Origin of the sequence: Serratia sp. CY40230 (assembly GCF_052168835.1) — a bacterium.
GTDB classification, from domain to species: domain Bacteria; phylum Pseudomonadota; class Gammaproteobacteria; order Enterobacterales; family Enterobacteriaceae; genus Serratia; species Serratia nematodiphila.
Genome location: NZ_JBJNLX010000005.1, coordinates 56,087 through 111,635, shown reverse-complemented (window position 1 = coordinate 111,635; position 55,549 = coordinate 56,087). Strand labels below are relative to the sequence as shown.

The window sequence follows — 55,549 nt, the reverse complement described above, 5'->3', positions numbered from 1 at the left end:
TTTTTTTGATATCGCAGCCTGTGTGGAGGCGCCGCAACAGCTTGAGGAACGCCTGCGGCATGTTCCCGACGGTTTGCTGCTGCTGAACGACGGCGTCATCGTCTGGTTCGGCAGCTGGCAGCAGGGCGAGGCGCTGCTGCCGCCGGGCTTCACGGTCACGGAGTATCGCGACAAGCTGATCGTGCCGGGATTTATCGATACCCACATCCACTACCCGCAAACCGAAATGATTGGCGCCTATGGCGACCAGCTGCTGGACTGGTTAAACAATTACACCTTTCCGACCGAAAGCCGTTATGACTGTGAGCAGCATGCCGATGCGATGTCGGCCTTCTTTCTGCAGCAGTTGCTGAGTAACGGCACCACCACCGCGCTGGTGTTCGGCACCGTGCATCCACAGTCGGTTGATGCGCTGTTCAGCCAGGCGGCAGCGCTGAACATGCGCCTGATCGCCGGCAAGGTGATGATGGATCGCCATGCGCCGGAGGCGCTGCTGGAAACGCCGGCGCAGAGTTACCGCCAGACGCGCGAGCTGATTGAACGCTGGCACGGCAAAGGCCGCCTCGGTTACGCCATTACGCCGCGCTTTGCGCCTACCAGTACGCCGGCGCTGCTGGCGCAGGTGCAGCGGCTGCGCGAAGAGTATCCCGACGTTTGGCTGCAGACGCACCTGAGCGAGAACCCGCAGGAAGTGGCCTGGGTAAAAGCGCTGTTTCCGCAGCACCGCAGCTATCTGGATGTTTACCACCGTTATGGCATGACCGGCGATAAAAGCGTGTTCGCTCACTGCCTGCACCTGGAGGAGCAGGAGTGGGACTGCCTGTGCGATACCCGCTCGGCGATCGCCTTTTGCCCCACCTCCAACCTGTTTCTCGGCAGCGGGCTGTTTGATCTGCAGCAGGCCTGGCGCAAGCGGGTGAAGCTCGGCATCGGCACCGACGTGGGGGCCGGCACCACCTTCAATATGCTGCGCACGTTAGGCGAGGCGTACAAGGTCGGCCAGCTGCAGCATTACCGGCTCTCCGCCGTAGAAGCGTTCTATCATGCCACCCTGGGCGGCGCCCGCGCGCTGGCGCTGGACGACAAAATCGGCAACTTCAACGTCGGTAAAGAGGCGGATTTCGTGGTGCTCGATCCGGCGGTCACGCCGCTGCAGCAGTTGCGTCATGCCAACAGCGCCACGCTGATGGAGCAAGGGTTTGTGCTGATGACCCTGGGGGACGATCGCAACATTTATCGCACCTATGTGGACGGTAAGGTGGTTTATCAGGCGACGCGCTGACGCAGCCGCGCCTGCAGCCAAACGCTGAGCGGCGCGGCGACGACGGCGCTCAGCGCGCACAGCCATAACAGGCGTTGCAAACCGAGCGGGGTGAGGCCGCCGCTCAGCAGCGCGGAGGAGAGCAAGAAGGCCACCGTGGCGCTCAGGTGTATCAGGGCGGTTTGCAGCGTGCCGAAGGCGGCGCGTTGCCGATGGTCCGGCCAGCGCATGCTCAGGGAAGAGATCGCCACCAGCCGCGCGTAGGCCGCTGCGAGAAACGCAATCATGAACAGTTCGCCGCGATCGCCACCGCACGCCGCCAGCCACAGGCTGCCCAACAGCAACAGCGTGGCGCTCACCGTCAGCGTCACGGCGCCAAAGCGTTGCAGCCAGCGGCCCGCCAGCACGGTCGCCAGATAGCCGGCTACGCCGCCGATGAGAAACAGCCAGGCCAAATGCGCGTCGGCCACCTGTAGCCGCTGGGTGAGCAGCGGCGCCAGCACCGGGATCAGCAGCATCGGGCTGAACTGTGTCAGGCCGGCGGCGGAGGCGAACAGCAACAAACGGCGATCGAGCGTGACGGGGGCGGCGGCCTGCGGCTGCGGCGCATCCCTGGGAACGAACAGTGCCACCAACACCGCCGCCAGCAGACACAGCCCACCGATCGCCACCAGCGCAACGCGCCAGCTCGCCACCTCGCACAGGTACAGCATGCCCGGCATACCGACAATGCTCACCAGCGAAAAGGACGAAATCACCGTCGCCAGCATTCGGCCGTGCAGCGCGGCCGGCGCGGCGTTGAGCAGCAAGCCGATCCCCACGCCCATCGTGGTGCCGCCCAGCAGACCGGCCAGCAGCCGCAGCGCCAACAGCCAATGAAACTGCCGGGTTGCGGCGATCAGTAAGGTCGTCACCCCCAGCAGCGCGACGTTGAGCAGCAGAAAACGCCGCTTCTCAACGCCGCCGATCCAATAGAACGCGCCGATACCGGAAATCACCGCCGCCAGCGTATAGGCCGCGCTGACATAACCGGCGTAGCTGACGGGCACGGAAAAGTCGGCGGCCATATAGAGAAATATCGGGTTGAACACCATGTATTCCAGGGCATTGGTGAATTGAATAAAGGCGATGACCAGCGCTATCGCCGTCAGCTTTCTCGTGGGTGTCATAAGCATCCATCGGTTGCAGAATCAGGCCGGCAGTGTAGCGCTTGGCGTTGAGCGGGATTAGGTGGTAGAAATGGCATGGTTTGTTATCAAATGTGGGATAATAATGCGCGCCAAATTGGATTTAAACCTGTTACGCATTTTCGTGGCGGTGGTGGAGCAAGGCAGCTTCGTCGGGGCCGCTCGGGCGCTGGCGATGCCGACCTCCAACGTCAGCCGTGCTATCTCGCAGTTGGAGCGCCAGCTCGACCAGCGCTTAATCGAGCGCAGCACCCGCTCAATGCGGCTGACGCCGAACGGCCAGCTGTTGCATGAGCGGGTTCAGCCGTTGCTGGCGTCGCTCGATCATACCGCGCAAACGCTCAGCGAACGGCAACAACAGCTGCGCGGGCCGCTGCGCCTGTGCGTGCCGAATGAAGTGGGGCCATACCTGTTGGGCGATCCGTTGGCGGCCTTCGCCCTGCAGCATCCGCAGATCGAAATCAGCTGCGTCACCAATCTGGCGGGCATGGCGTCGCTGCTTGACGATGTCGATCTGGCGGTCATGGTCAGCCGGGGCCTGTTGGACGACAGCGACTATGTCGCGCAGCCGCTGGCGACCTTTCCCTGCATCGTGGTGGCCGCGCCGGCGCTGCTGGCGCAGTGGCCGCCGACGGCGGAGATTGAGCAATTCACGCAATTGCCCTGTATCAGTACGGTGGATGCGCTGAAGGGCATGCCGTGGCAATTCGTGCGCCCGGACGGCAAGTTCGTTACCGTCCCGGTCAATGCGCGCTATCGCGTCAATAGCGGGGAGATGGCGCTGAAGGCGGCCCTGGCCGGCGTGGGGTTCGCCATGCTCTCCGAGCTCGGCTGCCGGCAGTTTCTGGCCGACGGACGTTTGGTTGAGGTGCCGCTGGCCTTGCCGCCGGCGCCGCTGCAGCTGTATGCCGTTTATCCCGGCCGCCGCTATCTGCCGGCCAAAACGCGCGCGCTGCTGACCTTTCTGATACAGCAGGTTGGCGAGGCGACTAACTTCTAATCACTTGTTTTTGCTCAAACTGCCAACTGCGCCTAAGCTAGGTGATGACTCAGAGGGAGCCATTCCCCGAGACCTTATTCCGTGAACATGGAGGAGTTTCGATTTGATGCGTTTATCCACATTGGTGCTGGCGATCGGCATGGCGCTGGGCTCGCAGGCACAGGCAGCAGAAACCCAACCTCACGCCGACCATAGCGCGCTGCCCAGCGGCCAGGCGAAGGAGGCTACCGTGACCGGTGAAGCCAATCAGCACGACAAGCAAAAGACCCAAAACCCGTTCTTCTATCAAAGCCGTCTGCCGTTCCAGGCGCCGCCGTTCAACCTGATCAAGGAGAGCGACTACGCGCCGGCGATCGAAGCGGGCATCAAGCAAAAGCGGGAAGAGGTGGAGAAGATCGCCAACAACCCGGCCAAGCCCAACTTTAAAAATACCTTCGTGGCGCTGGAGCAGGCCGGTTCGCTGCTGACGCGGGTGATGAACGTGTTCGGCGCCATGACCTCGGCCAACACCAGCGACGCGCTGCAGAAGCTGGATGAAGAGACCTCGCCGAAGCTGGCGGCGTTGAACGACGACATCATGCTCAACGGCAAATTGTTCGCGCGCATCAAGGCCATTTATCAGGATCGCGATGCGCTGAAGCTGGATCCGGAATCGCGCCGGCTGGTGGAAGTGACCTACAAGAACTTCGAGCTGGCGGGCGCCAACCTGTCGGACGCCGACAAGGCCAAGCTGAAAGCGCTGAACCAGGAAGCGGCGACGCTGAGCACCCAGTTCACCAACAAACTGCTGGCGGCGAGCAAAAACGGCGCGCTGGCGATAACCGACCCGGCGAAGCTGGACGGTCTGTCCGAAGGCGAACTGGCCGCGGCAGCGCAGGCGGCCGCCGAACGCAAGCTGGAGAAACAGTGGCTGCTGGTGCTGCAGAACACCACGCAACAGCCGTTGCTGCAGAGCCTGAAAGATCGCGACACCCGCAAAGCGCTGTTCGACGCCTCCTGGACGCGTGCGGAGAAGGGCGACGGCAACGATACCCGTCAGACCATTTCGCGTCTGGCCAAGGTACGCGCCGAGCAGGCCAAACTGCTGGGCTACCCGAACTACGCCGCCTGGAAGCTGCAGAACCAGATGGCCAAGACGCCGGATGCCGCGCTGAGCTTTATGCGCAACATCGTGCCGGCGGCCACCGCGCGCGCCGAGCGTGAAGCCAAAGACATACAGGCGGTGATCGATCAGCAGAAAGGCGACTTCAAGGTGCAGGCCTGGGACTGGCAGTTCTACGCCGAACAGGTGCGCAAGGCCAAGTACGATCTGGACGAATCGCAGATCAAACCTTACTTCGAGCTGAACAATGTGCTGAACAACGGCGTGTTCTACGCCGCCAACCTGCTGTACGGCATCAGCTTCAAAGAGCGCAAGGATATCCCGGTGTATCAGCCGGACGTCAAGGTGTATGAAGTGTTCGACAAGGACGGTAAATCGCTGGCGCTGTTCTATACCGATTACTTCAAGCGCGACAACAAGGGCGGCGGCGCCTGGATGAGCAACTTCGTCGATCAGTCGAAGCTCAACGGCACCAGGCCGGTGATCTACAACGTCGCCAACTTCACCAAACCGGCGCCGGGGCAGCCGGCGCTGCTGTCGTATGACGACGTGATCACCATGTTCCACGAGTTCGGCCATGCGCTGCACGGCATGTTCGCCGATCAGGAGTACCCGAGCCTGTCGGGCACCAACACCGCGCGCGACTTCGTCGAATTCCCGTCGCAGTTCAACGAGCACTGGGTCAGCGATCCGAAAGTGTTCAGCCATTTCGCCAAGCACTACCAGACCGGCGAGGCGATGCCGCAGGAACTGGTCGACAAGATCAAGAAGGCCGACAAGTTCAACAAGGGCTACAGCATGACCGAGTTGCTGTCCGCCGCGCTGCTGGACATGCACTGGCATATGCTGACCGCCGATCAGCCGCAGCAGGACGTGGACAAGTTCGAGGCCGAGTCGCTGCAAAAAGACAAGGTGGATCTCAGCTATGTGCCGCCGCGCTACCGCTCCAGCTACTTCCAGCATATCTGGGGCAACGGCTACGCCGCGGGCTACTACGCCTATCTGTGGACGGAAATGCTGGCGGACGACGCCTTCCAGTGGTTCACCGAACACGGGGGCCTGACCGCCGAAAACGGCCAGCGCTTCCGCGACATGATCCTGTCGCGCGGCAACAGCCAGGATCTGGAGAAGCTGTACATCGACTGGCGCGGCAAAGAGCCGAGCATCGAGCCGATGCTGATCAACCGCGGGCTGAAGGACGAGTAAGTTCGGCCATTCCCGGTAAGCAAACAAAAGGGCGCGTTATGCGCCCTTCGTCTTTTTGGCTTGGCCGACAGTCAGCGGTTCACCACCTTGGCCGGCAGGGCCACCACCAGCAGCGAGCTGAGCAGCAGGCAGCCGGCGAAGGCCCAGAGCGCGCCGCCGCTCTTGCCGGTCAGATCCAGCGCCAGCCCCATCAGCGAATTGCTCACCAGCCCGGCGATGTTGGCCAGCGAACAGGCCAGCGCGAAGCCGGTCGCCGCCGCCGTGCCGCGCAGGAAGGTGGCCGGCAGGCTGAAGAACACCGGCACCGCGCCGATGATCGCCGCCTGGGCGATGGAGAACAGCAGCACCGTGGCCAGCGCATTGTGGGTGAAGAAGGTGCTGCCGGCCATCGCCAACGCGCCGACGATAAACGGCACGATGATGTGCCAGCGCCGTTCGCGCAGCCGATCCGAACTGCTGCCGATCAGCAGCATGCCGAGCAGGGCGGCGACGCTGGGGATCGCCGTCAGGTAGCCGATGGTGGTGATGTCGGTGACGCCGGCGGTTTTGATGAAGGTCGGCATCCAAAAGCCCATGGCGTAGGCGCTGAGCAGAATGGCGAAGTCGATGCCGCCGAGCATCCACACTTTCAGGTTGAAGAAGCCGTCGCGGAAGCTGTGCTTGCCGTGATCGGCCTCGGCGTCGTCGCGCGCCAGATCGTCGGCAATGCGCTGTTTTTCCTCGGGCGTCAGCCACTTGGCCTGCTGATAAGTGTTAGGCAACAGCCAGAAGGTCAGCACGCCCAACAGCACGCTGGGAATGCCCTCCAGCAGAAACAGCCACTGCCAGCCGTGCAGCCCGTGGCGCATGTCGAAATGGCCCATGATCCAGCCGGAGAGCGGCCCGCCGATCACGCTGGAGAGCGGTAGGCCGATCATGAACAGCGCGATGATGCGGCCACGGCGATAGGTCGGGAACCACAGCGTCAGGTAAAAGAGCACGCCGGGCAGGAAACCGGCCTCCGCCACGCCGAGCAGAAAGCGGATGACGTAGAACTGCGTCGGCGTGGTGACGAACATGGTGGCGGTGGACAGCAGCCCCCAGGTGATCATGATGCGGGCGATCCACATCTTGGCACCGACGCGCTGCAGGATCAGGTTGCTCGGCACCTCGAACAGAATATAGCCGACGAAGAACAGCCCGGCGCCCAGGCCGAAGGCCGCTTCGCTCAGCTGCAGCGCGTCGGCCATCTGCAGCTTGGCCAGCCCGACGTTGATGCGATCGAGGTAGGCCGCCAGATAACACAGGCAAAGAAACGGGATCAGTTTCCAGGTGATTTTGCGGTACAGCAGCAGCGATTCTGCGTCCGCTTTCCCCGCCAGCGGGGTGTCGACAATGGCCATGATGTTGTCTCCAGGTGGTGCGTGTTGGCCTCCGCAGGAGGCGCCTGTTGTGTTTGCGTTGCATGGACGCCGCCCTGTTTCGGGCGGTCGCCTGAGGCGCTGTCTGCGCCTTCGTTATTGTCGTTGCAGGTGAATCGTTGATTCATAACCGGTTCAGATAGTCGAGCGCCTCCCGTTTGTGCACCACGTCGCCGTATTTGCTGTCGATGTCGAACAGGTTGGCTTCGTGCGGGCCGGGGTGACGATCGCCGACGCACTCGCGCACCACCATGGCGCGAAAGCCGTGCTGCACCGCGTCCACCGCGCTGGCGCGGATGCAGCCGCTGGTGGAGCAGCCGATCATCAGCAGCGTGTCGATCCCTTGCGCCACCAGCAGCGGCGCCAGCGCGGTGCCGAAGAAGGCGCTGGCGTATTGCTTGCTCAGCACCACCTCATCGCCCAGCGGCGCCACCGGCGGGCAGAATGCCGCCAGCGGGTTGCCTTCCACCATGTCCTTCATCACCGGCGCTTTCTTGACCCACAGGCCGCCATCGGCAAAATGGCCTGCATGATAGCGGATATGGGTGTGGATCACCGGAATTCCCGTTCGGCGCGCGCAGGCCAGCAGCTCGCGGCTTTCCTCGACTGCGCTTACTACGCCCGGCGCGAACAGCGGCGCGCCTTCGGTGGTGTAGGCCTGCATAAAGTCGATCGCCAGCAGCGCCGGGCGCCGGCCGAAGCCGATGCGCTGGCCCCAGACGCCGCGATAGTTGTCGCTGAGGGTGTCGTTCATTCTGCCTCCTCAATAGGCGCCGGACAGCAGGGCGCCGGCGCCGGGGACGATCGGCTCCAGCTCCAGCGCGGTCAGCATCGCGTAAGTGGTGGCGATAGCGGCGGTGATCACCGGTTTGCCGGTTTGGGCCTCCACCGTCGGGACGGCCGGCAGCGAAGGCATCTGCACGCAGGCGGACAGCACGATAGCATCGACCTCGCGTAAATCCATCTCGGCGACGATCCCCGGCAGCCTGGCCGGATCGTGCCTGCCGACTTCGAGGTTGTCCGGGATCTCCAGCGCGCGCCATACCTTGACCTCGATGCCTTCGTGCTGGATGTAGTCCACCACCAGCTGGGTCAGCGGTTTCATGTAGGGCGCCACCAGCGCGATGCGTTTGGCGCCGATCACCTTCAGGCCGTTGACCAGCGCGCCGGCGCTGCTGATAACCGGCGCGGCGGCCTGATTGTCTTTCGTCACCTGCGCCAGCCGGGCCTGCGATTCGCGGTGGTAGCCCAGCCCCATCGCCATGATGGCCACCAGGCAGGCGTAGCCGAGCACGTCGACCCGCGCGTCGGACAGCTCCAGCGCGCAGCGATCGGACTCGGCGTCCATCGCCGCCAATTCTTCTTTATTGACGTGTTTCATGCGCATGCGGCTGGAGTGAAAGGTGAAACGCTCCGGGCGTATCAGCTGGCGCGCGCCCAGCATCGCCGGGATCTCGGTTTCCATCGTGGTGTTGGAGCTGGGCACGATCTGGCCGATGCGGTAGTGGTTGCTCATGTCGGTGTTCCTCAGTTAATCCAGAAAATCGCCCAGGGCGCGGAAGAAGCCGTCGAAATCGTCCCACGGGATCATGTGTCCGGCGTTCTCGACCTCGACGATGGCGATCTCCGGCTGCAGCGCGCGGATCTCCGCCCGATCTTCGGGCTGAATGACGCCGCCTTTGCCCGCGGCCATCAGCAGCGTCGGCATGGTCAGCTGCGGGTAGTCGCGGTGGCTGTCCACCTGATGAAAATCGTCGTAGGCGCGTTGGATCGCCGGCTCGTAGCAGGTATGCAGCCATTCGGCGCGCAGCTGGCGCTGTTCTTCGCTCCAGGTTGGGCAAAAGGCGCGCATCTGCTCGGCGCTCATGCCCGGCTGCGACTGCCGGATGGAGTCGGCGTACCACGGCCATTGGCCGGGATAGGCGCGGCGGCCGGGACCGGAAACCGGCGGATCGACCAGCACCAGCCGCCGCACGCCGGCGGGCCGCAAAGCGGCGGCGCGCAGGGCGAAGCGGGCGCCCATCGAATGGCCGAGCAGGGCGTAACTGTCCAGGTTCAGCGCGGCGGCGAAGGCGCTGACGTCCTGTGCGCAGGTCTCTGCGTCATAAGCCAGTTCCGGGCCGCTGGACGACAAACCGCGGCCGCGCACGTCGAGCACGTAGACGTCGTATTTTTCCCCCAGCCGCTCGGCGACGAAGCCCCAGGTGATCGCCGGGCTGGTGATGCCGGGCACCAGGATCAGCGCCGGGCCGTGGCCGCCGTAGCGCAGATAGTGTTGGCGAATGTCGTTGGCGTGAGCGTGGGCGCCGTAGAGGAAGGTGCTCATGCGGCGTTCTCCGATTTCAGCGCTTGCGCGTACAGGTCATAGCCGTAAACCCAGGCCGGATCTTCCTGGGTGCGCAGGAAGGTGTTGGCGTTGGACACCGCCTGCACCCTGGAGGCGCGCTCCTTGCGGTTGGCTTCATACAGCTGGAAGGCGGTGCGGTAGTCGCCGAGGCCGGTTTCCTGCAGGCAGCGGGTCAGCATGGCGGCGTCTTCGATCGCCATCGCCGCGCCCTGCGCCATGTGCGGCTTCATCGGGTGGCAGGCATCGCCGAGCAGCACCAGACGGCCTTCGCTCCACAACGGCAGCGGTTTGCGGTTCAGCAATGGCCATTTGGTGACCTGTTCGCTGGATTCGATCAGCGCCTGCACGATCGGATGGTAGCCGGCGAAGGTCTCGAACATCTCTTCGCGGCTGCTGTCGATGAAGCTGCCCTGGAAATCCCAAGCCGGGTGCGGCACGCCGCTGACGTAGTAATATTCGTCGCGCCGTTGGGTGGTGTAGTAGACCATCAGATGGCGATCCGCCGACCACCACTTCACGCAGTCTTCGAACGTCAGGTTGTATTTCGCCAGCTTCTCGCCGCGGATCAGCGCGCGGTGGGCCACCCAGCCGCTGTAGGTCGGCGCTTCGGCGCCCAGCAGATGCTCGCGGATGCGCGAGTTGATGCCGTCGGCGCCGATCACGATATCAGCGTGGGCCGAGGTGCCATCGACGAAGTTCAGCACCACCTCGTCACCGCGATCTTCAATCTTGCTCAGGCATTTGCCGAAGTGCAGGGTGCCGGGCTGCAGCGCGGAGAGCTGCAACGCCTGCAAATCGCCGCGGTGCACCGTCACATAGGCGGCGCCGTACTCCCGGCGGGCGAAGGCGCCCAGTTCGATGCGCGACAGGTAGTCGCCGCTTTCGGCGTCGCGGCTGAACCAGAAATCGGGATGAGACGCCATCTGCTCCAACCGTTGCTCAATACCGAGACGGCGGAAAATCTTCAGCACGTTCGGCCCCATGTGAATGCCGGCGCCGAGGCGCGAGAACGCCGGGCTCTGCTCATACAGATCGACGGTAAAGCCGGCTTTTTGCAGCAGCCCGGCGGCGGCGGCGCCCCCCAGCCCGGCGCCGACGACGGCGATGCGTGGTTGTTTGCTCATCATGTTTCCCCTGTCTGTTGGCTTTTTTCAGCGTAGGCCCAACGCGTGGTTGGACGATTGATTTATAGTGTATGCACTAGATAACGCAAAGTTGCAAAAGTGTTAAATCAGATCTTGCTCACGCTAATTGACAGCGCATTACTGTTAAACTCATGTTAATCACAGGATTGATAAGCCATGAAATAGGACTTTCTTATGATGGCCATCTGTGGCTTGCTTTCTCTTCCTTTTTTGACTTAGATAAAATGAGTGTGTTCACTTTAAATTGTTTGAAAAATAACCGTCGCCTTGCGGGCGTCGGATACCCTTGACGTGACAGGAGACAGGCCATGGCGGTCAATGAAACCCAGTTGGTACAGCTGTTCGAGCAGGTGCTTACGCTGTCGAAGGTCGATGCTTCGCAGAGCGTGGCGATTTTGAAAAGCCATTATTCCGATGCGCGCACGGTGCGCGCCGCGACCGACGCGGCGCTGCGGCTGGGCGCCAGGGTGTATGCCGTCGAACTGCCGGCGTTCAACCATCCGCGGGCGATGGGCAACGACATGACCGCCTATTGCGGCGATACCGCGCTGACCGGCAACCTGGCGGCGCAGCGTGCGCTGGAGGCCGCCGACCTGATCGTCGATACCATGATGCTGCTGCATTCGCCGGAGCAGGAACAGATCCTGAAAACCGGCACCCGCATCCTGCTGGCGGTGGAGCCGCCGGAGGTGCTGGCGCGCATGTTGCCCAACGCGGAGGACAAAGCGCGGGTGCTGGCCGCCGCCGCCGTGCTGGAGCAGGCGAAGCTGATGCAGGTGACCTCCGCCGCCGGCAGCGATTTCCGCGCGCCGCTCGGGCAATACCCGACGGTGACCGAATACGGCTATGCCGATGAGCCGGGGCGCTGGGATCACTGGCCGAGCGGTTTCCTGTTCACCTGGCCGAATGAGGAGCAGGCGGAGGGCGTGTTGGTGCTGGAGGTTGGCGATATCTTGCTGCCGTTCAAAAGCTATGCGCGCGAACGCATCACGCTGGAGATCGAACAAGGGTTCGTCACCCGCATTCACGGCGGTTTTGAGGCGGAATACCTGCGCGAATACATGAAATACTTCGACGATCCGGAAGTGTACGGCATCTCGCACATCGGCTGGGGCCTGCAGCCTCGCGCCCAGTGGACGGCGATGGGCCTGCACGACAAGAACGACGGCATGTGCATGGACGCGCGCGCGTTCTACGGCAACTTCCTGTTCTCCACCGGGCCGAATACCGAAGTGGGCGGCACGCGCAAAACGCCTTGCCATATGGACATCGCGCTGCGCCGCTGCGACATTCGTCTCGATGGGCAAACGGTGGTGGCGGACGGGGAAGTGGTGGCGCCGGAGGCGTCGCGCGTGCGCCGGGCGTAATCGTTGCTGCCAACGGCGGGGGTTTGTACTATTCTCGTGGATTCCATAGATGGTGAGAGTAACGCAATGACGCCCCCCGAATACCCGTCAGCCGTGAGCGGCCAACCCGAAAATTATCATTTTACCGAGCAAGTCGGGCACCTGCTGCGCAAGGTTTATCAGCGCCACGTGGCGATTTTCCAACAAAACGTCGGCGATTCGCAGCTGACGGCGGTGCAGTTCATCACCCTGTGCGCGGTGCGCGATATGGGACCGAGCTCGCTGACCGAGCTGGTGCAGGTGACGGCGGTGGATCAAGCTACCATCCGCGGCATCGTCGAGCGGCTGAAGGCGCGCGATCTGATCACGGTGACGCCGGATCCGGTGGATCGGCGCAAGGTGGTGGTCGGCCTGACCGACGCCGGCGGCGCGCTGCTGGCGGAAACGGTGCCGCAGGCGGCGAAAATCACAGAATTGACGTTCGGCACGCTGAACCCGGCCGAACGGATAGCGCTGATATTCCTGCTGAATAAAATGCTGGAAGACCCTGCCACCGGCTGATTCGCCCGCGCAACGTCGTTGCCTGGTGGTCGGTGGCGAGAGGCCAGCCCATAAGACCATCAAGTGCAGGCGGAGACGCAAACAATGGCGATATCTGAAGTGCAATCGCCCAGGGAAGGCGCGAAAACCACGCTGACGGAGCATCCGCTGATGCTGTCGGTGAACGGCGAACAGCTTCATGCGCAGGTGATGGCGGATACGCCGCTCTTGCTGGTACTGCGCAACGATCTGGCGCTCAACGGCCCAAAATACGGCTGCGGCCTGGGCGAATGCGGCGCGTGCACCGTGCTGATCGACGGCGTGGCGGCGCGCTCCTGCGTGATCCCGGCCCTCGGCGTGTCCGGCCGGGCGATCGTGACCCTGGAAGGTCTCGGCACTCGCCAGCGCCCGCATCCGGTGCAGCGCGCCTTTATCGAAGAGCAGGCGGCGCAATGCGGCTACTGTCTCAATGGCATGATCATGACCACCAAAGCCCTGTTGGATCGCAATCCCGCCCCGAGTGAGGCGGAGATCCGTCAGGCGCTGTCCGGCAATCTGTGCCGCTGCGGCACCCATCTTGAAATCTTGCGTGCGGTTCAGCGCGCCATCATTCTCTGCCGCGATGAGGACGCCCACGATCATGACTGATTCCCGTACCCCATCGCCGAGCCAGGCCGAATTGCTGCAGCGCGACGGCGTTCTGTTGATCGTCGACAGCGTGCAACCGCCGCCGGGGCTGGTGCCCAAGGGGCAAAAACCGGTGCTGAAGCCCAAGGAGCAAGGGTTGTTTATCGCCCTGTGCGGCAGCGGTGAAATCTATGCCTTTAACGGCCATGTCGATCTCGGCACCGGCGTGCGCACCGCGCTCGGCCAGATTGTCGCCGAAGAGCTGTACCTGCGCATGGATCAGGTGCAAATGGTGTTGGGCGATACCGAGCGCGCGCCGAATCAGGGCGCCACCATCGCCAGCGCCACGCTGCAGATCTCCGCCGTGCCGCTGCGCAACGCCGCCGCCGAAGCGCGCCGTTGGCTGCTGCGCCAGGCGGCGCAACGTTTCGATGCGCCGGTGGAACAACTGACGCTGGAGGAGGGCATGATCCGCAGCCCGCAGGGGCAGGCGCTCAGCTACGCCGAATTGGTGGCCGGCGGTCATGTCGAGCTGTCGATTTCCGGCGACGCGCCGCTGAAACCGCAGGCGGAGTATCGCCTGGTGGGCACCAGCGCCGCGCGCGTCGATATTCCGGCCAAGGCGACCGGCGAAACCACTTACGTACACGATATGCGGTTGCCGAATATGCTGCACGGCCGGGTAGTACGGCCGCCCTATGCCGGTTACGACAGCGGCGAATTTGTCGGCACCAGCCTGCTGGCGGTGGACGAAACCTCGATCGCGCATATTCCCGGCATCGTCAAACTGGTGGTGATCGGCGATTTCATCGGCATTGTCGCCGAGCGCGAAGAGCAGGCGGTCAAGGCGGCGCAGGCGCTGCAGGTCAGCTGGAAAGACTGGCGGCGCAATTTGCCGCAGATGACCGACGTGGCGCAGGCGCTGCGCGACAACCCGCATTCGACCCGAGTGGTGCACGATACCGGCGACGTGGACGCGGCGCTGGCGGCGGCCGACAGGCGTTTCACCCGCAGCTATCTGTGGCCGTATCAGCTTCATGCCTCGATTGGCCCTTCCTGCGCGCTGGCGGACTACCGGCCGGAGCGTCTGCAGGTCTGGTCAGGCAGCCAGAACCCGCACCTGCTGCGCGCCGATCTGGCCTGGCTGCTGGAGTACCCGGAAGCGCAGATCGAGATCGTTCGCATGGAGGCGGCCGGCTGCTATGGCCGCAATTGCGCCGATGACGTCTGCGCCGACGCGGCGCTGCTGTCGCGCGCGGTGGGCAGGCCGGTGCGGGTGCAGCTGACCCGCGAACAAGAACATGTGTGGGAACCGAAGGGCACGGCGCAACTGATGGAGGTGGACGGCGGGCTGGACGCCGCCGGGCACCCGGTCGCCTACGATTTTCGCACCTATTATCCTTCCAACGGCGCGCCGACGCTGGCGCTGCTGCTGACCGGCCGGGTCGAGCCGCTGCCGGTGGCCTATGAAATGGGCGATCGCACTTCGGTGCCGCCTTATGAGTATCCGTCGCTGCGCGTCAGCATCGAGGACATGGCGCCGATCGTGCGTGCCTCCTGGATGCGCGGCGTTTCCGCCTTGCCCAACACCTTCGCCCACGAGTCTTATATCGATGAGCTGGCCCACGCCGCCGGCGTCGATCCGCTGGAGTATCGGCTGCGCTACATCAATGATGAACGCGCCAGTGAACTGATGCGCAGCACCGCAGAACGCGCCGGCTGGACGCCGCATACCGAACCGATGCAGACCCCGGCGGAAGACGGCGTGCTGCGCGGGCGCGGCTTTGCCTATGCCCGTTACATCCACAGCAAGTTTCCCGGCTTTGGCGCGGCCTGGGCTGCCTGGGTGGCCGACGTGGCGATCGACAAAGCCAGCGGCGAAGTGGCGGTGACGCGCATCGTGGTCGGCCACGACGCGGGCATGATGGTTAACCCGGACGGCGTGCGCCACCAAATTCACGGCAATGTATTGCAATCGACCAGCCGGGTATTGAAAGAGCGCGTGACCTTTGAGGAATCGACGGTCTCCGCCAAAGAATGGGGGGCCTACCCGATCCTGACCTTCCCGGAGGTGCCGGAGGTGGACGTGGTGATGATGCCGCGCCCTTACGATCCGCCACTGGGCGCCGGGGAGTCGGCGTCGGTGCCCAGCGCGGCGGCCATCGCCAACGCGGTGTTCGACGCCACCGGCATTCGTTTTCGCGAGCTGCCGATCACCTCGGACAAGCTGCGTGAGGCGCTGAATGGGCCGGATGCCGAACGGCAGGCCGCGCCGCCCAAGAAAAAGAAGCGCGGCAAATGGTGGTTCGGCGGCGCGGCGGGGCTGTTCGGCGCCGTGCTGGGCATCGCCGGCAGCGCCTTGCCGTGGCGGGCGGAGATCGCGCCGGTGGCGACGCCCGGCGCCGGCACCTGGTCGGCCGCCACGCTGGAGCGCGGCCGTCAGCTGGCCGCCGCCGGAGACTGCGCGGTTTGCCATACCGCATCGGAAGGGGCGACCAACGCCGGCGGGCTGGCGATGGCGACGCCGTTCGGCACGCTCTACAGCACCAATATTACCCCGGACGTGGCAACCGGTATCGGCAACTGGTCGTTTACTGCGTTCGATCGGGCGATGCGTCAGGGTATCGCCCGCGACGGCCGCCACCTCTATCCGGCATTTCCTTACACCGCCTTCAGCAAAATGACCGACGGCGACATGCAGGCGCTGTACGCTTATCTGATGTCGCAACCGGCGGTGCGCCAGAGCAACCCGGCCAATCAGATGCGTTTCCCGTTTAACCTGCGGCCGCTGATGGCCGGCTGGAACGCGCTGTTCCTGCGCCAGGGGGAATATCAACCCGATCCGCAACAAAGCGCGCAATGGAACCGCGGCGCTTATCTGGTCAACGGGCTTGGCCATTGCGCCGCCTGCCATTCGCCGCGCAACCTGCTGGGGGCGGAAAAGGGCGGCGCGGCTTTCCTGGCGGGGGGGATGGTGGACGGGTGGGAAGCGCCGGCGCTGAATCAATTGGCCAACGCGGACAAACCCTGGACCGAGGAACAGCTGTTTCAGTATTTCCGCAGCGGGCATTCCGCCGAGCACGGCGTGGCGGCCGGGCCGATGGGGCCGGTGGTGAGCGAGCTGGCGACGTTGCCGCAGAGCGATCTGCGGGCGATGGCCAATTATGTGATGTCGCTGAGCGCCAAATCGACGCTGAACGTGGAACCGCAGGCGCAGTTGGCGGCTCGCGCATTGCCGGCGGTGGGGCAACTTGCCGGTGAGCGGTTGTTTCAGGGCGCTTGCCAGGCCTGCCACAGCGCCGCCGCCGGCGGGCCGCAGCTGTTCGGCGTCAGCCCGGATCTGGCCAACAACACCAACATCTTCAGCGATCGCCCCGATAACCTGATCAAGGTGATCCTGCAAGGGATCCCCAAACCGGCCACCGCCGAATTGGGCTTTATGCCGGGCTTTAAGGACAGTTTTTCCGATCGGCAGGTAACGGCGCTGGTGAATTATTTACGCCAACGCTATGCCGGCGACAAACCGGCCTGGCGCGACGTGGAGGCGCAGGTGGCGCGGCTGCGCGCAGAGCCGGGCACGCACTGAGCCGCCTCAGGCATGGCGCAGGAACGCCACCAGCCGCTGCGCCGGCAGCGGCAACTGCGCCGGGTCACGCACCGCGATCGACAGGCGCCGGGTCGCCCAATCGTCCGTCAGCGGCAGTGCGCTGTGCCGAATTTCCGGCTGGCGTTGTGCGCTCTCTTCCGGCACCACCGCCAGCCCGGCGCCGCGCAGCACCATGCGGCAGATGGCGTCGAAATGAGCGGCACGCGCCCGCAATCGCATCGGGCCGCCGCTGCGTATCGCCAATTGCTCAAGATGTTGTTGCAGCGCGCTCTCTTCCGGCAGGCCGATGAAATCAAAAGGCAGGGCGTCCGCAAAGCTGACCTGCCGGCGGCCGCTGAGCGCATGCCCCGGCGGCAGTGCCAGCACCAGACGATCCTGGCGAAAAGGGTAACTTGTCAGCCCGCGCAGATCGGCGTGATCCGCCACGATGCCGATATCCGCCGCTCGTTCGGCGATCGCCTGCGCGATGGCCGGGCTGGGCAGCTCTTCCAGCGCGATATCGGTGTGCGGGTGCAGCATCAGAAAATCCGCCAACAGCTCCGGCAAAAAGGCGTCGGCGGCGACGGTATTGGCGACGATGCGCAGCTGGCTGCGCTGGCCCGGCGCGAACTCGGCCATATCACCGCGCAGCCGGTCGCGCTGCTGCAATAGCACTCGCGCGTGATGCAACAGGCGCTCACCGGCGGGCGTCGCCTGGACGCCGCGCGGATTGCGCGTCAGCAGCGCTACGCCGGCCTGTTGCTCCAGCCCGCGCATGCGGGCGCTGGCGGCGGCCAGCGACAGCCCGACGCGCTCGGCGCCGGCGGTGATGCTGCCGGTCTCGAGCACCGCCGCCAACAGCCGCAGATCGATAAAGTCAAAATGCATGCGTTTTCCCTCTGTCTTTGCCGCAGGCAGGCTCTGTCATTGCCGCATTGTGCCGCGGCGCGGCGCTGGCCACAATCGAGCCGTTGATTCGCCATAAGGATAGACGCATGTCGCTGACGTTACTCGAAATTGTCGCCCTGACGGGCATTTTTACGCTGGCCGGCACGGTCAAAGGGGCGATCGGTCTGGGGTTGCCGACGGTGTCGATGGGGTTGCTCAGCCTGATGATGCCGCCGGGGCAGGCCGCCGCGCTGCTGCTGTTGCCCTCGCTGATCACCAACCTGTGGCAACTGCTGTGCGGGCCGACGCTGTGGGCGCTGTGGCGGCGGCTCTGGCCGATGATGCTGTGCGTCACGCTGGGCACATTGTTGAGCGCGGGGGCGCTCACTGCCGGCGACGGCCGCCTGGCGCCGCTAGCGCTGGGCATGTGTCTGATCGGCTATGCGCTGCTGGGATTCACCCGTTTTGATTGGCGCATTTCCGCCGTGGCAGAGCTTTGGCTGGGGCCGCTGTGCGGCCTGGTGACCGGTACGCTGACCGGCGCCACCGGGGTGTTCGTCATTCCGGCGGTGCCTTACCTGAATGCGTTGGGTCTTGCGCGCGATGAGCTGGTGCAGGCGCTGGGGCTGTCGTTCACCGTCTCGACGCTGGCGCTGGCCGCCGGATTAGCCTGGCATCAGGCGTTGCCCGGCACGCTGCTCGGCGTTTCCTTGCTGTCGCTGTTGCCGGCGTTGGCCGGCATGTGGCTGGGCGGGATCGTGCGCCGTCATTGTCGCCCGCAGCTGTTTCGCCGCCTTTTCTTTATTGGGTTATTAATCTTGGGCGTTGAGATTATTTGGCGATTCAATTAATTGAATCGATAGCATCTGCGTGTAATTAGGTTCGGTATATTATTCTGGGTTTTATTTTAATATGATGACTTGCAATGTTTAGAACACACTTTTCTTATTGGTTTTTTCATGAAATACAGGATGGTTATGGATTGTTATTAGTGTGTTTTACTTTTGCCATTACAGCTATTTTTAATGACTGTAAAACCAGTAAACCCATAGGAGAGTATTTATGAAGGAAATTTTAAGTAGCCAATTCGATGCGGTGTCGGGTGGATGGCAGGATCGCGATGGGAGTGGAAAAAGATCGTCTGATAACGGAGGGTCTGGCTCTTCAAGTCGCGGTGGAAATAACGGCGGCGATCGCGGGCCTCAGTCATTTTTGTCAAAAAATAGCCCGTATGGCAGCGGTTCCGGCGCCAGTGGTTTCTGGGGGAATGGCAGTTCTACAGGAAATGGTTATGGCGGCAATGGTACTGGGCCGAGAGAGGCCAGAGAGTTCGGAACCAAACGCTAATTAACAGTTGCAATCCCAGCACAGAAGTAACATTCTGTGCTTTTATGGGGTATATGATGAATAAATATGTTGTTTTTATAAAGAGCGATGCGTCAAGGGTGTTGAGAAAGGAAGTGGTTACACGAGAAATAATTAAGGAGATGAGGCGAAAGGGGTTCAGAAAGCATCATGTTGAAGTAGAGGCTGAGAACGAAACCGATGCCATTAACAAACTAAATAAGAACAGCAATGATTATTTGGACTCATTGAGAAATTTTTCCGGTGATTTATGGTTCTGTTCTATTTGTGTTATCGCTATGGCGCTAGTCTATTTTTTGAGCTGAGCCATAATCCAGCATTGAATCATTCAAGTTCCCCATACTATATTTTCGTGGTGATTTAAATGAGCCATCAGGCATTGGGTATCGATTTATCAAAGACAGAAAAGTCATCCGTTCCAAGCATCCTGCATTTTATATGGATTGGTGACTTAAATGAAGTAAATACTCATTATATCGACATATGGAAAAAAACAAATAAAGATAAGCAGATATTCTTTTGGTATGACAGAGACGCTTCACTGTGTCATTTACTAAACAATGCCATACGCGATTTCGTCAACGCAAAAAAAACCAAAAATAAAGTTAAGGCTGAATTGAAAATAAAAAATCACGCCTTTAATTATATATACCCAAAAATAAAGGCAGGTTTTTCTTTTGATGAGCTGGTTATCGAATTCTTAATAAAAAATGAAATTCCTTATCAGAAACCACCAAAAGCGATTGAAGACTCATGGTTTGGCAACAGAGGTTTTATAAAAAAGTGCATAGCGGAGCTTTTTTGCAATGGTTTCGATGATTTCATGAAGTATTATTATTATGAGATTATACTAAGGCATAACATTGCCAGTGCAAGTGATATTGCCAGACTTTTAATTATCTATCTGCATGGTGGCACTTATATAGATGTTGATACGCTTCCATACATTGATAACATATATCATAAACTAAACAAATATATAGAAAAAGAGGGCGTTGTCGAGAGCGACTCGCTTCTGTTATTTAAGACCCTATGTCTTTTAAAAAAGATAAATTCAGAAGAGGCACTGCCTGAAGCCGTGTTCAGCTGCGATGAAAATGAGTTGGGCGTAGATGCTGTTGAATTTAAAAGAATAAAAAGGCTTATCGAACTGGATCTCTCTGGTTTTTCTTTGGATATGATATTGCCATTGGGTGAAACATACGTTCATAAAAATTTATTGGCGCTAGGATCACTCAGAAGATTTAAAGGTGTTTATTTTAATAATTTCATGTCCTCTCACAAAAAATCCAAGGCGGTAAGAATCATCCTCAGAACAATGAAAAAAAGATACCGTTTTTTAGAAAAAAACAATTGCATATTCAACTGTTATATTGATGATGGATCAAGGTGTTATCTGACCAGACTCTTACCATGGAGAACCGAGTTAATAACAAGGGACTATTGCGTGACCCCGGTCTTAACTGGGCCGGGTTTAATTGTTGAGGTTTTATTGGGGTTGGCTTATGAGGTCTTTAATATTGGATATCTGATTGAGCCATCCAGCATTGCGGAGTATATGCAAAACCCTGACTTTGGAATTGCATTGTTTCAACACAATATAGATACACCTGATGGCGCCTATTCCACGTGGCGCAAATAAGAAGAATGGCTTGAAATGCAGAACTGACCTTCTGTTTGTTTTATTGTCAATACAATAGCCTGTGAATTTGAATGTTAGCTATCAATAAGGGACGCTGATCATGTTTCGCCAGGAAGCGATCGATAATCAGAAAATGAAATGGCGTGGCCGGGCGCTCCTCCTTCCCGGCATTCCCTTTTGGCTCACGGCGGGGCTCTGCCTGTTTTTCCTCATTGCTTTTCTCACCTTCACCATCGCCGGCACCTATACCCGGCGGGTCAACGTGACCGGTGAGATCAGCACTTATCCGCGGGCCGCCAATGTCTATTCAGCCGTCCAGGGGATAGTGGTCAAACAATTCGTCACCGAAGGGCAGGTCATTACCGCCGGTGCCCCGATTTACCAGATCGACGTCAGCAAGAGTACCCGTAGCGGTGTGCTCAGCGACAACCAACGCCGGGATATCGATGGCCAGCTGGCGCGCATTGCGCAAATCATTAACCGACTGGAAAGCAGCAAGCAGGCCACGCTTATCATGCTGGAACAACAGAAGGCGCAATACACCGCGGCATTCACCCGCTCCACCGATATCCTCAAACGCGCCCAGGAAGGGATACGCATCATGAAGGAAAACATGGAGAACTACCGGCACTATCAGACCCAGGGGCTGATCAATAAGGATCAGCTCACCAATCAGGTGGCGCTGTATTACCAGCAGCAGAACAACCTGCTGGGCCTGTCCGGCCAGAACGAACAGAATGCGTTGCAGATCACCGCGCTGGAAAGCCAGATCCATATCCAGGCTGCCGAATTCGACAACCAGATCTACCAGATGGAGCTGCAGCGCTACGAGCTGCAAAAGGAGCGGCAAAACATCGATGCCACTGGCGATATTATCGTTCGCGCGCTGGCCGGCGGCCGCATCGATTCGCTGAGCGTCACGGTTGGCCAGATGGTCAACATTGGCGACAGTCTGCTGCAGATTATTCCGCAAAACATCGATCGCTATGCCCTGGTACTGTGGGTGCCCAACGACGCCATCCCCTACATTGCCGCCGGCGATAAGGTCAATGTGCGCTATGACGCCTTTCCGGCGGAGAAGTTCGGCCAGTTCGCCGGCACAGTGTCCGTCATCTCCAAAGCCCCGGCCTCACCGCAGGAAATGCTGACCTACCAGGGGGCGCCCAAAGCGGCGCTGACCGCCGCCGTGCCTTACTACAAAGTGATCGTTATCCCGGAAAAACAATCCATTGCTTACGATGGCAAACGTCTGAGCCTGGAAAACGGCATGAAAGCGCAAAGCACTCTGTTTCTGGAAAAAAGGAAGATGTATCAATGGATGCTGTCGCCGTTCTACGACATGAAACACAGTGCGACGGGGCCGGTCAATGAGTAGGAGCACATTCAAACAGCGGGTCAGCCAACTGGATCTGCGGCTGCGCCACCGGGTTCCGATGGTGCACCAGACCGAGTCGTCGGAATGCGGGCTGGCCTGTCTGGCGATGATCTGCGGTTATTACGGCAAAAACATCGATCTGATCGCGCTGCGCCGGCAGTTCAATCTGTCATCCCGCGGTGCCACATTGGTTGGACTGACCGGTATCGCCGAGCAACTGGGGTTGAGCACCCGTCCCCTGTCTCTGGATCTGGACGAACTCGGTGCGCTGAAACTGCCCTGCATTCTGCACTGGGAATTCAACCATTTCGTGGTGCTGGTCAGCGTCAAAGGCCACCGCGCGGTGCTGCACGATCCGGCGCGTGGGCGCCGGGCCGTCAGCCTGACGGAACTGTCGCACAGTTTCACCGGCGTAGCGCTTGAGGCCTGGCCCGGCAGCGAATTCACCGCCGACAGCGTCCGCCATCGTATTCATCTTCGCACGCTGATCGGCAGCGTGCATGGCCTCAAGGGGGCGCTCGGCAAAATCTTTTGCCTGTCTCTGGTGTTCGAAACCATCAACCTGGTGATGCCCATCGGCACGCAGCTGGTGATGGATCACGCCATTCCTGCCGGAGATCGCGGGTTACTGTCGCTCATCTGCGCCGGATTGATGCTGTTTATCTTGTTGCGGGCTGCCATCGGCATGGTGCGGGCATGGTCAGGATTGGTCATGGCGACGCTTATCAACGTGCAGTGGCAGTCCGGGTTGTTCACCCATCTGCTGCGCCTGCCACTCGGTTACTTTGAACGGCGTAAGCTGGGTGACATTCAATCACGCTTCGGTTCACTGGATACGCTGCGCAGCACTTTCACCACCAGTATCGTCGGCGCCATCATGGACGGCATCATGGTGATCGGTGTGTTGGTGATGATGGTGCTGTATGGCGGCTGGCTGACCTGGGTAGTGCTCAGTTTCACTGCGCTTTATGTGTTGATGCGGCTGCTGACCTATGGATATTACCGTCAGCTGTCCGAGGAGGCGCTGGTGAGAGAGGCGCGGGCCGGCTCGTATTTTATGGAAACGCTGTACGGTATCGCTACCGTCAAAATGCAGGGTATGGCAGAACGCCGCATCGCCCACTGGCTAAACCTTGAAATTGACACCATCAACACGGGTATCCGCGTCACCCGAATGGACATGCTGTTTGGCGGGATCAACACCTTCATAGCGGCGTGCGACCAGATCGTCATTCTGTGGCTGGGAACCAGCCTGGTGATCGATAACCAGATGACCCTCGGCATGTTCGTGGCGTTCGGCGCCTTTCGGGGCCAGTTCTCCGACCGCATCGGGTCGCTGACGGAATTTTTGCTGCAGCTGCGCATGATGAGCCTGCACAACGAACGCATTGCCGATATCGCCCTGCATCCGCGGGAGGCGTGTAAACCCGATCACCCTTACACGGCGGGGCTGCAACCTTTGGGATTGACGACCCATGCCCTGAGCTATCGTTACGACAGCCAGTCACCGGCTATCTTTGATGGCCTGGACATCAGCGTTGTGCCGGGCGAAAGCGTGGCCATCGTGGGCCCGTCCGGCGCCGGCAAAACCACGTTGATGAAGGTGTTGTGCGGACTGTTTACCCCGGATTCAGGGCGGGTTGAGGTGAACGGTGTCGATATCCGCCAGCTCGGCATCAACAACTACCACAAAATGATTGCCTGCGTGATGCAGGACGACAAACTGTTCTCCGGCTCGATCCGGGAAAATATTTGCGGGTTTGCGGACGAGGTGGACGATGCCTGGATGCAAGCCTGTGCCCGTGCCAGCTATCTGCATGACGTGATTTTACGCATGCCTATGGGATATGAAACACTGATTGGCGAGTTGGGGGAAGGATTGTCCGGCGGGCAAAAACAACGGCTATTCATAGCCCGGGCAATCTACAAAAAACCGGCTATTTTGTTTCTGGATGAGGCCACCAGCGCGCTGGATAAGGAGAGCGAAGCTGTGGTGAATCAGGCCATCAAGAGACTCAATATCACTAAGCTGATCATTGCCCACCGTGAAACGACCATTGCGTCGGCAGATCGGGTTATACATTTGGGATAAGGGGGGATATCACCCGCGGCACCGGCCATTTACACTGTTTCCCCCCTAAAAACCCAATAAATGGCGATGGAGCAAGGCTATTTTTGCTGCTCGCTTCGGCTTTCAATTTACGGCGCGGCGCATTGCGCGATATTCTGGTTTTCTGATGGGCTGACGGCGGATGAGGGAACCATGACAGACAGCCAGGCGTTTGAACAACAAAGCCTCGACAATCTGCTGAGCTATTGGCGGCGCCATCGCCGCCTGCCGGGCGCGCGCTATCCGGCCGGCCCGACCGACACCCTGTGCGACGTGCCGGGCGTCAGCGTCGGGCATCACACGCTGGCCGACGGCGAATGCCAGACCGGCGTTACCGCCATCGTGCCACCGGGCGATCTGTTTAACCAGCCGTTGCCGTGCGGCAGCGCGGTGCTCAACGGCTTCGCCAAGCCGCTGGGGCTGGTGCAGCTGAACGAGCTGGGGGTGCTGCAAACGCCGATCCTGCTGAGCAATACCTTCGCGGTCGGCACGCTGTTCAACGCCATGGTGCGGCGCAGCTGTCTGCGTTACCCGCAGATCGGCCGCGGCAGCGCCACCATTAACCCCCTGGTGCTGGAGTGCAACGACGGCTACCTCAACGATATTCAGGCGATGGCGGTGCGTGAGGAGCACGTCTTCAGCGCGTTGGATAACCATTCCACCCGCTTTGCGCGCGGCAGCGTCGGCGCCGGGCGCGGCATGAGCAGCTTCGGCTTGAAGGGCGGTATCGGCACTGCCTCGCGCTATTGCCCAGGGCTTGGCACCACGCTTGGCGTGCTGGTGCTGGCCAACTTCGGCACCCTCGACTCGTTGACGCTGAGCGGCGTGCGCGTTGGCCAGGCGCTGGGCAAACTGTTGGCGGATCCGCCGCCGCAGGTGGACGCCGGTTCGGTCATCATCATCATCGCCTGCGATCGGGCGCTGGACAGCCGCCAGCTGAACCGCATCGCCCGTCGAGCGGGCGCCGGTTTGGGGCGGGTAGGCAGCCATTGGGGGCACGGCTCCGGCGATATCGCGCTGGCGTTTTCCACCCGGTTACTGGGGGCGACGTTGCCGGACGAGCGGCTGGAGCCGCTGTTTGCGGCCGCCGCGGATGCCACCGAATACGCGGTATTGGATGCCTTGCTGAGCGCGGAAGGCGTCAGCGGTTTCCAGCAGCACGACCGTATGGCGTTGGGCCCGCTGCTCGATCGGCTGGCGGAAAATTAAATAACGGGAGTGTGATGTGAAAGTCTTTATCTCTGCGGATATTGAGGGTATTGCCGGCGTGATGCGGTCGGAGCAGTGTAACCCGGCCCATGCTGACTATGCGGCGGCGCGCGAGCTGATGGAGCAGGAGGTCAACGCCGCCATCGACGGCGCTTTTGCCGGCGGCGCCACCGAGGTGACGGTGGCCGACAGCCACGCCATGATGCAGAACCTGCGCGCCGATCGCATCGATGCGCGGGCGCGCCTGGTGCAGGGCAAACCGCGCGGGCTATCGATGGTGGAAGGGCTGCAGCATCAACGTTACGACGGCCTGATGTGTATCGGTTATCACAGCGCCGCCGGCGAACGCGGCGTGCTGGCGCATACCATCAATGGCCGGGCCTTTTACCGCGTCAGCCTGAACGGCGAGGTGGTAGGCGAAAGCGATCTGTATGCGGCGGCGGCGGCCGAGTTGAACGTCCCGCTGTGGCTGGTGAGCGGTGACGACGAGCTGCAACGCTGGATCGCTGAACGTTATCCGCAATCTGGCTATGTTTGCGTGAAACGCGCCATCTCGCAAACCGCCGCCGAATCGCTCAGCCCTCAGCGGGCGCGGGCGGAGATCCGCGAGCGGGCGATGCAGCAGGTGCGCCAGGGCGCCAGACTGCCGGTGGAGCGCCGCTTCATGCCACCTTACCGGCTGACGCTGATGGCGGCCAAACCGGTGCTGGCGGATCTGTTCAGCCTGGTGCCCGGCGTGCAGCGCCAGGACGCGCTCACCGTGGCCTTCGACAGCGACAACATGGCGGCGCAAATCCGCCTGCTCAGCGTCTTCTCCTCGCTGGCGACAACGCAGAGCTGACCCCCGGTGCGGGTTCCCGCCCGCACCGCACGATTCTCCAACAGAAAATCCCTTATCAAGATTAGGCCTGCTGAATAATAGGCTACGCTAATTATTGCTCTGTTGCGCTATGTCACCTGACCGGCGCGGCAAGCCATTCCCATAACAAGAGTTGTTTCGCCGAAGGCAGTGACGCCTTCGGTTTTTTTGGAGTCATGAGCAATGAGCATATCCCAAGTTCCGCTTTCGCGGCGGCGGTTTATCGTCGGCGCCGGGGCGTTGGTGATCGGCGCCTATCTGCCGTCCACCGGCGCGCTAGCGCGCTCGAACGCCCCGGCCGCCTCCGGCACGGCGGCGTTAGACGCCAACGCCTTCGTTCAGATCGGCGCCGACGGCGTCGTCACCGTCATCAGTAAACACACCGAAGTGGGCCAGGGGGTCTATACCGGCATGGCGACGCTGGTCGCCGAAGAGCTTGATGCCGACTGGGCGCAGGTGCGGGTCGTGGCCGCGCCGGTGGATACCGCCGTCTACAAAAACCTGGCCTTCGGATTCCAGGGCACCGGCGGTTCCAGCTCGGTGGCCAATGCCTATGAGCAAATGCGGCGCATGGGCGCCATGGCGCGCGCGCTGCTGGTGCAGGCCGCCGCGCAGAGCTGGAAAACCTCGGCGCAGGAAATCACCGTGCAGGCGGGCAAGATCCGCCATGCCGCCAGCGGGCGAGAAGCGGGCTTTGGCGAGTTCGCCGCGCTGGCCGCCACGTTGCCGCCGCCCGATCCCGCCAGCCTGACGCTGAAGGACCCGGCCAATTTCATCCTGATCGGCAAAACGCGCGGTTTGCACCGCGTCGATTCGCTGGCGAAAACCAACGGCAGCGCGCAGTTCTCGCAGGATATCCACGAGCCGGACATGCTGACCGTCACCATCAAGAAACCGCCGCGTTTCGGCGGCAAAGTGGCGACCTTCGACGCCGAGCGGGCGCTGGCGGTGCCGGGCGTGGTGGCGGTGAAACAGGTTGCCACCGGCGTAGCGGTTTACGCCAAAAACACCTGGGCGGCGATCCAGGGGCGGGAACGGCTGAGGGTCACCTGGGACGATGCGCAGGCCGAACGGCGCAACACCGAGGAGATCTACGCCGAGTTCCGCCAGGTGGCGCAGAAAACCGGCGTGGTGGCGAAGAGCCACGGCAAGCCGGACGAGGTGTTCGATAAGGCCGACAAGGTGATCGAGGCTGAATACACCTTCCCGTACGTCGCCCACGCGCCGATGGAGCCGCTGGACGGCTATCTGTTCTGGGACGGCGAGAGCGTTAAGGCGCGCTACGGCTGCCAAATCCAGACGCTTGACCATAAGCAGCTGTGCGATCTGTTCGAGCTGCCGCCGGAGAAGGTGCAGATTGAAACCATTCTGGCGGGCGGCAGCTTCGGCCGGCGCATCGATTTAGGCAACCCGACGCTGGGGCCGGATCTGGCGGCCGACATGGCGGCGGCGGCCAAGGGCATCGGCCCCGGTCACGGCGTGAAGGTGGTATGGACGCGCGAGGACGACATCCGCAACGGCTGGTATCGCCCGATGATCCTGCACCGCCTGCGCGGCGCCATTCGCGGCGGCAAGGTGGTGGGCTGGACCGATACCGTGGTCGGCCACTCCTGGACGCGCCACAGCGCGATGGATGCGCTGGTGGTCAACGGGCTCGATCAAATGATGGTCGAGGGCGCCAGCGAGGTGTCATACACCTTCGAAGCCTTCCGCTGCGATGCGCACATCGTGCCCGGCAAGGTGCCGACCACCTCGCTGCGGTCGGTCGCCAGCACCCACACCGGCCACGCGGTGGAGAGCTTTATCGATCAGCTGTTGCAGGAAACCGGGCAGGATCCGGTCGAAGGGCGGCTGGCGCTGATGGGCGATGCGCCGCGCGCGGCGGGCGTGCTGCGGGCGGTGGCTAAAGCCGCCGACTGGCAGGGCGCCAAGGTGGTGGACGGGCGCGCGCGCGGCGTGGGCGTCGCCAAGGCGTTCGATACCTATGTGGCGCAGGTGGCCGAGGTGTCGATCGGCGAAGGCGGCATCCCGAAAGTGCATAAAGTGTGGTGTGCGGTGGATTGCGGCGTGGCGGTGAACCCCGACGTGATCCGCGCGCAGATCGAGGGCGGCATTGGTTACGGCCTCAGCATGGCGCTATACGGCAATATCACGCTGAAAGACGGCGTGGTCGAACAGTCCAATTTCAATAACTTCCGCCCGCTGCGTATCGATGAGATGCCGGAGATCGAGGTGATCATCGTGCCCTCGACCGAGAAACCGACCGGCGTGGGCGAGCTGGGGGTGCCGACCATCGCCCCGGCGGTCGGCAATGCGCTGGCGCTGCTCGGGCGGCCGCGCACCTCGCTGAGCCTGCCGCTGCATAATCCCACTGCGAATCCGGCGTCTGACAAGGAGAGAACCTGATGATTCATTTAACCGTAAACGATCAGCCGCTGACCTTTGAGGGCGATCCGCACATGCCGCTGCTGTGGTTTTTGCGTGACGAAGCCGGCCTGACCGGCACCAAGTTCGGCTGCGGCATCGCCATGTGCGGCGCCTGTACCGTGCATCTGGACGGCGTGCCGGTGCGTTCGTGCATGACGCCGGTCTCCGCCGCCGTCGGCAAGAAAATCACCACCATCGAAGCCGTGGGCGCGACGCCGGAGGGCAAGGCGGTGCAGGAAGCCTGGCTTGACCTGGACGTGGTGCAGTGCGGTTACTGCCAGTCCGGCCAGATCATGAGCGCCAGCGCGCTGTTGGCGCAAAGTAAAAATCCAAGCGATGCGGACATCGATGCGGCGATGGGCGGCAACGTCTGCCGCTGCGCCACCTATGTGCGCATTCGCGCCGCCATCCACCAGGCCGCCAAGGCATTGGGTTAGGGAGAGATGCGATGAGCAACGCCTTGAAAGGGCTGTTATGGCTGATTATCGCCGTGGCGGTACTGGCGGGAGGGTACGCGCTGTACACGCAGCTGCGGCCAACCGGCGCGGAACCCGCGGCGCCGATCGCCGGGGCGCCGGCCGGTATCACCGATAAGCTGGCGCGCGGCGAGTACCTGGCGCGCGCCGCCGACTGCGTGGCGTGCCATACCGCGCCGGGCGGCGCGCCTTATGCGGGTGGCTTCGCCTTTAAACTGCCGTTCGGCACCATTTACGGCACCAACATCACCGCCGACAAGGAGACCGGCATCGGCAACTGGAGCGACGATCAGTTCGTACGCGCGGTACGTGAGGGCATCGGTCCGCAGGGCAACCTGTATCCGGCGATGCCGTACACCTCGTACACCGGGCTGAGCCGCGACGACGTGCTGGCGATCAAGGATTATCTGTTCAGCCTGCCGCCGGTGAAACAGGCCAACCCGCAAAACGATCTGTCGTTCCCGTTCAACCAGCGTTGGGGCATGAAATTCTGGAACCTGGCGTTCTTTAACGAGCAGCGTTTTACGCCGGATCTCAACAAGGACGAACAGTGGAATCGTGGCGCCTATCTGGCGACGGCGCTGGGCCACTGCGGCGAGTGCCACACGCCGCGCAATCTGGGGTTTGGTCTTAACCAGAGCAAGCACCTGAGCGGTGAAGTGGTGCAGGGCTGGTTCGCTGCCAACATCACGCCGGACAAACAGACCGGCATCGGCGGTTGGAGCGACCAGCAGCTGTCGCAATATCTGGCTACCGGCCATGCGCCGGGGCGCAGCAGCGCCGCCGGCCCGATGGCGGAGGCGGTGGAAAACAGCCTGCAGTTCCTGACGCCGGAAGATAATCTGGCGCTGGTGAAATACCTGCGCGACATCGAGCCTATCGCCGGCGACGGCGCGGCGGCGGTGAACCTGCAGCCGAAGGGCGCGGGGGCTTCCACGCCGATCCTGCCGGGCGGGCAAGACAGTTCGCTTGGGCGCCGGGTGTTCGCCAACGACTGCAGCGGTTGCCACCAGTGGAACGGGCCGGGCCGCCAGAGCGAGTACGCATCGCTGGTCGGCAGCACGGCGGTGAACGATCCGCAGGGGCGCAGCGTGGTGCAGGCCATCCTGAAGGGGACTAGCATCAGCGTCGGCGAGCGGCATGAGATGATGCCGGCGTTCGGCAGCGCCTATTCCGACGAGGAAGTGGCGGCGGTCGCCAACTTCGTGGTCGGCCATTTCGGCGACAAGCAGGGCAAAGTCACCGCCAAACAGGTGGCGGAGCAGCGTAAGCAGTAGCGAAAAGGCGCGCGGGCCGGATTAGCCTGCGCGCTTCTCGACCAGAAAGTCCAGCAGCGCCCTGACCTTGGAAGACATGTGCTCACGGGAGGGAATGTACAGATAGAAGCCGGGGAAGGGCTGCGACCAGGCCTGCAGTATCCGCACTAACTCACCGCGTTCCACCATCGCTTTCACGGCGAAATCAAAGTGCTGAATAATGCCGACGTGCTGTAATGCGGCGCGGATCATGCCGTCGTCGTCGTTGGTGATCACGCTGCCTTTCGGTTCGACGGAAAAGGTATGGCGCGCGTGCCGCTCGACGGTGGAAAACTCCCATTGATAAATGGCGCCGCTGGTTGCGTGGCGAAAAGCGATGCAGTTGTGGTTGACCAGATCCGCCGGCGTGGCGGGCGTGCCGTAACGGCTGAGGTACTGCGGCGTGGCCACCGCCGCCAGCGCCACCTGTGGCGTGATGGGGATCGCCACCATATGCTCGGCGAGGCTTTCACCCAGCCGAATGCCGGCGTCGTAACCTTCGGAAATGATGCTGGCCATGCCGTCGTCCATCACCAGTTCAAGCTTCAGCCTGGGGTAGCGCATCAGGAATTCGCCGATATGCGGTTCGATAAAGTGCTTGGCGGCCGTGCGCGAAGTGTTTATCCGCAGCAGCCCCGCCGGTTCATGGCGGCTCTCTTCCAACGTGCCGACGGCGTGCTCGATCGTGCTGAGGGCGGGCGTCAGGGCTTCCAGCAGGCGTTGCCCTTCCTCGGTGAGCGACATATCGCGGGTGGTGCGGTAGAGCAGCTTGACGTTCAGCTGTTTTTCCAACGCCTTCAGGTTTTGCGACAGCGCGGCGCGGGAAACGCCCATTTGGGCCGCCGCTTTGGTAAAGCTGCGGTGCTGCGCGATATGCGCGAACCACGCCAGTGAAGGAAGCAGGGAAGGATCCATCGAGATGCCCGCATTGTAAATTACAGATTAACACTGTAGTCCATTCTCTGGGCTTATCAAAGAACAATACGGCGTATAAAGTGAGCGTTATCCCAGCGGAAGCGATGCCGAGCGCGTTTCCCGAGCCAGCAACCCTGTGAGGAACTCATGATGAAAACGGTCAAAATCAAACGTCAGTATTGGGACATCGCGGCGGATATCCACTTCCCGCCGGATTTCGACGAGCGGAAAAAGTACCCGGCGATCATCAGCGCCCATCCAATTGGCAGCTGTAAAGAGCAGACCTCGGGCACTGTCTATGGGGCGGCGCTGGCGAAAGCCGGCTTTGTGGTCATCGCGTTCGACGCCAGCTTCCAGGGCGAGAGCGGCGGCGAACCGCGCTTTATCGAAGATCCCGCTCAGCGCGTGGAAGATTTTCGCGTCGTGACCGATTATCTGGTGACGCTGGACTACGTTGACGACCAGCGTATCGGCGTGCTCGGCATCTGCGGCGGCGGCGGTTACGCCATCAATGCTTCGATGACCGAGCGGCGCATCAAAGCGGTGGCGACCATTACCGGTGCCAACTATGGCCGGGTGATGCGCGAGGGCGTGTTGGCCAATGGCGATCCTGTGGCTTTCCTGGAGGATATTGCCCGGCAGCGCACCGCAGAGGCGCGCGGCGCGGCGTTGCGTGTGGATGTGGGCCTGTACCCGAGCGTTGAGGCGGCGCAACAAGACGGTGCCGATATCGATCTGCGCGAGGCGACGGAATACTACCGTACGGCGCGCGGCGAGAAGCCGAACGGCGTAAATAAAACGCTGTATTCCCATAACGCAGTAGCCGTGGGCTGGGACGCGTTCCACCTGGCGGAAGTGCTGCTGACCCAGCCGCTGTTGGTGATTGTCGGCAGCAAACCCGGCCTGTTCGGCGCGCTGCGCGACGGCTATGAGATTGTGCGCCGCGCCAAGTCGCAGCACAAAGAGCTGGTGGTGGTAGAAGGCTGGTCACATTACGATCTCTACGACAAACCGGAGCCGGTAGCTCAGGCGCTGGAGAAGCTGGTACCGTTCTTTAAAGCGACGCTGTAAGCGGCGGGCCGGAGGCGAGGGAGTTTCTCCCTCGCCGTGGCTTCAGCGGCTGCGCCGCGACATCACCCGTTTGTCTTTCGGCCGATCCTGCCAGTCCTCAACCTGATTGTTGAAGTTATCCGCCAGCAGGTAGGCCGGGGTTTTCGCCAGCCAGTCGGACAACGAAATATCCTGATAAATGCCGTTGTCCATCACGATCAATACCTTCAAATCCTCATCGCCGATGTTCTCGATGTAATGGCCGAAGCCCTGCGGCACGTAACCGACGTCTGAAGGGGCGTACTCTTCCGTCTGCGCGTGGCCGTGCGAGCTGAACACCGTCATTCGGCCTTTGCCGGAAATATAGTATTGCCATTCGTTGGCATTGGGGTGCCAGTGCAATTCCCGGATCGCGCCGGGTTTCACGATCTCGATGATGCCGGTCATGGTGGTGGAGATGGGGAATTCTTTCGACGACACCAAATGGACGCTGCCGGCGTCATTTTCAAAGAACGGCTTTTGCTTCATTAATTCATAACGGTGGGTCAGCGGGGCGTTATTTAATCCGCCGTCTTTTTTCGGCAATGGCAATGTGGGCGGAACGGTGCCGCCGACAATATAAGCTTCACCCTGTTTGGCCTTGGAAAATACCGCCGCCGGCATGTTGACGCTTTTTTCCAATACCTCTTTCGGCATATGCGCCACCCAATCGGTGATGCTGAAGGTGCCGAATTCGGAGAAATGGCCGTTATCGAACGCCAAAATAAAATGCGCGCCGTCCGCCAACGCCTGAATGGAATGGCCGTAGCCTTTCGGGAAATACCAGACGTCGCCGGGCCCGAAATCCGCCACTTCGCATTTGCCCTCGGGATCGAGAATGGTGATGCGCGCATGGCCCTCCAGCATAAACGCCCATTCGGCGGCGATAGCATGCCAGTGCAGTTCGCGCACGCCGCCCGGCTCCAGCGTCATGTCGACGCCGGCCACGCCCTCGGAGATCGGGAATTGCTCGACGGTGGCTTCGCGCGCCCAGCCGCTGGGCAGGCTGCGCTTTTTGCTGTCGGTGAATTTGTATTTATAGAGATGCTGCGCATTGGCAGGCGGCTGATAGCTGCTGGGGGGCACGATATTGCGATGGTCGTCGGCAGCGGCATTTTTGGCGATGCCGCCAATCATGCCGGCGGCGGCCGCGCTGACGGCGGAGACTTTCAATATATCACGACGCGATAGCATAGCATTTTCTCCAATATAAAGCCGTGCGCCTGCAGAAGCAGGCGACAGGGAAGGCGCGATCGCCATTGAAATGATTTTTTGTCATCGGCGGGAATAGGCTGTGACCCTTAAATCCTAGCGGCTGGAAGGTATTGCGTAGGCGCTTATTTGTTTGCGTTTGTTACTAAGTGAGTGCAGGTTTAATTAATTAAACGGAAGTTGAATAGTCATTGGATGGAATTAATTTTAGTCGCCGGCTAATTTAAATAAATAATAAACGAACGTCATTTTTTATTGGCCGTTCGGGCTATTTTTATGACTGCCCCACGGTCTCCAGCACCAGTTGCCGAAAGCGTTCGACGATCGGCGAGGCCGGACTGCGCCGTAGCGCCAGGTAAAGCGGGGCGCTGAGCTGCGCTTCTTCGGCGAGAGTGCGGTAGACGATGCCGTCACCGCCCAGCCGCCGCATGGAACCGGGCACGATGGACACCCCCAATCCGGCGCCGACCAGGCTGAGGGTGGCCGGCAGGCGCGGCGCTTCCTGCACGATGCGCGGGCTGAAGCCGGCGCGGTGGCAGGCGGCCAGAATGGCGTCGTACAGCCCCTGGCCGGCCGGGCGGCGATAGAGAATAAACGCCTCGTGGGCCAGTTCGGCCAACGGTAGCGGCTGCTGCGTCTCATGCGCCAGCCGATGGCCCAGCGGCAGAGCGACGATCATCGGCTCGCTGAGCACCGGCTCGACGCTCAGGCCGGGAATGCCGTTGGCCGGCGAGCGCACGAAGGCGGCGTCGAGGCGCTGTTCCAGCAACGCCTCCATCAGTTCGCCGCTGCCGGCTTCTTCCAGTTGAGTGGTGATGCCCGGCAGGATGTCGCGGTAGCGGCGCAGCAGGTTGGGCACGAACGGGTGCAGCGCGGCGGAACTGGTGAAACCGATAGCGATGTGGCCCTGCTCGCCGCGGGCGGCGCGCTGCACCGCTTCGCGCAGGCGTTCGGCGCGCGCCAGCAGGGCGCGGGCTTCTTCGAACAGCACACTGCCCGCTTCGGTGACGCGCACGCCGCGCGGCAGGCGCTGCAACAATTTCACGCCCAGTTCGTCTTCCAGCCCCTGCAACAGGCGGGTGAGCGGCGGTTGCTGGATAAACAGCCGCTCGGCGGCGCGAGTGATGTTGCCTTCTTCCACCACGGTGACGAACGCCCGCAGGCGACGCAGTTCGATCATAGCCATACCTCAAAGGTATCTTTCGTTGTTCCGGAATGCATTAGACATCATGGCACGGCGGCGCGCATGATACCAGACATCAAAACAAGCGATGTGGAACGGCAATGTCATGTCAGATATCAATACGTTAAAACCGCACCCGGCGGCAGCGCCGGGCAACGCGGCGCTGTTTTTGGGCTTTCTGTGGCTGGGGTTGATCGGCTTCGGCGGCGTGCTGCCGATGGCGCGCAGCATGTTGGTGGAGCGCCGTCGCTGGCTGAGCGGCGAACAATTCACCGAGCTGCTCGGGCTGTGTCAGTTCCTGCCCGGCGGCAACGTGATCAACCTGTCGGTGGCGGTGGGCATGGAGTTTCGCGGGCTGCGCGGCGCGCTGTGCGCCTTGCTGGGTCTCATCAGTGCGCCGACGGCGATTGTGGTGGGGCTGGGCGTGGTGTACGCCCGCTTCCAAAACGATCCTCATGTGCAGCATGTGTTCGCCGGTCTGGCCGCCGCCGCCGCCGGGTTGCTGCTCTCTACCGGGATTAAGATGCTGCTGCCGCTGCGCGGCAAGTGGGCGGCGCTGGCGATTGTGGCGCTGGCATTGATCGCCATTGCCTGGCTGCGCCTGCCGCTGCTGCCGACCATGCTGGTGCTGGCACCGCTGAGCATTCTGCTGATGTGGCGGTGGCCGTCATGAGCGGGGTGTTGATGGCGTTGGCGCTGATCTTTACCGAGCTCTCTCTGCTGGCGTTCGGCGGCGGCATGACCATTCTGCCGGAGATGCAGCGGCAGGTGGTGGAAGTGCATCAGTGGATGAGCGCCCAGGAGTTCAGCGCGCTGTTCGCCATGGCGCAGGCCGCGCCGGGGCCGAACATGATGATCGTGCCGCTGGTCGGTTGGCACGTCGCCGGTTGGGCGGGGCTGCTGGTGTCTTCGGTCGCCAAGTTCGGGCCGTCTTCCATCGTTACGCTATTGGTGATGGGGGCCTGGCGGCGCTTTAAGGATCGCCCGTGGCGCCGCATCGTGCAGGCCGGGCTGGTGCCGCTGACCGTGGGGCTGGTGGTGGCCAGCGGCCTTTTGATCGCCGAGGCTTCCGCGCCCAATTGGCGGCTGGCGGCGATCGTGGCGCTGGCGACGGGGTTGAGCATGAGCAAGCGCCTCCATCCGCTGTGGGTGCTGGCCGGTGGCGCGCTGCTTGGCTTGCTGTTCGCCTGAAGGATTAGCGCGGGATCAGCACAAAGCGCGAAGGGCCGTTGCGGTCGATCAGCTCATAGCGCTTCGGCGCGGTCAGGGCCAGAAACGCCACCATGCTCCCTTCGGCGTCGGTCAGCGTCATGCCGTCCGGCGTCGGCCGCCAGGCGACCGGCAGCGCGTGCAGCGCCAGCGGCTGCAGGCATTCGGCTGAGGCGCTGAAGCGGAAGGCGTTGGTATTGGCTACCGCTTCGTCGCTCAGCTGCACCTCGCAGACGGTTTTACCGTCGCCGATGGCGGCGAGCTGCCAGTCGCCCTTCAGCGCGGCGGGTTCCAGCAACGGCAGTGAACTGCCCAGGGCACTGCTGCACAATACGCTCATAATGACTCCTGTCAGGCTGGCGCGGCGCAAGGCGCGCATAAGGAAATGGGTTGGCATCGGGTCACTCCTTTCGGCTGTCCGTTCACACCTTAGCACGTTCCCGGCAGGATGATGAGGCAAGGATTAGGTTTTTTAATCCTCGATAATTCTGATCTAACCGGCGATAACATGGCCAAAAAGACGAGTCATTAGCCCGCCGATACGCTTATCTTTCTCATTAATACTGTGCTAATACAAATCGTTATGATTATTTCCGCCTTAACGCCCGGCGCGGTGATGCGCGGCGGCGTGGGCTCGCGCCGTCGGGGTTAATTACTATACTGGTCAATCCTAAGCCTTGGCTTAGATTAGAACGACTGATGAATAGTCTTACAAAGCGAGTGGATTCCTACTGTGTAAAAGGAGAATGCAATGAGCAGTCGCCACAACGACATTTTGCAAGATGACGATGAGTTCACCAGCCTGGCCGCCACATCCCCCAACGATCACAACTATCAGTTTTACTATCACCAGCCCGGCAGCCCCTATGACGGATTGGGCTACGGCGCGCTGTTCACGCTGGACAACGCTAACCTGTACAGCAACCAGCGCGGCGGGGCAGCCATCAACAACCTGGGTAAAATCCGCGATAACTTCAGCTTCGATCGCGCCGCCGATCAGCTGACGCGGCCGGGCCTGACGCACAACGGCGATCAGGTGTATCACCAGCCGGTGGCGCTGACCTATTCCTTCCTGACGCAGAGCGTGCTGAACCGCATCGGCCAGACCGGTGATGGCGACAAGGGGCTGCAGCCGTTGACCCAGGCGGCGCAGGCTCAGGCGCTGAAATCGATGCAGGCGTGGGCCGACGTGGCGAACGTAACCTTTACCGAGGCGGCGTCCACCGATATCAACCACCGCGCGGATATTACCTTCGCTTACTTCACCCAGCGCGCCGACGGCAGCACCGCCGCCGGCAGCGGCCCGAATGCCATCAACGCGTACGCCTATTACCCGCCGAGTTCCAAATCGGGCAGCGATAACGCCTTTGCAGGCACGGTGTGGTTCAACAAAAACTTCGCCACCCATAAGGCGCCGGTTAGCGGCGACTTCAGCAGCCAGACCTTCACCCACGAGCTGGGGCATGCTCTGGGGCTGGCGCACCCGGGATCTTATGACGCCTCGCTGGGCAACCCGAGCTACCAGAACGATGCCGCCTATTATCAGGATTCGTTGCAATACTCGATCATGAGCTATTTCAACGCCGGTTACACCGGCGCCGACACCAAAGGGGTGTACGGCTATGGCCCGATGGTGGATGACATCGCCGCGATCCAAAAATTGTACGGCGCCAACATGAGCACCCGCACCGGCGACACGGTGTACGGCTTCAACTCCAACACCGGGCGCGATTTCCTGACCGCCACGGCGGACAACGGCAAACCGGTCAACTTCGCGGTGTGGGACGCCGGCGGCAACGACACGCTGGACTTCTCCGGCTACAGCCAGCAGCAGATGATCAACCTGAACGACGGCGCGTTCTCCAGCGTCGGCGGCGGCACGCAGAACGTCGCCATCGCGCGCGGGGCGATCATCGAGAACGCCATCGGCGGCAGCGGGCGCGATCTGATCATCGGCAACGATCAGGACAACCTGCTGGCGGGCAACGCCGGTTCCGATATCCTGTACGGCGGCCTGGGGGCGGATCATCTGTGGGGCGGCAAAGACGCCAACAACTTCACCGACTATTTCGTCTATCTCAACGCCAAAGAGTCGACGGTGGCGGCGTTCGACGTGATTGAAGACTTCGAGCACGGCATCGACAAGATCGATCTCTCCGGCCTGCGCTTCAACAACAGCCTGAGCGAGCTGCGCTTTATCGACAGCGGCAGCGCCTTCAGCGGCCAGAAAGGCGAGATCCAACTCAACTTCGACGCCTTCAACGGCACCACCGATCTGTTGATGAACACCCAGAGCAACAGCTACGCCGCCGACTTCAAGATCCACGTGGTCGGGCAGGTGGAGCAGAGCGATATTCTGTTTGCCTGAGGGCGAGGAAGGAAAAGAGAAAAGGGCCGAACGGCCCTTTTTTTACGACTGGGCCGCCGCCGCGCTTTCCACCGTGAAGTCGCCGGTGGCCACCTCGCCGGCGCGGCGGTAGTGGGCCACGATCACGCCGCCGGGCGAGACCACCGATTGGGTCAGCGTAAAGGCCGCCGGCGCGGCGTTGTCATCGAACAGCCGCTTGCCTGCGCCGAGCAGCACCGGGTAGGTAAGCAGGCGCAGTTCGTCCACCAGATCGTTGGCCAGCAGCTGTTGCATCAGCGTGCTGCTGCCTTGCACCAGCAGCACCGGCCCCTGAGCGCGCTTCAGCTCGCGCAGCCGGGCGATGATGTCCCGCCCCAGCCACTGGCTGTTCTCCCACGCCAGCGTCTCGCCGTGGTGGGTGGCGACGTATTTGACCGCCTGATTGAACGTGCGGGCGATATCGGCCGAAAACGGGTCGGCCTCGTCGGTGATATGTGGCCAGTAGCCGGCGAAGATATCGTAGGTGCGCCGCCCGAGCAGCAGATCGAAAGGCGCAGAGAAAAGATCGCTCATCGTTTCCGCGACGGCGTCATCCCAGTAGGGGGCGGTCCAGCCGCCGAAGCGAAAGCCGCCGCTGCGGTCTTCGTCCTGCCCGCCGGGCGCCTGCATCACGCCGTCGAGGCTGATGAAGGCGCTGGCAATAATCTGTCGCATGGCTGTCTCCTGCAATTGAGTGCCAGCTGAAAGTTTAGCCGCCGTGCGGCGGCCGCGCCAACCGGCCGCTCAGGGTTGCAGCGCCTTGAGCAGCGCCTGATGGAAGCGCTCCGGCTCCTCCATTTGCGGCGCGTGGCCGAGCCCGGCGAACTCTATCAGCGTGGCGTGCGGGATCAGTTTCGCCGCCTGTTTGCCTAACACATCATAATGCCCGATTTTGGCCTTGACTGCCGGCGGGGCGATATCGCTGCCGATGGCGGTGGTGTCGGCGGTGCCGATCATCAGCGTGGTGGGCGTTTGCAGATCCTTGAACTCGTAATACACCGGCTGGGTGAAGATCATGTCGTAGATCAGCGCCGAGTTCCACGCCACCAGGCGATGGCCCGGCCCGTTGTTCAACCCGGCCAGCATATCCACCCAGCGATCGTACTCCGGCTTCCAGCGGCCGCCGTAGTAAGTGTGCTGCTCATAATTGCGGATGCTCTCAGCGGAGGTGTTCAGCTCGCGCGCGAACCACTGATCGATGCTGCGCCACGGCACGCCTTTCGCCTTCCAGTCCTCAAGGCCGATCGGGTTGACCATCACCAGCCGTTCCACCGCCTGCGGATACATCAGGCTGTAGCGCGTGGCCAGCATGCCGCCGGTGGAGTGGCCGATGACGATGGCCTTGCTGATGTTCAGGTTCTGCAGCAGGCCGTGGGTATTTTGCGCCAGCTGCTGGAAGCTGTACTGGTAATGCGCCGGCTTGGTGGAGGAACAAAAGCCGATCTGATCCGGCGCGATCACGCGATAACCGGCCTTGCTCAGCGCCTTGATGGTGTCCTGCCAGGTGGCGGCGCAGAAGTTTTTACCGTGCAGCAACAGCGCGGTGCGGCCGTTGGCGGTGCCTTCCGGCGGCACGTCCATATAGCCCATTTTTAACGGCTGCCCCTGCGAGGTGAAGCTGAACTGCTGCAACGGGTAGGGGTAGTGAAAGCCCTGCAGCTCCGGGCCGAACGTCGGCGTTTCGGCGGCACCGGCGGCGAACGCGGCCAGCGCGGCGCACAGCAGCGCGCTACGGGTGAATCTCAGCATCCTGATCTCCTGAAAAACGGACGAAAGCCGAGTATAGCCATAATCGGTGCGGCGGCGCGCCGGTGGATTCAGATAATTCTGTAATATGACGGTTTGATTCCCGGCCAGATTCCGGCATCGCTCTTTTGCACAGTGAACGCGGTCACGCCGCGCAACATTCGCCGTATCTGATGGTTTTATTTCAAGGCTAAGTTATGCGATGCTTAAGCATTATTTATGCAAAAGGATCCTCGCATGTCCGCTTTATCCCGCTGCGCTTTCAGCGAAGGCAGCGTCGCTTTGCCGGAAGGCTATGCCGATCGCACGGTCAACGTCCTGTTGGCCGGCGATGATGTTTCCCCCTCAGTCAATATTTCCCGCGATGCGCTGCAGCCGGCGGAGAGCCTGGAAGGCTACGTCACCCGCCAGCTCGATGCGCTGGCGCAGGGGCTGAAAGGCTGGGCGTTCAAAAGCCGCGAGCCGGCAACGTTGGGCGATGGGCTGGCCGCCGGTGAGTGGGTGCGCGCCAGCTACCTGCGCGACGGCAAACGCATCTGGCAGAACCAGGCGGTGTTCGCGCTGGCGGAGGGGCGGGTGCTGGTATTCACTCTGGCGATGGCGCGCAAGCTGACGCCGCAAGACGACGCGCTGCTGCAGCAGGTGCTGAGCAGTTACCGGGCGGCCTAACGATGAACTCTTTGCGTAAAAGGACCTTACGATGACCGAAGCGGCTCGCGTCGGCGATACCATCGGGCATTCCCATGCCCTGGCCGGCATGATTGCCGGCACCATTGTCGGCGGCCTGATCGCCGCCGCAGGCGCGGTGGCGGCGGGCGCGCTGTTCGTCGCCGGCCTGGCGGCTTCCTGTATCGGCGTCGGCGTGCTGCTTATCGGCGCCAGCCTGGCGGTGGGGTATCTCACCGGGGAGGCGGCCACCGCGGCGCGCGACGGCATTGCCGACGCCGGTGCCGGTAGCCTGACCCCCAAAGGCAATATCGTCACCGGCTCCCCCAACGTTTTCATCAACGGCAAACCCGCTGCGATCGCCACCAACAGCCAGGTGGCCTGCAGCGACGACGGCCCGAGCATGCAGATGGCGCAGGGCTCCGACAAGGTCAGCATCAACGGCCAGCCCGCCTCGCGCGTGGGGGACAAAACCAACTGCGACGCGCAGGTGATGGAAGGCTCGCCCAACGTGTTTATCGGCGGCGGCACCGTCACCACCTTGCCGATCAAGCCCGAAGTGCCGGATTGGCTGTACAAGGTCTCTGACCTGACGCTGCTGTTCGCCGGCCTGGTGGGCGGCGTGGGCGGCGCTGCCGGCAAGCTGGGGGCGCTCGGCAAATTGCTGGGCAAGCTGCCTGGCATCAACAAACTGGCGCGCATCGCCTGCCGCGCCGGCACCCTGATGACCGCCACCGCCGCGGTCGGCATTATCGCCCGGCCGGTGGATATCGTCAGCGGCCAGAAATTCCTCGACGGCGAAGACGATCTCGATTTCGTGCTGCCTTCGCGGCTGCCGGTCGCCTGGCAGCGCTATTGGCGCAGCGGCAACCCCGGCGACAGCGTACTGGGCCGCGGCTGGAACCTGTTTTGGGAGAGCAGCCTGCAGCCGTATCAGGACGGCCTGGTGTGGCGTGCGCCTTCCGGCGACTTCGTCGCTTTTCCGATGGTGCCGCGCGGCCACAAAACCTACTGCGAAGCCGAAAAATGCTGGCTGATGCACAACGACGACGGCAGCTGGCAGCTGTTTGACGTCGGCGAACAGATTTTCCACTACCCGCCGCTGGCGGGTGACCAGCCGAGCCGGCTGAGCATGATCACCGACGCCATCGGCAACGCCACCTCGCTGTTCTACGACGACGAGGGGCTGCTGAGCGAACTGGTGGACAGCGCCGGGCAGCGCCTGATGTGCCGCTATGCGCAGGGCCGTCTGCGCAAAGTGGCGCTGCAAACCGCCGACGGTGAACGGACGCTGGCGCGCTACGGTTACGATGAGCTGGGCCAGCTGACGACGGTGAGCAACCGCGCCGGTGAGGTGACGCGCCGCTTTGGCTGGCGCGATGGCCTGATGATCAGCCACCAGGACGCCGCCGGGCTGCTGAACGAATACCAATGGCAAGAGATCGACGGTGTGCCGCGCGTGACGGCCTACCGCAACAGCGCCGGGGAATCCCTTGAGTTCGGTTACGACTTCGCCGGCGGGCGCCGCAGCGTGGTGCGCGGCGACGGCAAACGGGCGGAGTGGCGGCTGGATGACGACGACAACGTGGCGCAGTACACCGATTTCGACCAGCGCCGCTACGGTTTTATCTACCAACGCGGCGAACTGTGCAGCGTGCTGCTGCCCGGCGGCGCGCAGCGCCAGAGCGAATGGGATCCTTACGGCCGCCTGCTGTCGGAGACCGATCCGCTCGGCCGCGTGACGCGCTATCAATATTCGCGCAACAGCGGCCGGCTGTTCGCCGTCGCGTACCCGGACGGCAGCAGCGAGGCGCAGCATTGGGACACGCTGGGGCGCCCGACGCGCTATGTCGATGCGCTGGGCAACGCCACGCTGTACCGCTATCCGGATGACGAAGAGAGCCTGCCCGCTAGTGTGATCGACGCGCTGGGCGGGGAAGTGAAGCTGGAGTGGGACGCCCGCGGCCAACTGACGCGCTACACCGACTGTTCCGGCAGCGTCACGGCTTATACCTACGATGCGCTGGGGCAACTGACGACGCAGACCGATGCCGAAGGCCATCAGACGCGCTACTTGTGGGATAACGGCGGCCGCCTGCAAACCCTGATCCACCCGGACGGCGGCGAAGAGCGCTTTAACTGGAATGCGCACGGCCAGTTGGCCGAACATCAGGACGCGCTGGGCAGCCTGACCCGCTGGCAGTACAACGCCCTGGGGCTGCCGGTCAGCATCACCGATCGCATCAACCGCACCCGGCGCTATCACTACAGCCCGCAGGGCTGGCTGACGCGGCTGGAGAACGGCAACGGCGGCGACTACCGCTTCAGCTACGACGCGGTCGGCCGCGTGCTGGCTGAAGAGCGCCCGGACGACACCCGCCACTATTATCGCTACGGCGCGGCCGGGCTGCTGGAGGAGCACCGCGAGGTCGGCCTGCCGGGCAGCGCAGGCGAGCTGACGCAGCGCGAACAGCGCTTCCGCTTCGACGAGGCCGGGCAACTGGTCTGGCGCGGCAACGCCAGCGCGGAATGGCATTACCGCTTCGACGCCATGGGGCGGCTGCGCGAGCTGAACCGCCTGCCGACGGCGAGCGGCGCGGCGCTGGGCATCGAGCCGGACAGCGTGCAGATGCGCTATGACGCCGCCGGGCGGCTGCTCGGCGAGCAGGGCGTGAACGGCGAGCTGCAATACCAATGGGATGCGCTGGCCAACCTGCAGGCGCTGACGCTGCCGCAGGGCGATCGCCTGCAGTGGCTGTATTACGGCTCCGGCCACGCCAGCGCCATCAAATTCAACCAGCAGGTGGTGAGCGAATTCACCCGCGATCGCCTGCACCGGGAAACCGGCCGCAGCCAGGGCGCGCTGCAGCAGCAGCGGCGTTACGATGCCCTGGGCCGCCGCAGCTGGCAGAGCAGCGCCTTCGGCCACGATAAACTGACCCGGCCGGAAGACGGCGTGCTGTGGCGCGCTTATCGCTACACCGGCCGCGGCGAGCTGGCCGGGGTGAGCGACGCGCTGCGCGGCGAAGTGCACTATGGTTACGACGCCGAAGGCCGCCTGCTGCAACACCGCGAACCCAATCAGGGCAAACCGGGCGCGCGGCTGGTGTACGATCTGGCGGATAACCTGCTGGGCGAACGCAGCCCGCAGAGCGACATCGACGCGCACCTGCCGCTGGCGCCGATCGCCGACAACCGCCTGAAGCACTGGCAAAAACTGTTTTACCGTTACGACGCCTGGGGCAACCTGATTAGCCGGCGCAACGGCCTGTACGAACAGCACTACCGCTACGACGCCGACAACCGGCTGGTGCAGGCGCACGGCCGCGGCCCGCAGGGCGAGTTCGACGCGCAGTACCATTACGACGCGCTGGGCCGCCGCAGCCGCAAAACGGTGCGCTACAGGGGCAAAACCGAACAGACGACCCGTTTCCTGTGGCAGGGTTACCGGTTGCTGCAGGAGCAGCGCGACGACGGCAGCCGCCGCAGCTGGAGCTACGATCCGGCCAGCCCGTGGAGCCCGCTGGCGGCGCTGGAGCAGGCGGGCGACAGCCGCTCGGCGGATATTTACTGGTACCACACCGATCTGAACAGCGCGCCGCTGGAAGTGACCGATGCAGCGGGCAACCTGTGCTGGTCCGGGCAATACGACACCTTCGGCAAGCTGCAGGGCCAGACGGTGGCCGGCGCGGCGAAGCGGCAGGGCGCGCAATACCAGCAGCCGCTGCGCTACGCCGGGCAATATCAGGACGACGAAAGCGGCCTGCACTACAACCTGTTCCGCTACTACGAACCCGAGGTGGGGCGTTTCACCACGCAGGATCCGATAGGGTTGCGCGGCGGGTTGAACCTGTATCAGTATGCGCCGAACCCGCTGATGTGGGTGGACCCGTTTGGGTTGAGTGGTGAAAGTGTCTTTATACATTATACGGATAAAAGCGGTTTTGAGAGTATAATGAAAACAGGAGTTCTCGAGGCTAATGCCAAGGGGAAGGTTTATATAACAGATATACTTATGTCACCTAACGATGTTATGCGGGACATTCTTATTAATGATCCTAAGCATGTAGGAAGAGGTGATTATGCTATTATCTTTAAAGCAGATCCTGTGCAAATGAGTAACATAAAACAGTCATCTGCCCTTGAATACATTCATAATGGAAGGTTGAAGTTAAAAGATGTCCTTTACTCTGGGGGGAATCCTTATTCCATAGTATCTAAAATGAATTATGAAACGAGAAGTAAATTAACCTTTAATCAGATTAAGGCAAGGGGGAACTGTGGTGGATGAAAATGAAAAGAAAATAATTGTTACTCAGGCTGAAATTAGTGCGCTGAAGAAGCTTATAATGTATGTTAAGTTTTCTTGTGATGATGTTGAGTCATTAGAGTATGCTGGTAGTTATGCAATCAATAGTTTCTTTGATAAGTTGATTGCTATTGATTATCTTGGAGAGTTTGAGCGAAAATTTTATGACATACCAAACCCGGATAATGAGATTGCAGTAACGAACAAAATTAATAAATATCAACATGATTCTTTAAATAAAATGAGTGACGAGACTATGAGGGAAGTCTTTAAACAATGTCTTCATCCATTTAAACCAAGATAAAGTATCTTAATAGGAGGGTAATACTCTCTCTCTTACTAACCACATAGTTCGAAGGGTTTATAAGCCTCCTGTGGCAGCACCGTCGGTTGTCGCAGGAGTGATGTGACAACGGCGACTGTTCGACGAATATATTCTGGTGTTACATTGATCGGATTAGTGCGTTATTGGAAGTAAGTGACACGGTGTATAATCTAGGTGGGTAATGATTAATATGTTTGAAAATAATAGGTTAATTGACAATCTGGTATTTTTGAATGAATCCAATAAAAATGAAAGTGTCATTATGAATTTTTATTCTTGGGTCCATATTATTTATGGAGTAATTGTTTTTTATGGAAGAAAAAGTGAAGAGGAAGCAAGTTACATAATTAACAATACACCTATGTTTACAACACCACCCAAGAATTTCATGGAGGCCTGTATGTTAGGTCATGAGGATGAATATTATTGGGGTATGGTAATGTCACATGGTGATGGATATTTTGAGAAGGGTTTTCCTCGTACAGCACCGGATGATTATTTTGAATGGGAGGATGGCTATATAAAAGATCACAATCTTGAGAGAAATACTCTAGTTTTTAATGATTAAAATAAGTGATGTTGTTAGAGTCGATAATTCTCAGTCGGTTCTGAATGTTTAGAATGAAAAGTATCTAAACGAGCAGATTTGATAATTTTCAAATATTCATCCGTACACATTGATAAATGATTTAATATTACGGTATCTAACATGATTGATTTTAACGCTAGAATTGTTTCGGGTGCTTCTATAGGGAATGTCGTTCTAAATGAAAATATTTCATTATATATTAATGAGATGCACTCCAGATTTAGCGTTAAGATTAAAAATCACTCCCTACCTGACGGGAGTGAGCGAAAGTCATATACAGCCGATAATACCTTATCCGTCATAACTGATAAAGACGGTGTCATTTTGTCACTTGGATGTAATGCTTATTACCAAGGGGGCTACAATGGAATCATATTCCCCGGAATGGAAATAAAAGATATAATCAAGCTGACTATATCACAGAAAATATACAATGGTTCAATAGTTATTAATGATGACTTTGGTATTGCGTTTATCCTCCCATGCCCATATGATGAGATTGCCGATGCGATAAACGATATTCCTGGCGGGGTGATAATAAACGAAATTTTCGTATCTGATTTTTCATTCTGACGTTAGCTTATGGAACATATTAGTGAGTTTAGTGAGAATATAATTAAATATGGGGTGGGTGATATAATTGTTACTGGCTACATAGATTCGGATACACCACCGGTTTTTCATCCGATGTATGACAGGGTTTACTTTATATCCGGTGAGGTTATATTTGAATTTTACATTGATGATGATGGGGTTGTTAATTCACATTTAGTTGAAAACATCGCTCCGTGGTTTGAAGTAGATGTGGATGATCAATTCTCCATGATGTCAATCTATTCACAAGCTTTTAAAACTGAACGGGAAGTTAAAATAATTGCAGTGAATTATAGAGAAGAACCGTTCTCAGTGTTCATCGTCAGGTATAAAGATGGTGACCATGAAAATTCACTGTATTTAGAGCCAAAGAGTTTTTTTGGCTTTTTGATTTCATAGAAAAAAACCATGGAATGATTAGGAGTTCAATGTGAGCAAGGAATTAAAGCTTGATGTTATGAATAACAAAAATGACTTGATTGAAGGGACTTTTTGCCACTCGCTTTTTGAGAGGTCGTTCTTTGATGAAAAGCTGTTAAGTGACTTAATAAATAATTCAGGGGCATTTTTAAAAGAAAACGAATGTGATAATGATGTTTTAAATTTGCTATCATGGATTGTCAATGGTGTTGATCAGTGTTTTACATCCCATAATGATGAAAGTGACTATTATTTAATTGAAAACTACTCTGTGGCATTGGAAAATAGGTGGGTGCTTTTGTGGCGGTCAAAAATTGATAAAATAATTGGCGGGAAGTAAAATGGATATCAAGAAAATACAAGAGAAATGGGAGCGTGGTCAGTTAATTGGAGTGGATCTCATCGCAAGTAAAAACAATACGGCAAGAGAGATAAATATTTACTCTGAAGAAAGTGATGGCTTCAAAAATACTTTTAATAAGGAGTATGGCATTTCATATGGGAGTGTTATTTCGTTAAGCTCATTCATTAAGAAACGTGATGATTTGTGGTCTGAAATTCAAATAAACAACAAGGTATTGCTTCCTGATGGTGACGTTTTATTTTGCGGGGAGGGCGAAATGGGGAGTGATGGTTTTATTGTCAGAGCAGATAAGTATAATAAATTGAAATGGTTCATGTATTCTACGACCTCTAACCCATTTATTGATGTTATAAGGTTAAACGGTCGGCTGCATATAAAATCCACGTTGGGTTTTTATCTTGACTTCGGTATCGCTGACAATGATATTTTTCTGAGAAATAAATGAGTGATATTTTTCTAATTGACATCATTAGTATTAAACCTAATAATAAATGAGTTTTTAATTTGATGTAGATTACCAATGATTAACAAATCTAGTCTGGTTGATGGTATCCTTTTTCGAGATGAGAATGACTCGAATGAAACTGTAGTTTTCAATTTTTATACTTGGGTGGAAATGCTTAAAGCGATCATTGTTAAATATGCGCAAAAGTCTGAAAGTGACGCGGAGTTATTGGTTTTATCATCGAGCTTAGTGTGCAAGCCTATCAACAGTTATACGGCTGTCTGTCTCAGGAGCCATGAAATTGAATATCATTGGGCAATGCTGATAGCTTATGGTGAACAGTATTGGCTGAAAGGCGTAGAATCCAAACAGCCTGATGGCTACTTTGACTGGGATGTGCAACATGAAAGAACATAACTTAGCAGAGGAAAGCTTTGTTTTTAGCAATTCATGAATCGCGATCCGATAGGGTAAACACCCCTCCAAATGTCCAACGCCTTCCTTATCCTACATCTCCAAACTAAATACCCAATGTGCCGTTAATCAGGGTGCAGCACTGCCCGCCGATCCAGGGCTCGCCGTCAATAAAGCGCACGCTCACGCGGCCATCTCGCTTCAGTTGGGTGCCCTGGCGCACCTGGTAACCCTGTGCGGTCTGGCCGCCGTCGGGGAAGCGGCTGGCTTGCAGCAAGCGCGCCAGGCAGGCGTTGGCGCTGCCGGTTACCGGATCTTCAATCAAAACACCGCATTCCACCATAAACGCGCGCATTTCGTAATCGGCCGGTTCGGTTGCGGAGCAGGCGCCATAAATCACTACGCCATCCACATCACAGGCGGTTTGCAGCTGTTTAATCGTGGCCTGATCCGGCGTTACCGCCAGGCAGGACTGCGCGTCCGGCAGGCGCACCATCAGCCAGCGAATGCCCATCTCGGCAATCACCGGCGGGGTGCCTGCTGCAATCACTGCAGGCCGTAAAGCGGCCGTCAGCCGTTCGGTTTCCTCGGCCGCCATGGGGCGGAACTCTACTTCGGGCGCGGCGAAGGCCAATGTGCCTTCCGGCTGGATATTGACCGCCACCAGGCCGACGCCGCATTCCTGCATCACCGTCCCAGGCCGTTTAGGCGTCAATCCGGCTTCCAGCAGGGCGTGGGCGGTGCCCAGCGTCGGGTGGCCGGCGAAGGGCAGCTCTTTTTCGGTGGTGAAAATGCGCACCTTATAATCCGCCGCCGGGTGCGTCGGTTTAAGCACGAAAGTGGTTTCCGAAAGGTTGGTCCAGCGGGCCAGTGCCAGCATCTGTGCGCTGCTCAGCCCCTCGGCCTCCAGCACCACCGCCACGGGGTTGCCCTGCAGCGGCGTACGGGTAAACACGTCCACCTGTTGGTAGGCGCGGGGTGTCACATCATCACTTCTGAGCATTTGCCATCATCCGTTATCAACAAAACCTGATAATAACGATATTCGCCAATGGCTTCAAAGGGTTGAGTTTTGTTTTGAGATACCCGCCCGTCGCCACTTCAGCCCCGGCTTGGCGAACATCACCAGGTTGCCCAGCAAAATCAGGCACAGGCCCAGCACGGCGTTGAAGTGCCACTGGTAGCCTTCGTAGATCGTTGAGATGGTCAGCGCCACCAGCGGGAACAGCAGGGTGCTGTAGGCCGCCGCGCCGGCGCCGATGCGGCCGAGCAGGCTGAAGTAGGCGGCGAAGGCGATCACCGATCCGAAGATCGCCAGATACAACAGGGATCCAATATAGCGGCTGCTGTATTCCATCTGGAACGATACGCCCTGCGCCAGGGCGATCAGCGCCATCAGCAGCGCGCCGTAGGTCATGGCATAGGTATTGGTGGAAAAAATATCCAGCCCGCGGCGCTGATGGCGCGCGCTGATCATGTTGCCCAGCGAGAAGCCGTAGGTGCCGAGCGCGCTCAGGCCGATGCCTTTAAGCAGCTCCGGCGCCATGCGGGTGGCGGCCAGATCTTGCCAGAACAGCGCCACGATGCCGGTCAACCCCAGCAGCGCCGCCGGCAGCAGGTTGGGGCTGGGGCGCTGGCGGAAGAACAGCAGGCTGTTGAGGGCGTTGAACAGTACCGCCATCGAGAAAATCACCGATTCCAGCCCGCTGCTGATATAAGCCGCCGCGTGGTAAAAGCAGAAGAAGTTGAAGCCGAACACGCAGCAGCCCTGCAGCACGCAGAACAGATGATCGCGCGGGGCGATGCGGCGCAGGCGGCGCGTTAGCAACAGCACGGCGAACATCACCGCGGCGGAAATGGCGAAACGGTAAGCGATCGACACAGGAATGGCCACCGGGCCTTCCTGTTGCAGGGTAATCGCTATCCAGGTGGTGCCCCAAATCAGCACCACGGCGAGGTACAACAGCGCATTCATTCTATTCACTCCGAAAAAACCGATGGCGCAGTATCCGCTTTGGCGCGCGGCGGCGCTTGCAGCGCTTTGCGCCCAGTTGCATATTCTTGCGCTTTTTTTGCCAAAAGCGCGGGGCGGCCGCTGGCATGCCGCGGCGCCACTCTTTACACTGTCAGCATGTCGAACAACGGGGCCGGCGATGTCCAACTATCAGGCGTTTGAAACACTGCGAGAGCACAAGGCGCGGCTGCACGGCAGCGTGCTGCTGGGCACCGGCGTGGAGCTGGCGGCCTGGTCTAACTGCAACGATCGCGTCACGCAGGAAAGCGCCGACCACCATACCCTGAGCCTGTACGTCGCCGACGGCTATGAGTGCTACCAGCAGGTGCCGGGCGGCTGGCGCAACGGCGGCGGGCCGGATCGCTTCTGCATCATGCCGCGCCAGTACGCTTCCACCTGGGATGTGCGCAGCGATCTGTCGTTCGTGCATCTGTATTGTACCGACGGGCATCTGCGCCGGCTGGCGGAGCAAACCTGGGATCGCAGCCCGGCGGCGATCAACGTGGAGCCGCGCAGCTTCGGCGAAGATCCGCAGATCACGCTGCTGTATCGCCAGTTTTTGCTCAACTGCGACTGGCGGGACAGCGCCAACCTGCTGGCGCTCAGCAGCGCCTCGAACCTGCTGATGTCGCACCTGATCCAGCGCTACAGCCAGCTGCAGTGGAAGCTGCCGGCGGCGCGCGGCGGCCTTGCTCCCGCGGCAGCCAGGCGGGTGCGGGAATATATCGCAAGCCACCTGGATCGGCCTTTGTTGTTGGCCGATCTGGCGGTGCAGGCCGGGTTGAGCGAATACCATTTTGCCCGCATGTTCAAACATTCGACCGGCCTGGCGCCGCACCAGTTTGTGATGCGCGCGCGGCTGCAGCGGGCGGAACAGCTGTTGCGGCATAGCCAACAGCCGATCACCGAGATCGCGCTGGCGTGCGGCTTCAGCTCCGCCAGCCATTTCAGCAACCGCTTCAAGGCGGCCTATGGACTTGCTCCGCTGCAGGTGCGGCAGGGGCGCTAACCGGAAGGGAGTGCAAGCATGGATCAACCATTTGCCGGGCTGGGCGTGTTGTTCGTCGCCGGATTCGGGCCGATCACGCGTGAGAGCGACGAGAGCAAGGCGTTTTATGTCGAGGCGCTGGGGTTGCCGCTCAAGCCGATGCCGGGCAACGAAACCTATCTGCTGGCCGAGCAGGGCGCGCTGGACGGGGTGAAACACTTCGCCCTGTGGCCGCTGGCGCAGGCGGCGCAGTCCTGCTTTGGCGACGATCGCTGGCCGGCGGATCTCGCGGTGCCGCAGGCATGGATCGAGTTCGACGTGGCCGACATGGCGGCCGCCACCCAGGGACTGATCGATCGCGGTTATCGGCTGCTGGTCGCCAATCGTGAAGAGCCGTGGGGGCAAAGCGTTACCCGTTTGCTCAGCCCGGAAGGGTTGCTGGTTGGCGTCACCTATACACCCTGGCTGCGTTAAACGCCACGCCGTTCGCCGCCGTTTCCCTGCGGCGGGCGGCTTAAGAATAAATACGCATTAGCTTAAAGCGATCTGCGCTATAGACCCATCAAATCCCCGAGTGGTTTCCCTTCCTGAAAGCAGTAATTCCGTTCATTGCGTAAAAACCAATGGCCAGAACGCGCTATTGCTATGCCATTTTACGGCGATTTTTCGCCCGCTTTTTTCGCCGCCAGGTGCCTGATAGGAATAGAGATTATTCTTATATTTCCGCCAACCGTTAAGAAATAATAATGATTCTCGTTTTCAACCACGGAAAGGAGAAGGAACGATGAAAACAGTGAAACGAACGGGCATCGCGCTGGCGATAGCCCTGACTTTCCCCCTGGCATTGCCTGCCGCTTTGGCGGCGCAAACCCCCCTGACAAACAGTAAGGCGGCGACGATGACGGAAAAACACGGGCAGTTTATTGCGGTCGGTAAAGTGGTGCAGGTGACCTTCGGCGATTTCGCCTTCAAGCTGGATTTTACCGATGACAAGACCATGACCTTCACCGGTATCGGCGAAGCTTCGCAGGGCATCACCGATACCGTGCAGTACACCGCGGTGGAGATTCGGCCGAAGGTCTATATGGTCTATTGGCATGAACCGCAGTCCGGCGACAACGTGACGCATGTCGAGGACTTTGAGCGCGGCGAGGTGTACACCAACATCGCCGCCAGGGACGGTAGCTTCACCCATCTGAAAGGGCAGCTGAAAATCGTAGGTCACTCAGGAAACTAAGGAGCAGTTATGAAAAAGGCATTGATCACCTGTGCGATCGTCGGCGGCTTGCTGGCGAGTTACCCGGCGCTGTCAACGGATCAGGCGGCGTCTTACAAATCGGCCGGCAAGGGCGGTTATCATCATGCCCAGCAGAAGCTGAAGGTGGTGGAAGATCTGTATGCAGGCTTTTTCAACCGTCATGACATCAGCGTGGCGCAAAAGCTGATTGTGGAGAACTACAAGCAGCATAACCCGTTCGTCGGCGACGGCATCAAGCCGTTCCTGGATTTCTTCAGCCAGACCTTTAAAGACAATCCGCAGTACAGCGCCAAAATATACCGCAGCGCGGTCAACGGTGATCTGGTCTATGTTCACGTCCAATACCAAAATAACCCGCAGGATCGCGGCACCGCCAGCGTGGATATTTATCGGGTGAACGATCAGGGTAAAATCACCGAGCATTGGGACGTCAATCAGGATGTGCCGGAAAAATCGGCCAACGACAATACCATGTTCTGATCCGCAAGGGCCGCTGCGGCGGCCCTCTACACGCCCGTAACACTTTATTTACTTACATAAATACCAAACGTTCATCGTGTCGAGTAGGCTACGGCCGCCTTTGGCAGTGGTGGCACGGTTGATGGGCGTCATTGTCCCGCCACTGCTTGAGGCGTTTCCCCACATTCCTCGTTATCCCGCGCGTTGATTTTCCACTTTTTTGAACTGATGCCGCAGCTGCAGCGCATTGCAAAGCACCAATACCGCCGTGACGGCGAACACCCAGCGGAACCCCATCATCGCCGAAATGCCCGATCCCAGCAGCGGGCCAACCACGTTGCCCAGGTACATAAAGGATTGGTTATAGCCGAAGATGCGCCCGGTCACCTGATCGGAGGAATACTTCAGCAGCAGCGCCTGCACCGCCGGCATCAGCGCGCCGTCGGCGAACCCCAGCAGGAAGCGCAGAATGCCCAGCTGCAGCGGCGTATTCACCCAGGCCATCACGGTGAACAGGCCGGTGGTGAACAGCAGCGCGGCGATCAGGATGCGCGCGGTGCCGATGCGATCGCCGAGCCGCCCGAGGCGTGGCGCCGAGATCAGCGCCGCAATGCCGGGCACGGCGGCAATCATGCCGCTGACAAAGGCGATATTGCTGACGTCGCCCGACAGCTCGCGGATGAACAGAGTCAGGATCGGGCTGATGGACGAGTTAGCCAGCTGGATCATCAGGGTACAAACGAACAGCGTGACGATCAGCGTTGGATAAGGCAGCGAACGGAATACCGCCTTGCCGCTCAGCTGATCCGCTTTTTTCACCGTGATGCGCCGTTCTTTAATCAGGAACAGCGTCACCAGGAAGCTGACGAACATCAGCCCGGCGGTGACGAAAAACACCACCCGCAGCCCCAGATGGTCGGCCATCAGCCCGCCCAGCAGCGGCCCGGCGATCACGCCGGAGATCTGCCCGGTAGAGAGCGTGCCCAGCGCCCAGCCGCTTTTATCGCGCGGCGCCTGCGAGGCGACCAGCGCCATGGCGTTGGGAATATAGCCGGACGTCAGCCCCATCAGGGCGCGCAGCGCGAACAGCTGCCAGACGTTGGTGGCCAGCCCCTGCAGGGCTATGACGATCGCCATACCCAGCGAGGCGCGCAGCAGCATCAGCTTGCGGCCTTTGCGGTCGGCGAGGCTGCCCCACAGCGGCGACACCACCGCCGAGACCAAAAAGGTGCCGCTGAACACCAGCCCGGACCACAGGCTGAGGGATTGATGATCGCTGACGCCGAGCTGTTCGACGTACAGCGGCAGAAAAGGGAGGATTTGGCTCATCGCCAGCCCGGTGAAGAAACACCCGAGCCAGACCGAGATCAGATTGACTTTCCACGCTTCCATCGACTTGTCGTACCACTTTGAATTTGGAGGGATTTGTTAAGCAAGATAATAATAACACCGCGAACTGGCCGGCGCGGGGGAAATGCGTGAGAAAACGTAAAGCTCGTCGGCGGCGTTGTTACATTTCGCTATAAATTAATAGCTATATTATCATAGGTATTTATTTTAAGCTACTCCACCAAGCCGCTCAACAATTCGGCGATGCCACACTCTCTCTACCCATTTCGCCGTGTCGGCGGCAAGGAGACGCTTTCTATGAATACCGCACTGATCGCTCTGGATTACATCGTGGATATCTCCCACCCGGAAGGAAAAATTGCGCGCTCGGCGCAGCAGGTCATCGAGCGCGATGCTATCGCGCGGGCAAATAGCGCATTGTCTCTCGCGCAGCGCAAGGATTGGCTGCGCATATTGGTTAAAGTCGGTTTCGCGGCCGGCTATGTCGATCAACCCAAATACTCGCGGATGTTTGGGCAGGCGCATCAATTTGGCGCTATCGCACTGGGCCAGCCGGGCACGGATTTTCATCCTGATTTAGCGTCTGATTTGGGGGAGTTAACCATCGTAAAACCGCGTGTCAGCGCGTTTTATGGCACCAATCTGGATGCGACGCTGCGCGCCCGCCGCATTGAACGGTTGGTGATCTGTGGGGTCAGCAGCACCTGGGCGGTACAGGCGACGGCGCGCGACGCGCACGATCGCGATTATCAGGTGCTGATACTGGAAGAGGCTTGCGCGGCGGCCACGGCGGAAGAGCACCGGATCTCGATGGAAACGCTTGCCACTATTGCCGATATCGTCACGCTGGAACAGCTGAGCGCATTGTGAAGCTGCTGCGTGAAGAAATCGCCTGGCGTCAGCTGCGACGGGGAGCATGGGTGTTGGCGCCGTTGCTGGCCCTGAGCCTGGCGACAGGCAATGCCAACTGGCTGAAGGCTTCGGTGGTCACCATATCGCTGTTTGTCGTTTGTGAGCGCCTTGAACTGGCGCCGCTCGGCGTGGCGCTACATGCGGCGGCATTGCTGCTGCTCTTTATGGCGCTGTTGTGCGCCATGCACACGCCGGTCATCTTCATTTTGGCGTGCGTGTTGGCAGCGGCGGCGGCGGTTGGGATCTCCGCGTTCGGCGGCAAGCTGCGATCCCTGGGGAATTTTATTTTTATTCCGGCTCTTTATCTGG

General features: G+C 60.1%; 53 protein-coding genes (2 of these 53 cut by a window edge). 37 read left to right on the top strand and 16 right to left on the bottom strand.

Annotated elements, in window-relative coordinates:
• Positions 1-1,282 carry the 3' portion of a guanine deaminase gene (gene guaD, locus ACJ8IJ_RS17865; protein WP_004938583.1) on the top strand. 35 nt of this gene lie to the left of the window's left edge, so the window shows 1,282 of its 1,317 coding nt (coding positions 36-1,317); its start codon lies off the left edge, out of view; its stop codon occupies positions 1,280-1,282.
• Here the strand turns inward: guaD and ACJ8IJ_RS17860 are convergent.
• On the bottom strand, positions 1,267-2,430 hold the full coding sequence (locus ACJ8IJ_RS17860; protein WP_442518420.1) for an MFS transporter: 1,164 nt from the start codon (positions 2,428-2,430) through the stop codon (positions 1,267-1,269). The genes guaD and ACJ8IJ_RS17860 overlap by 16 nt on opposite strands.
• A gap of 103 nt (positions 2,431-2,533) precedes the next feature.
• Here ACJ8IJ_RS17860 and ACJ8IJ_RS17855 point away from each other — a divergent pair, with 103 nt between their 5' ends.
• Both ACJ8IJ_RS17855 and dcp read left to right on the top strand, forming a co-directional pair.
• On the top strand, positions 2,534-3,448 hold the full coding sequence (locus ACJ8IJ_RS17855) for a LysR family transcriptional regulator (RefSeq protein WP_442518419.1): 915 nt from the start codon (positions 2,534-2,536) through the stop codon (positions 3,446-3,448).
• 106 nt (positions 3,449-3,554) lie between these two features.
• The gene (dcp, locus tag ACJ8IJ_RS17850; RefSeq protein ID WP_021505249.1) at positions 3,555-5,756 is read left to right on the top strand and encodes a peptidyl-dipeptidase Dcp; all 2,202 of its coding nucleotides are present in this window, start codon (positions 3,555-3,557) and stop codon (positions 5,754-5,756) included.
• A 71-nt stretch (positions 5,757-5,827) separates the two neighbouring features.
• Here the strand turns inward: dcp and ACJ8IJ_RS17845 are convergent, their stop codons facing one another.
• The 5 genes from ACJ8IJ_RS17845 to ACJ8IJ_RS17825 all read right to left on the bottom strand — a co-directional run bounded on the left by ACJ8IJ_RS17845 (position 5,828) and on the right by ACJ8IJ_RS17825 (position 10,630).
• Positions 5,828-7,138 (bottom strand): MFS transporter, encoded by a 1,311-nt coding sequence (locus ACJ8IJ_RS17845; protein ID WP_004938595.1) that lies wholly within the window; start codon positions 7,136-7,138, stop codon positions 5,828-5,830.
• 142 nt (positions 7,139-7,280) lie between these two features.
• The gene (locus ACJ8IJ_RS17840) at positions 7,281-7,910 is read right to left on the bottom strand and encodes an N-carbamoylsarcosine amidohydrolase (RefSeq protein WP_015377792.1); all 630 of its coding nucleotides are present in this window, start codon (positions 7,908-7,910) and stop codon (positions 7,281-7,283) included.
• A gap of 9 nt (positions 7,911-7,919) precedes the next feature.
• Positions 7,920-8,672 (bottom strand): maleate cis-trans isomerase family protein, encoded by a 753-nt coding sequence (locus ACJ8IJ_RS17835; RefSeq protein WP_015377793.1) that lies wholly within the window; start codon positions 8,670-8,672, stop codon positions 7,920-7,922.
• Positions 8,673-8,687: 15 nt separating this feature from the next.
• A complete protein-coding gene (locus tag ACJ8IJ_RS17830; RefSeq protein WP_044031300.1) occupies positions 8,688-9,482 on the bottom strand; it encodes an alpha/beta fold hydrolase in 795 nt (264 codons plus the stop codon).
• Positions 9,479-10,630, bottom strand: a complete 1,152-nt coding sequence (locus tag ACJ8IJ_RS17825) for an FAD-dependent monooxygenase (protein ID WP_033645813.1) — start codon at positions 10,628-10,630, stop codon at positions 9,479-9,481. Before ACJ8IJ_RS17825 ends, ACJ8IJ_RS17830 begins: the two co-directional genes overlap by 4 nt.
• A gap of 326 nt (positions 10,631-10,956) precedes the next feature.
• Between ACJ8IJ_RS17825 and ACJ8IJ_RS17820 the strand changes: the two genes are divergently transcribed.
• The 4 genes from ACJ8IJ_RS17820 to ACJ8IJ_RS17805 all read left to right on the top strand — a co-directional run bounded on the left by ACJ8IJ_RS17820 (position 10,957) and on the right by ACJ8IJ_RS17805 (position 16,747).
• Positions 10,957-12,015 (top strand): 2,5-dihydroxypyridine 5,6-dioxygenase, encoded by a 1,059-nt coding sequence (locus ACJ8IJ_RS17820; RefSeq protein ID WP_015377796.1) that lies wholly within the window; start codon positions 10,957-10,959, stop codon positions 12,013-12,015.
• A 66-nt stretch (positions 12,016-12,081) separates the two neighbouring features.
• Positions 12,082-12,555 (top strand): MarR family winged helix-turn-helix transcriptional regulator, encoded by a 474-nt coding sequence (locus ACJ8IJ_RS17815; protein WP_004938613.1) that lies wholly within the window; start codon positions 12,082-12,084, stop codon positions 12,553-12,555.
• Positions 12,556-12,639: 84 nt separating this feature from the next.
• A complete protein-coding gene (locus ACJ8IJ_RS17810) occupies positions 12,640-13,182 on the top strand; it encodes a (2Fe-2S)-binding protein (protein WP_004938615.1) in 543 nt (180 codons plus the stop codon).
• Complete coding sequence (locus tag ACJ8IJ_RS17805; protein ID WP_442518418.1) at positions 13,175-16,747, top strand: molybdopterin cofactor-binding domain-containing protein; 3,573 nt, start codon at positions 13,175-13,177, stop codon at positions 16,745-16,747. Before ACJ8IJ_RS17810 ends, ACJ8IJ_RS17805 begins: the two co-directional genes overlap by 8 nt.
• Positions 16,748-16,753: 6 nt before the next feature.
• Here ACJ8IJ_RS17805 and ACJ8IJ_RS17800 read toward each other — a convergent pair whose 3' ends face one another.
• The gene (locus tag ACJ8IJ_RS17800; protein WP_004940783.1) at positions 16,754-17,635 is read right to left on the bottom strand and encodes a LysR family transcriptional regulator; all 882 of its coding nucleotides are present in this window, start codon (positions 17,633-17,635) and stop codon (positions 16,754-16,756) included.
• 107 nt (positions 17,636-17,742) lie between these two features.
• On the opposite strand from ACJ8IJ_RS17800, the gene ACJ8IJ_RS17795 reads away from it, so the two are divergent.
• The 11 genes from ACJ8IJ_RS17795 (at position 17,743) to ACJ8IJ_RS17745 (ending at position 30,375) form a co-directional block, all read left to right on the top strand.
• A complete protein-coding gene (locus ACJ8IJ_RS17795; protein ID WP_004940781.1) occupies positions 17,743-18,486 on the top strand; it encodes a sulfite exporter TauE/SafE family protein in 744 nt (247 codons plus the stop codon).
• 211 nt (positions 18,487-18,697) lie between these two features.
• Positions 18,698-18,982, top strand: coding sequence for a hypothetical protein (locus ACJ8IJ_RS17790; RefSeq protein WP_157798857.1), 285 nt, complete (start codon positions 18,698-18,700; stop codon positions 18,980-18,982).
• A 56-nt stretch (positions 18,983-19,038) separates the two neighbouring features.
• On the top strand, positions 19,039-19,305 hold the full coding sequence (locus tag ACJ8IJ_RS17785) for a hypothetical protein (RefSeq protein WP_033645898.1): 267 nt from the start codon (positions 19,039-19,041) through the stop codon (positions 19,303-19,305).
• 59 nt (positions 19,306-19,364) lie between these two features.
• Positions 19,365-20,642 carry a TcdA/TcdB catalytic glycosyltransferase domain-containing protein gene (locus ACJ8IJ_RS17780; RefSeq protein WP_442518417.1) on the top strand — a complete coding sequence of 426 codons (1,278 nt, stop codon included), beginning with the start codon at positions 19,365-19,367 and terminating at the stop codon, positions 20,640-20,642.
• A gap of 100 nt (positions 20,643-20,742) precedes the next feature.
• Complete coding sequence (locus ACJ8IJ_RS17775) at positions 20,743-22,017, top strand: HlyD family secretion protein (protein ID WP_442518416.1); 1,275 nt, start codon at positions 20,743-20,745, stop codon at positions 22,015-22,017.
• Entirely contained in the window at positions 22,010-24,109 is a 2,100-nt protein-coding gene (locus tag ACJ8IJ_RS17770; RefSeq protein WP_442518415.1) for a peptidase domain-containing ABC transporter, read from the top strand. Before ACJ8IJ_RS17775 ends, ACJ8IJ_RS17770 begins: the two co-directional genes overlap by 8 nt.
• A 171-nt stretch (positions 24,110-24,280) precedes the next feature.
• A complete protein-coding gene (locus tag ACJ8IJ_RS17765) occupies positions 24,281-25,336 on the top strand; it encodes a P1 family peptidase (RefSeq protein WP_004940769.1) in 1,056 nt (351 codons plus the stop codon).
• Positions 25,337-25,352: 16 nt separating this feature from the next.
• Positions 25,353-26,177 (top strand): M55 family metallopeptidase, encoded by an 825-nt coding sequence (locus tag ACJ8IJ_RS17760; protein WP_442518414.1) that lies wholly within the window; start codon positions 25,353-25,355, stop codon positions 26,175-26,177.
• Between the two features lie 201 nt (positions 26,178-26,378).
• Positions 26,379-28,601 (top strand): xanthine dehydrogenase family protein molybdopterin-binding subunit, encoded by a 2,223-nt coding sequence (locus tag ACJ8IJ_RS17755; protein ID WP_242141680.1) that lies wholly within the window; start codon positions 26,379-26,381, stop codon positions 28,599-28,601.
• The gene (locus ACJ8IJ_RS17750) at positions 28,601-29,059 is read left to right on the top strand and encodes a (2Fe-2S)-binding protein (protein ID WP_016927823.1); all 459 of its coding nucleotides are present in this window, start codon (positions 28,601-28,603) and stop codon (positions 29,057-29,059) included. Before ACJ8IJ_RS17755 ends, ACJ8IJ_RS17750 begins: the two co-directional genes overlap by 1 nt.
• An 11-nt stretch (positions 29,060-29,070) precedes the next feature.
• Positions 29,071-30,375 (top strand): c-type cytochrome, encoded by a 1,305-nt coding sequence (locus tag ACJ8IJ_RS17745; RefSeq protein WP_131164237.1) that lies wholly within the window; start codon positions 29,071-29,073, stop codon positions 30,373-30,375.
• Positions 30,376-30,396: 21 nt separating this feature from the next.
• Here the strand turns inward: ACJ8IJ_RS17745 and ACJ8IJ_RS17740 are convergent, their stop codons facing one another.
• Positions 30,397-31,308 (bottom strand): LysR family transcriptional regulator, encoded by a 912-nt coding sequence (locus tag ACJ8IJ_RS17740; RefSeq protein WP_004940760.1) that lies wholly within the window; start codon positions 31,306-31,308, stop codon positions 30,397-30,399.
• 150 nt (positions 31,309-31,458) lie between these two features.
• Between ACJ8IJ_RS17740 and ACJ8IJ_RS17735 the strand changes: the two genes are divergently transcribed.
• Positions 31,459-32,379: an alpha/beta hydrolase gene (locus ACJ8IJ_RS17735; RefSeq protein ID WP_004940758.1), complete on the top strand. Its 921-nt coding sequence runs from the start codon at positions 31,459-31,461 to the stop codon at positions 32,377-32,379.
• A gap of 42 nt (positions 32,380-32,421) precedes the next feature.
• Here ACJ8IJ_RS17735 and ACJ8IJ_RS17730 read toward each other — a convergent pair whose 3' ends face one another.
• Together ACJ8IJ_RS17730 and ACJ8IJ_RS17725 are read right to left on the bottom strand one after the other, a co-directional pair.
• On the bottom strand, positions 32,422-33,591 hold the full coding sequence (locus tag ACJ8IJ_RS17730) for a cupin domain-containing protein (protein WP_004940757.1): 1,170 nt from the start codon (positions 33,589-33,591) through the stop codon (positions 32,422-32,424).
• A 292-nt stretch (positions 33,592-33,883) separates the two neighbouring features.
• Complete coding sequence (locus tag ACJ8IJ_RS17725) at positions 33,884-34,795, bottom strand: LysR family transcriptional regulator (RefSeq protein ID WP_406887154.1); 912 nt, start codon at positions 34,793-34,795, stop codon at positions 33,884-33,886.
• Between the two features lie 103 nt (positions 34,796-34,898).
• On the opposite strand from ACJ8IJ_RS17725, the gene ACJ8IJ_RS17720 reads away from it, so the two are divergent.
• The gene (locus tag ACJ8IJ_RS17720) at positions 34,899-35,465 is read left to right on the top strand and encodes a chromate transporter (protein ID WP_033633658.1); all 567 of its coding nucleotides are present in this window, start codon (positions 34,899-34,901) and stop codon (positions 35,463-35,465) included.
• Entirely contained in the window at positions 35,462-35,983 is a 522-nt protein-coding gene (locus ACJ8IJ_RS17715) for a chromate transporter (protein WP_041922337.1), read from the top strand. Before ACJ8IJ_RS17720 ends, ACJ8IJ_RS17715 begins: the two co-directional genes overlap by 4 nt.
• A 4-nt stretch (positions 35,984-35,987) precedes the next feature.
• On the opposite strand, the gene ACJ8IJ_RS17710 is transcribed toward ACJ8IJ_RS17715, so the two are convergent.
• Positions 35,988-36,341, bottom strand: a complete 354-nt coding sequence (locus ACJ8IJ_RS17710; protein ID WP_004940750.1) for an AprI/Inh family metalloprotease inhibitor — start codon at positions 36,339-36,341, stop codon at positions 35,988-35,990.
• Positions 36,342-36,752: 411 nt separating this feature from the next.
• Here ACJ8IJ_RS17710 and ACJ8IJ_RS17705 point away from each other — a divergent pair, with 411 nt between their 5' ends.
• Positions 36,753-38,369, top strand: coding sequence for a serralysin family metalloprotease (locus ACJ8IJ_RS17705; protein ID WP_004940748.1), 1,617 nt, complete (start codon positions 36,753-36,755; stop codon positions 38,367-38,369).
• A 42-nt stretch (positions 38,370-38,411) separates the two neighbouring features.
• Here the strand turns inward: ACJ8IJ_RS17705 and ACJ8IJ_RS17700 are convergent, their stop codons facing one another.
• Together ACJ8IJ_RS17700 and ACJ8IJ_RS17695 are read right to left on the bottom strand one after the other, a co-directional pair.
• Positions 38,412-39,062, bottom strand: a complete 651-nt coding sequence (locus tag ACJ8IJ_RS17700) for a dihydrofolate reductase family protein (RefSeq protein ID WP_004940746.1) — start codon at positions 39,060-39,062, stop codon at positions 38,412-38,414.
• Between the two features lie 69 nt (positions 39,063-39,131).
• A complete protein-coding gene (locus ACJ8IJ_RS17695) occupies positions 39,132-40,136 on the bottom strand; it encodes an alpha/beta fold hydrolase (RefSeq protein ID WP_004940744.1) in 1,005 nt (334 codons plus the stop codon).
• A 234-nt stretch (positions 40,137-40,370) separates the two neighbouring features.
• Here ACJ8IJ_RS17695 and ACJ8IJ_RS17690 point away from each other — a divergent pair, with 234 nt between their 5' ends.
• The 9 genes from ACJ8IJ_RS17690 (at position 40,371) to ACJ8IJ_RS17650 (ending at position 48,262) form a co-directional block, all read left to right on the top strand.
• Positions 40,371-40,802 carry a DcrB-related protein gene (locus ACJ8IJ_RS17690; RefSeq protein ID WP_004940742.1) on the top strand — a complete coding sequence of 144 codons (432 nt, stop codon included), beginning with the start codon at positions 40,371-40,373 and terminating at the stop codon, positions 40,800-40,802.
• A 31-nt stretch (positions 40,803-40,833) separates the two neighbouring features.
• Positions 40,834-45,090, top strand: a complete 4,257-nt coding sequence (locus tag ACJ8IJ_RS17685; RefSeq protein ID WP_442518413.1) for an RHS repeat-associated core domain-containing protein — start codon at positions 40,834-40,836, stop codon at positions 45,088-45,090.
• Entirely contained in the window at positions 45,083-45,412 is a 330-nt protein-coding gene (locus ACJ8IJ_RS17680) for a hypothetical protein (RefSeq protein WP_236689831.1), read from the top strand. Before ACJ8IJ_RS17685 ends, ACJ8IJ_RS17680 begins: the two co-directional genes overlap by 8 nt.
• A 202-nt stretch (positions 45,413-45,614) precedes the next feature.
• Entirely contained in the window at positions 45,615-46,001 is a 387-nt protein-coding gene (locus ACJ8IJ_RS17675) for a hypothetical protein (RefSeq protein WP_152733876.1), read from the top strand.
• A 141-nt stretch (positions 46,002-46,142) separates the two neighbouring features.
• A complete protein-coding gene (locus ACJ8IJ_RS17670; protein WP_442518412.1) occupies positions 46,143-46,595 on the top strand; it encodes a hypothetical protein in 453 nt (150 codons plus the stop codon).
• Positions 46,596-46,604: 9 nt separating this feature from the next.
• The gene (locus ACJ8IJ_RS17665) at positions 46,605-47,015 is read left to right on the top strand and encodes a hypothetical protein (RefSeq protein ID WP_442518411.1); all 411 of its coding nucleotides are present in this window, start codon (positions 46,605-46,607) and stop codon (positions 47,013-47,015) included.
• A gap of 31 nt (positions 47,016-47,046) precedes the next feature.
• Positions 47,047-47,376: a hypothetical protein gene (locus tag ACJ8IJ_RS17660; RefSeq protein WP_442518410.1), complete on the top strand. Its 330-nt coding sequence runs from the start codon at positions 47,047-47,049 to the stop codon at positions 47,374-47,376.
• A 1-nt stretch (position 47,377) separates the two neighbouring features.
• Positions 47,378-47,845: a hypothetical protein gene (locus ACJ8IJ_RS17655; RefSeq protein ID WP_049188874.1), complete on the top strand. Its 468-nt coding sequence runs from the start codon at positions 47,378-47,380 to the stop codon at positions 47,843-47,845.
• A 75-nt stretch (positions 47,846-47,920) separates the two neighbouring features.
• Positions 47,921-48,262 (top strand): hypothetical protein, encoded by a 342-nt coding sequence (locus ACJ8IJ_RS17650; RefSeq protein ID WP_239664316.1) that lies wholly within the window; start codon positions 47,921-47,923, stop codon positions 48,260-48,262.
• 103 nt (positions 48,263-48,365) lie between these two features.
• Here ACJ8IJ_RS17650 and ACJ8IJ_RS17645 read toward each other — a convergent pair whose 3' ends face one another.
• Complete coding sequence (locus ACJ8IJ_RS17645) at positions 48,366-49,262, bottom strand: PhzF family phenazine biosynthesis protein (RefSeq protein ID WP_164123953.1); 897 nt, start codon at positions 49,260-49,262, stop codon at positions 48,366-48,368.
• A 54-nt stretch (positions 49,263-49,316) separates the two neighbouring features.
• Positions 49,317-50,234: a DMT family transporter gene (locus tag ACJ8IJ_RS17640; RefSeq protein ID WP_004940731.1), complete on the bottom strand. Its 918-nt coding sequence runs from the start codon at positions 50,232-50,234 to the stop codon at positions 49,317-49,319.
• A gap of 178 nt (positions 50,235-50,412) precedes the next feature.
• Here ACJ8IJ_RS17640 and ACJ8IJ_RS17635 point away from each other — a divergent pair, with 178 nt between their 5' ends.
• The 4 genes from ACJ8IJ_RS17635 to ACJ8IJ_RS17620 all read left to right on the top strand — a co-directional run bounded on the left by ACJ8IJ_RS17635 (position 50,413) and on the right by ACJ8IJ_RS17620 (position 52,999).
• On the top strand, positions 50,413-51,282 hold the full coding sequence (locus ACJ8IJ_RS17635; protein WP_442518409.1) for a helix-turn-helix domain-containing protein: 870 nt from the start codon (positions 50,413-50,415) through the stop codon (positions 51,280-51,282).
• 18 nt (positions 51,283-51,300) lie between these two features.
• Entirely contained in the window at positions 51,301-51,735 is a 435-nt protein-coding gene (locus ACJ8IJ_RS17630) for a glyoxalase/bleomycin resistance/dioxygenase family protein (protein WP_004940727.1), read from the top strand.
• 310 nt (positions 51,736-52,045) lie between these two features.
• Complete coding sequence (locus ACJ8IJ_RS17625) at positions 52,046-52,498, top strand: MoaF-related domain-containing protein (protein WP_171403606.1); 453 nt, start codon at positions 52,046-52,048, stop codon at positions 52,496-52,498.
• Positions 52,499-52,507: 9 nt separating this feature from the next.
• Positions 52,508-52,999 (top strand): nuclear transport factor 2 family protein, encoded by a 492-nt coding sequence (locus ACJ8IJ_RS17620; RefSeq protein WP_021504558.1) that lies wholly within the window; start codon positions 52,508-52,510, stop codon positions 52,997-52,999.
• Positions 53,000-53,170: 171 nt separating this feature from the next.
• Here ACJ8IJ_RS17620 and ACJ8IJ_RS17615 read toward each other — a convergent pair whose 3' ends face one another.
• Positions 53,171-54,370 carry a multidrug efflux MFS transporter gene (locus ACJ8IJ_RS17615; protein WP_197753947.1) on the bottom strand — a complete coding sequence of 400 codons (1,200 nt, stop codon included), beginning with the start codon at positions 54,368-54,370 and terminating at the stop codon, positions 53,171-53,173.
• A 255-nt stretch (positions 54,371-54,625) separates the two neighbouring features.
• Here ACJ8IJ_RS17615 and ACJ8IJ_RS17610 point away from each other — a divergent pair, with 255 nt between their 5' ends.
• The gene (locus ACJ8IJ_RS17610; protein WP_033633093.1) at positions 54,626-55,198 is read left to right on the top strand and encodes an isochorismatase family cysteine hydrolase; all 573 of its coding nucleotides are present in this window, start codon (positions 54,626-54,628) and stop codon (positions 55,196-55,198) included.
• Positions 55,195-55,549, top strand: the 5' portion of a protein-coding gene (locus tag ACJ8IJ_RS17605) for an FUSC family protein (RefSeq protein WP_442518408.1). The gene runs 662 nt beyond the window's last position; 355 of the gene's 1,017 nt are visible here — the first part of the coding sequence; it begins with the start codon at positions 55,195-55,197; its stop codon lies off the right edge, out of view. Before ACJ8IJ_RS17610 ends, ACJ8IJ_RS17605 begins: the two co-directional genes overlap by 4 nt.

Excerpts from the sequence above, each read along its gene's own strand:
- ACJ8IJ_RS17860 (WP_442518420.1), bottom strand. The coding sequence starts at position 2,430 with ATGACACCCACGAGAAAGCTGACGGCGATAGCGCTGGTCATCGCCTTT.
- ACJ8IJ_RS17855 (WP_442518419.1), top strand. The coding sequence starts at position 2,534 with ATGCGCGCCAAATTGGATTTAAACCTGTTACGCATTTTCGTGGCGGTG.
- dcp (WP_021505249.1), top strand. The coding sequence starts at position 3,555 with ATGCGTTTATCCACATTGGTGCTGGCGATCGGCATGGCGCTGGGCTCG.
- ACJ8IJ_RS17845 (WP_004938595.1), bottom strand. The coding sequence starts at position 7,138 with ATGGCCATTGTCGACACCCCGCTGGCGGGGAAAGCGGACGCAGAATCG.
- ACJ8IJ_RS17840 (WP_015377792.1), bottom strand. The coding sequence starts at position 7,910 with ATGAACGACACCCTCAGCGACAACTATCGCGGCGTCTGGGGCCAGCGC.
- ACJ8IJ_RS17835 (WP_015377793.1), bottom strand. The coding sequence starts at position 8,672 with ATGAGCAACCACTACCGCATCGGCCAGATCGTGCCCAGCTCCAACACC.
- ACJ8IJ_RS17830 (WP_044031300.1), bottom strand. The coding sequence starts at position 9,482 with ATGAGCACCTTCCTCTACGGCGCCCACGCTCACGCCAACGACATTCGC.
- ACJ8IJ_RS17825 (WP_033645813.1), bottom strand. The coding sequence starts at position 10,630 with ATGATGAGCAAACAACCACGCATCGCCGTCGTCGGCGCCGGGCTGGGG.
- ACJ8IJ_RS17820 (WP_015377796.1), top strand. The coding sequence starts at position 10,957 with ATGGCGGTCAATGAAACCCAGTTGGTACAGCTGTTCGAGCAGGTGCTT.
- ACJ8IJ_RS17815 (WP_004938613.1), top strand. The coding sequence starts at position 12,082 with ATGACGCCCCCCGAATACCCGTCAGCCGTGAGCGGCCAACCCGAAAAT.
- ACJ8IJ_RS17810 (WP_004938615.1), top strand. The coding sequence starts at position 12,640 with ATGGCGATATCTGAAGTGCAATCGCCCAGGGAAGGCGCGAAAACCACG.
- ACJ8IJ_RS17805 (WP_442518418.1), top strand. The coding sequence starts at position 13,175 with ATGACTGATTCCCGTACCCCATCGCCGAGCCAGGCCGAATTGCTGCAG.
- ACJ8IJ_RS17800 (WP_004940783.1), bottom strand. The coding sequence starts at position 17,635 with ATGCATTTTGACTTTATCGATCTGCGGCTGTTGGCGGCGGTGCTCGAG.
- ACJ8IJ_RS17795 (WP_004940781.1), top strand. The coding sequence starts at position 17,743 with ATGTCGCTGACGTTACTCGAAATTGTCGCCCTGACGGGCATTTTTACG.
- ACJ8IJ_RS17790 (WP_157798857.1), top strand. The coding sequence starts at position 18,698 with ATGAAGGAAATTTTAAGTAGCCAATTCGATGCGGTGTCGGGTGGATGG.
- ACJ8IJ_RS17785 (WP_033645898.1), top strand. The coding sequence starts at position 19,039 with ATGAATAAATATGTTGTTTTTATAAAGAGCGATGCGTCAAGGGTGTTG.
- ACJ8IJ_RS17780 (WP_442518417.1), top strand. The coding sequence starts at position 19,365 with ATGAGCCATCAGGCATTGGGTATCGATTTATCAAAGACAGAAAAGTCA.
- ACJ8IJ_RS17775 (WP_442518416.1), top strand. The coding sequence starts at position 20,743 with ATGTTTCGCCAGGAAGCGATCGATAATCAGAAAATGAAATGGCGTGGC.
- ACJ8IJ_RS17770 (WP_442518415.1), top strand. The coding sequence starts at position 22,010 with ATGAGTAGGAGCACATTCAAACAGCGGGTCAGCCAACTGGATCTGCGG.
- ACJ8IJ_RS17765 (WP_004940769.1), top strand. The coding sequence starts at position 24,281 with ATGACAGACAGCCAGGCGTTTGAACAACAAAGCCTCGACAATCTGCTG.
- ACJ8IJ_RS17755 (WP_242141680.1), top strand. The coding sequence starts at position 26,379 with ATGAGCATATCCCAAGTTCCGCTTTCGCGGCGGCGGTTTATCGTCGGC.
- ACJ8IJ_RS17750 (WP_016927823.1), top strand. The coding sequence starts at position 28,601 with ATGATTCATTTAACCGTAAACGATCAGCCGCTGACCTTTGAGGGCGAT.
- ACJ8IJ_RS17745 (WP_131164237.1), top strand. The coding sequence starts at position 29,071 with ATGAGCAACGCCTTGAAAGGGCTGTTATGGCTGATTATCGCCGTGGCG.
- ACJ8IJ_RS17740 (WP_004940760.1), bottom strand. The coding sequence starts at position 31,308 with ATGGATCCTTCCCTGCTTCCTTCACTGGCGTGGTTCGCGCATATCGCG.
- ACJ8IJ_RS17735 (WP_004940758.1), top strand. The coding sequence starts at position 31,459 with ATGAAAACGGTCAAAATCAAACGTCAGTATTGGGACATCGCGGCGGAT.
- ACJ8IJ_RS17730 (WP_004940757.1), bottom strand. The coding sequence starts at position 33,591 with ATGCTATCGCGTCGTGATATATTGAAAGTCTCCGCCGTCAGCGCGGCC.
- ACJ8IJ_RS17725 (WP_406887154.1), bottom strand. The coding sequence starts at position 34,795 with ATGGCTATGATCGAACTGCGTCGCCTGCGGGCGTTCGTCACCGTGGTG.
- ACJ8IJ_RS17720 (WP_033633658.1), top strand. The coding sequence starts at position 34,899 with ATGTCAGATATCAATACGTTAAAACCGCACCCGGCGGCAGCGCCGGGC.
- ACJ8IJ_RS17715 (WP_041922337.1), top strand. The coding sequence starts at position 35,462 with ATGAGCGGGGTGTTGATGGCGTTGGCGCTGATCTTTACCGAGCTCTCT.
- ACJ8IJ_RS17710 (WP_004940750.1), bottom strand. The coding sequence starts at position 36,341 with ATGAGCGTATTGTGCAGCAGTGCCCTGGGCAGTTCACTGCCGTTGCTG.
- ACJ8IJ_RS17705 (WP_004940748.1), top strand. The coding sequence starts at position 36,753 with ATGAGCAGTCGCCACAACGACATTTTGCAAGATGACGATGAGTTCACC.
- ACJ8IJ_RS17700 (WP_004940746.1), bottom strand. The coding sequence starts at position 39,062 with ATGCGACAGATTATTGCCAGCGCCTTCATCAGCCTCGACGGCGTGATG.
- ACJ8IJ_RS17695 (WP_004940744.1), bottom strand. The coding sequence starts at position 40,136 with ATGCTGAGATTCACCCGTAGCGCGCTGCTGTGCGCCGCGCTGGCCGCG.
- ACJ8IJ_RS17690 (WP_004940742.1), top strand. The coding sequence starts at position 40,371 with ATGTCCGCTTTATCCCGCTGCGCTTTCAGCGAAGGCAGCGTCGCTTTG.
- ACJ8IJ_RS17685 (WP_442518413.1), top strand. The coding sequence starts at position 40,834 with ATGACCGAAGCGGCTCGCGTCGGCGATACCATCGGGCATTCCCATGCC.
- ACJ8IJ_RS17675 (WP_152733876.1), top strand. The coding sequence starts at position 45,615 with ATGATTAATATGTTTGAAAATAATAGGTTAATTGACAATCTGGTATTT.
- ACJ8IJ_RS17670 (WP_442518412.1), top strand. The coding sequence starts at position 46,143 with ATGATTGATTTTAACGCTAGAATTGTTTCGGGTGCTTCTATAGGGAAT.
- ACJ8IJ_RS17665 (WP_442518411.1), top strand. The coding sequence starts at position 46,605 with ATGGAACATATTAGTGAGTTTAGTGAGAATATAATTAAATATGGGGTG.
- ACJ8IJ_RS17655 (WP_049188874.1), top strand. The coding sequence starts at position 47,378 with ATGGATATCAAGAAAATACAAGAGAAATGGGAGCGTGGTCAGTTAATT.
- ACJ8IJ_RS17650 (WP_239664316.1), top strand. The coding sequence starts at position 47,921 with ATGATTAACAAATCTAGTCTGGTTGATGGTATCCTTTTTCGAGATGAG.
- ACJ8IJ_RS17645 (WP_164123953.1), bottom strand. The coding sequence starts at position 49,262 with ATGCTCAGAAGTGATGATGTGACACCCCGCGCCTACCAACAGGTGGAC.
- ACJ8IJ_RS17640 (WP_004940731.1), bottom strand. The coding sequence starts at position 50,234 with ATGAATGCGCTGTTGTACCTCGCCGTGGTGCTGATTTGGGGCACCACC.
- ACJ8IJ_RS17635 (WP_442518409.1), top strand. The coding sequence starts at position 50,413 with ATGTCCAACTATCAGGCGTTTGAAACACTGCGAGAGCACAAGGCGCGG.
- ACJ8IJ_RS17630 (WP_004940727.1), top strand. The coding sequence starts at position 51,301 with ATGGATCAACCATTTGCCGGGCTGGGCGTGTTGTTCGTCGCCGGATTC.
- ACJ8IJ_RS17625 (WP_171403606.1), top strand. The coding sequence starts at position 52,046 with ATGAAAACAGTGAAACGAACGGGCATCGCGCTGGCGATAGCCCTGACT.
- ACJ8IJ_RS17620 (WP_021504558.1), top strand. The coding sequence starts at position 52,508 with ATGAAAAAGGCATTGATCACCTGTGCGATCGTCGGCGGCTTGCTGGCG.
- ACJ8IJ_RS17615 (WP_197753947.1), bottom strand. The coding sequence starts at position 54,370 with ATGGAAGCGTGGAAAGTCAATCTGATCTCGGTCTGGCTCGGGTGTTTC.
- ACJ8IJ_RS17610 (WP_033633093.1), top strand. The coding sequence starts at position 54,626 with ATGAATACCGCACTGATCGCTCTGGATTACATCGTGGATATCTCCCAC.